At 62.1% G+C, this 57,671-nt stretch carries 47 protein-coding genes, 1 tRNA gene and 3 pseudogenes (1 of these 51 running past the window's edge); 26 read left to right on the forward strand and 25 right to left on the reverse strand.

The features are described 5' to 3' along the window. The first annotated feature begins 90 nt into the window (after positions 1-90). Entirely contained in the window at positions 91-879 is a 789-nt protein-coding gene (gene cysQ, locus NKJ89_RS25530; protein WP_352606738.1) for a 3'(2'),5'-bisphosphate nucleotidase CysQ, read from the forward strand. Positions 880-1,005: 126 nt separating this feature from the next. On the opposite strand, the gene NKJ89_RS25535 is transcribed toward cysQ, so the two are convergent. Further along, complete coding sequence (locus NKJ89_RS25535) at positions 1,006-1,422, reverse strand: hypothetical protein (protein WP_352606626.1); 417 nt, start codon at positions 1,420-1,422, stop codon at positions 1,006-1,008. A 51-nt stretch (positions 1,423-1,473) separates the two neighbouring features. On the opposite strand from NKJ89_RS25535, the gene NKJ89_RS25540 reads away from it, so the two are divergent. Together NKJ89_RS25540 and NKJ89_RS25545 are read left to right on the forward strand one after the other, a co-directional pair. Continuing rightward, positions 1,474-3,459 carry a putative bifunctional diguanylate cyclase/phosphodiesterase gene (locus NKJ89_RS25540; protein WP_352606628.1) on the forward strand — a complete coding sequence of 662 codons (1,986 nt, stop codon included), beginning with the start codon at positions 1,474-1,476 and terminating at the stop codon, positions 3,457-3,459. Positions 3,460-3,558: 99 nt separating this feature from the next. Then, positions 3,559-3,819, forward strand: a pseudogene (locus NKJ89_RS25545) (3'(2'),5'-bisphosphate nucleotidase CysQ family protein); the annotation flags it as partial. Positions 3,820-3,841: 22 nt separating this feature from the next. Here NKJ89_RS25545 and NKJ89_RS25550 read toward each other — a convergent pair. From NKJ89_RS25550 to NKJ89_RS25565, 4 genes are all read right to left on the reverse strand, one after another. Further along, positions 3,842-4,984, reverse strand: coding sequence for a DegT/DnrJ/EryC1/StrS family aminotransferase (locus NKJ89_RS25550; protein ID WP_352606630.1), 1,143 nt, complete (start codon positions 4,982-4,984; stop codon positions 3,842-3,844). A gap of 256 nt (positions 4,985-5,240) precedes the next feature. Next, complete coding sequence (locus tag NKJ89_RS25555) at positions 5,241-6,164, reverse strand: carbohydrate kinase family protein (RefSeq protein WP_352606632.1); 924 nt, start codon at positions 6,162-6,164, stop codon at positions 5,241-5,243. Then, positions 6,161-6,607, reverse strand: coding sequence for an RbsD/FucU family protein (locus NKJ89_RS25560; RefSeq protein ID WP_352606634.1), 447 nt, complete (start codon positions 6,605-6,607; stop codon positions 6,161-6,163). The genes NKJ89_RS25555 and NKJ89_RS25560 overlap by 4 nt, the downstream gene beginning before the upstream one ends. Continuing rightward, positions 6,607-7,833 (reverse strand): ROK family transcriptional regulator, encoded by a 1,227-nt coding sequence (locus NKJ89_RS25565; RefSeq protein WP_352606636.1) that lies wholly within the window; start codon positions 7,831-7,833, stop codon positions 6,607-6,609. Before NKJ89_RS25565 ends, NKJ89_RS25560 begins: the two co-directional genes overlap by 1 nt. A 269-nt stretch (positions 7,834-8,102) precedes the next feature. Between NKJ89_RS25565 and NKJ89_RS25570 the strand changes: the two genes are divergently transcribed. From NKJ89_RS25570 to bglA, 10 genes are all read left to right on the forward strand, one after another. Further along, positions 8,103-9,080: a sugar ABC transporter substrate-binding protein gene (locus tag NKJ89_RS25570; RefSeq protein WP_502898064.1), complete on the forward strand. Its 978-nt coding sequence runs from the start codon at positions 8,103-8,105 to the stop codon at positions 9,078-9,080. Positions 9,081-9,239: 159 nt separating this feature from the next. Continuing rightward, the gene (locus NKJ89_RS25575; RefSeq protein WP_023760534.1) at positions 9,240-10,301 is read left to right on the forward strand and encodes an ABC transporter permease; all 1,062 of its coding nucleotides are present in this window, start codon (positions 9,240-9,242) and stop codon (positions 10,299-10,301) included. A 2-nt stretch (positions 10,302-10,303) separates the two neighbouring features. Next, a complete protein-coding gene (locus tag NKJ89_RS25580; RefSeq protein ID WP_023760533.1) occupies positions 10,304-11,086 on the forward strand; it encodes an ATP-binding cassette domain-containing protein in 783 nt (260 codons plus the stop codon). A 233-nt stretch (positions 11,087-11,319) separates the two neighbouring features. Further along, on the forward strand, positions 11,320-13,794 hold the full coding sequence (locus NKJ89_RS25585; protein ID WP_352606638.1) for a glycogen/starch/alpha-glucan phosphorylase: 2,475 nt from the start codon (positions 11,320-11,322) through the stop codon (positions 13,792-13,794). Between the two features lie 104 nt (positions 13,795-13,898). Beyond that, on the forward strand, positions 13,899-16,112 hold the full coding sequence (gene glgB, locus NKJ89_RS25590) for a 1,4-alpha-glucan branching protein GlgB (protein WP_352606640.1): 2,214 nt from the start codon (positions 13,899-13,901) through the stop codon (positions 16,110-16,112). 50 nt (positions 16,113-16,162) lie between these two features. Next, a complete protein-coding gene (gene glgC / locus NKJ89_RS25595; protein WP_023760530.1) occupies positions 16,163-17,428 on the forward strand; it encodes a glucose-1-phosphate adenylyltransferase in 1,266 nt (421 codons plus the stop codon). 3 nt (positions 17,429-17,431) lie between these two features. Next, positions 17,432-18,877 carry a glycogen synthase GlgA gene (gene glgA / locus NKJ89_RS25600; RefSeq protein WP_352606642.1) on the forward strand — a complete coding sequence of 482 codons (1,446 nt, stop codon included), beginning with the start codon at positions 17,432-17,434 and terminating at the stop codon, positions 18,875-18,877. Positions 18,878-18,880: 3 nt separating this feature from the next. Beyond that, on the forward strand, positions 18,881-20,509 hold the full coding sequence (locus NKJ89_RS25605; RefSeq protein WP_352606644.1) for an alpha-D-glucose phosphate-specific phosphoglucomutase: 1,629 nt from the start codon (positions 18,881-18,883) through the stop codon (positions 20,507-20,509). Positions 20,510-20,666: 157 nt separating this feature from the next. Further along, positions 20,667-22,673, forward strand: coding sequence for a glycogen debranching protein GlgX (glgX, locus tag NKJ89_RS25610; protein WP_352606646.1), 2,007 nt, complete (start codon positions 20,667-20,669; stop codon positions 22,671-22,673). After that, positions 22,660-24,285 carry a beta-galactosidase BglA gene (gene bglA, locus NKJ89_RS25615; protein WP_352606648.1) on the forward strand — a complete coding sequence of 542 codons (1,626 nt, stop codon included), beginning with the start codon at positions 22,660-22,662 and terminating at the stop codon, positions 24,283-24,285. Before glgX ends, bglA begins: the two co-directional genes overlap by 14 nt. A gap of 9 nt (positions 24,286-24,294) precedes the next feature. On the opposite strand, the gene NKJ89_RS25620 is transcribed toward bglA, so the two are convergent. Then, a complete protein-coding gene (locus NKJ89_RS25620) occupies positions 24,295-26,061 on the reverse strand; it encodes a Tad domain-containing protein (RefSeq protein WP_352606653.1) in 1,767 nt (588 codons plus the stop codon). After that, positions 26,062-26,508 carry a TadE/TadG family type IV pilus assembly protein gene (locus NKJ89_RS25625; protein WP_352606740.1) on the reverse strand — a complete coding sequence of 149 codons (447 nt, stop codon included), beginning with the start codon at positions 26,506-26,508 and terminating at the stop codon, positions 26,062-26,064. 283 nt (positions 26,509-26,791) lie between these two features. Between NKJ89_RS25625 and NKJ89_RS25630 the strand changes: the two genes are divergently transcribed. From NKJ89_RS25630 to NKJ89_RS25645, 4 genes are all read left to right on the forward strand, one after another. Beyond that, complete coding sequence (locus tag NKJ89_RS25630; RefSeq protein WP_352606655.1) at positions 26,792-28,384, forward strand: peptide ABC transporter substrate-binding protein; 1,593 nt, start codon at positions 26,792-26,794, stop codon at positions 28,382-28,384. 164 nt (positions 28,385-28,548) lie between these two features. Next, positions 28,549-29,472, forward strand: coding sequence for an ABC transporter permease subunit (locus NKJ89_RS25635; RefSeq protein ID WP_352606657.1), 924 nt, complete (start codon positions 28,549-28,551; stop codon positions 29,470-29,472). Then, positions 29,465-30,586 (forward strand): ABC transporter permease, encoded by a 1,122-nt coding sequence (locus tag NKJ89_RS25640; RefSeq protein WP_352606659.1) that lies wholly within the window; start codon positions 29,465-29,467, stop codon positions 30,584-30,586. The genes NKJ89_RS25635 and NKJ89_RS25640 overlap by 8 nt, the downstream gene beginning before the upstream one ends. A gap of 47 nt (positions 30,587-30,633) precedes the next feature. Further along, the gene (locus NKJ89_RS25645) at positions 30,634-32,253 is read left to right on the forward strand and encodes an ABC transporter ATP-binding protein (protein ID WP_352606661.1); all 1,620 of its coding nucleotides are present in this window, start codon (positions 30,634-30,636) and stop codon (positions 32,251-32,253) included. 46 nt (positions 32,254-32,299) lie between these two features. Here the strand turns inward: NKJ89_RS25645 and NKJ89_RS25650 are convergent, their stop codons facing one another. The 5 genes from NKJ89_RS25650 to NKJ89_RS25670 form a co-directional block, all read right to left on the reverse strand. Then, on the reverse strand, positions 32,300-32,668 hold the full coding sequence (locus NKJ89_RS25650) for a hypothetical protein (RefSeq protein ID WP_352606663.1): 369 nt from the start codon (positions 32,666-32,668) through the stop codon (positions 32,300-32,302). A gap of 310 nt (positions 32,669-32,978) precedes the next feature. Continuing rightward, positions 32,979-33,335, reverse strand: coding sequence for a hypothetical protein (locus NKJ89_RS25655; RefSeq protein ID WP_352606665.1), 357 nt, complete (start codon positions 33,333-33,335; stop codon positions 32,979-32,981). 86 nt (positions 33,336-33,421) lie between these two features. After that, positions 33,422-33,643 (reverse strand): hypothetical protein, encoded by a 222-nt coding sequence (locus NKJ89_RS25660; RefSeq protein ID WP_352606667.1) that lies wholly within the window; start codon positions 33,641-33,643, stop codon positions 33,422-33,424. A 61-nt stretch (positions 33,644-33,704) separates the two neighbouring features. Then, positions 33,705-34,004, reverse strand: a complete 300-nt coding sequence (locus tag NKJ89_RS25665; protein ID WP_352606669.1) for a DUF1236 domain-containing protein — start codon at positions 34,002-34,004, stop codon at positions 33,705-33,707. A 627-nt stretch (positions 34,005-34,631) separates the two neighbouring features. After that, the gene (locus NKJ89_RS25670; protein ID WP_352606671.1) at positions 34,632-35,618 is read right to left on the reverse strand and encodes a TerC family protein; all 987 of its coding nucleotides are present in this window, start codon (positions 35,616-35,618) and stop codon (positions 34,632-34,634) included. A 436-nt stretch (positions 35,619-36,054) separates the two neighbouring features. Between NKJ89_RS25670 and NKJ89_RS25675 the strand changes: the two genes are divergently transcribed. Continuing rightward, positions 36,055-36,696 carry a hypothetical protein gene (locus NKJ89_RS25675; RefSeq protein ID WP_352606673.1) on the forward strand — a complete coding sequence of 214 codons (642 nt, stop codon included), beginning with the start codon at positions 36,055-36,057 and terminating at the stop codon, positions 36,694-36,696. Positions 36,697-36,847: 151 nt separating this feature from the next. Here NKJ89_RS25675 and NKJ89_RS25680 read toward each other — a convergent pair. Beyond that, positions 36,848-36,924: transfer RNA gene (locus NKJ89_RS25680), tRNA-Pro, on the reverse strand. Positions 36,925-37,122: 198 nt separating this feature from the next. Between NKJ89_RS25680 and NKJ89_RS25685 the strand changes: the two are divergent. Continuing rightward, positions 37,123-37,396: pseudogene (locus NKJ89_RS25685) on the forward strand (phosphomannomutase/phosphoglucomutase); the annotation flags it as partial. Positions 37,397-37,437: 41 nt separating this feature from the next. Beyond that, positions 37,438-37,675: pseudogene (locus NKJ89_RS25690) on the forward strand (hypothetical protein); the annotation flags it as partial. Here NKJ89_RS25690 and betB read toward each other — a convergent pair. The 5 genes from betB to betI all read right to left on the reverse strand — a co-directional run bounded on the left by betB (position 37,639) and on the right by betI (position 43,946). After that, complete coding sequence (gene betB / locus NKJ89_RS25695; protein ID WP_352606675.1) at positions 37,639-39,102, reverse strand: betaine-aldehyde dehydrogenase; 1,464 nt, start codon at positions 39,100-39,102, stop codon at positions 37,639-37,641. The pseudogene NKJ89_RS25690 and the gene betB overlap by 37 nt on opposite strands. A gap of 81 nt (positions 39,103-39,183) precedes the next feature. Beyond that, the gene (betA, locus tag NKJ89_RS25700) at positions 39,184-40,836 is read right to left on the reverse strand and encodes a choline dehydrogenase (protein WP_352606677.1); all 1,653 of its coding nucleotides are present in this window, start codon (positions 40,834-40,836) and stop codon (positions 39,184-39,186) included. Then, positions 40,829-41,830, reverse strand: a complete 1,002-nt coding sequence (locus NKJ89_RS25705; protein WP_352606679.1) for a threonine/serine dehydratase family protein — start codon at positions 41,828-41,830, stop codon at positions 40,829-40,831. The genes betA and NKJ89_RS25705 overlap by 8 nt, the downstream gene beginning before the upstream one ends. Beyond that, a complete protein-coding gene (betC, locus tag NKJ89_RS25710; RefSeq protein WP_352606681.1) occupies positions 41,830-43,359 on the reverse strand; it encodes a choline-sulfatase in 1,530 nt (509 codons plus the stop codon). The genes NKJ89_RS25705 and betC overlap by 1 nt, the downstream gene beginning before the upstream one ends. Then, positions 43,356-43,946, reverse strand: a complete 591-nt coding sequence (betI, locus tag NKJ89_RS25715) for a choline-binding transcriptional repressor BetI (RefSeq protein WP_352606683.1) — start codon at positions 43,944-43,946, stop codon at positions 43,356-43,358. Before betI ends, betC begins: the two co-directional genes overlap by 4 nt. Before the next feature lie 201 nt (positions 43,947-44,147). On the opposite strand from betI, the gene NKJ89_RS25720 reads away from it, so the two are divergent. Then, positions 44,148-45,314, forward strand: a complete 1,167-nt coding sequence (locus NKJ89_RS25720; RefSeq protein ID WP_352606685.1) for an acetyl-CoA acetyltransferase — start codon at positions 44,148-44,150, stop codon at positions 45,312-45,314. A gap of 28 nt (positions 45,315-45,342) precedes the next feature. After that, positions 45,343-46,347, forward strand: a complete 1,005-nt coding sequence (locus NKJ89_RS25725; protein WP_352606687.1) for an asparaginase — start codon at positions 45,343-45,345, stop codon at positions 46,345-46,347. Positions 46,348-46,355: 8 nt separating this feature from the next. Here NKJ89_RS25725 and NKJ89_RS25730 read toward each other — a convergent pair whose 3' ends face one another. Next, positions 46,356-47,732 (reverse strand): TIGR03808 family TAT-translocated repetitive protein, encoded by a 1,377-nt coding sequence (locus NKJ89_RS25730; RefSeq protein ID WP_352606689.1) that lies wholly within the window; start codon positions 47,730-47,732, stop codon positions 46,356-46,358. Positions 47,733-47,852: 120 nt separating this feature from the next. Between NKJ89_RS25730 and greA the strand changes: the two genes are divergently transcribed. Further along, complete coding sequence (greA, locus tag NKJ89_RS25735; RefSeq protein WP_023760505.1) at positions 47,853-48,326, forward strand: transcription elongation factor GreA; 474 nt, start codon at positions 47,853-47,855, stop codon at positions 48,324-48,326. Here the strand turns inward: greA and NKJ89_RS25740 are convergent. From NKJ89_RS25740 to NKJ89_RS25755, 4 genes are all read right to left on the reverse strand, one after another. Then, on the reverse strand, positions 48,323-48,712 hold the full coding sequence (locus NKJ89_RS25740; RefSeq protein ID WP_352606691.1) for a type II toxin-antitoxin system death-on-curing family toxin: 390 nt from the start codon (positions 48,710-48,712) through the stop codon (positions 48,323-48,325). The two genes, greA and NKJ89_RS25740, sit on opposite strands and share 4 nt — an antisense overlap. Next, positions 48,709-48,930 carry an AbrB/MazE/SpoVT family DNA-binding domain-containing protein gene (locus NKJ89_RS25745; protein ID WP_135863661.1) on the reverse strand — a complete coding sequence of 74 codons (222 nt, stop codon included), beginning with the start codon at positions 48,928-48,930 and terminating at the stop codon, positions 48,709-48,711. Before NKJ89_RS25745 ends, NKJ89_RS25740 begins: the two co-directional genes overlap by 4 nt. 73 nt (positions 48,931-49,003) lie before the next feature. Then, the gene (scpA, locus tag NKJ89_RS25750; RefSeq protein ID WP_352606694.1) at positions 49,004-51,124 is read right to left on the reverse strand and encodes a methylmalonyl-CoA mutase; all 2,121 of its coding nucleotides are present in this window, start codon (positions 51,122-51,124) and stop codon (positions 49,004-49,006) included. Then, positions 51,121-52,563 carry a methylmalonyl-CoA mutase subunit beta gene (locus NKJ89_RS25755; RefSeq protein WP_352606696.1) on the reverse strand — a complete coding sequence of 481 codons (1,443 nt, stop codon included), beginning with the start codon at positions 52,561-52,563 and terminating at the stop codon, positions 51,121-51,123. The genes scpA and NKJ89_RS25755 overlap by 4 nt, the downstream gene beginning before the upstream one ends. Before the next feature lie 332 nt (positions 52,564-52,895). On the opposite strand from NKJ89_RS25755, the gene NKJ89_RS25760 reads away from it, so the two are divergent. Next, the gene (locus NKJ89_RS25760; protein WP_352606698.1) at positions 52,896-54,443 is read left to right on the forward strand and encodes a helicase HerA-like C-terminal domain-containing protein; all 1,548 of its coding nucleotides are present in this window, start codon (positions 52,896-52,898) and stop codon (positions 54,441-54,443) included. Positions 54,444-54,479: 36 nt separating this feature from the next. Here NKJ89_RS25760 and NKJ89_RS25765 read toward each other — a convergent pair whose 3' ends face one another. Both NKJ89_RS25765 and NKJ89_RS25770 read right to left on the reverse strand, forming a co-directional pair. Continuing rightward, entirely contained in the window at positions 54,480-55,304 is an 825-nt protein-coding gene (locus NKJ89_RS25765; protein ID WP_352606700.1) for a L,D-transpeptidase, read from the reverse strand. 174 nt (positions 55,305-55,478) lie between these two features. Continuing rightward, on the reverse strand, positions 55,479-56,141 hold the full coding sequence (locus NKJ89_RS25770) for a haloacid dehalogenase type II (RefSeq protein WP_352606702.1): 663 nt from the start codon (positions 56,139-56,141) through the stop codon (positions 55,479-55,481). 155 nt (positions 56,142-56,296) lie between these two features. On the opposite strand from NKJ89_RS25770, the gene NKJ89_RS25775 reads away from it, so the two are divergent. Both NKJ89_RS25775 and NKJ89_RS25780 read left to right on the forward strand, forming a co-directional pair. Then, the gene (locus NKJ89_RS25775; RefSeq protein ID WP_023760496.1) at positions 56,297-57,175 is read left to right on the forward strand and encodes a branched-chain amino acid aminotransferase; all 879 of its coding nucleotides are present in this window, start codon (positions 56,297-56,299) and stop codon (positions 57,173-57,175) included. A gap of 107 nt (positions 57,176-57,282) precedes the next feature. Further along, positions 57,283-57,671, forward strand: the 5' portion of a protein-coding gene (locus NKJ89_RS25780; protein ID WP_023760495.1) for a superoxide dismutase. The gene runs 214 nt beyond the window's last position; only the first 389 of its 603 coding nucleotides appear in the window; the start codon lies at positions 57,283-57,285; its stop codon lies beyond the right edge, outside the window.

The raw sequence follows: 57,671 nt of genomic DNA on the forward strand, positions 1-57,671 counted from the left end.
AGATGGTAGACGCCCTGGAACACTGGCTGAACGAGCGCGACATTGCCGAAGACCAATACGACAGCGGCGGCGGCATCTGACGACACGGAGGTGCTCGAAACCTTCGAGCGGCTTGCGCTGGCGGCCGGGCGCGAGGTGATGCGCGTGTTCCATGCCGGCTGTGCGGTCGACCGCAAGTCCGATTCGTCGCCAGTGACCGAGGCGGACCGTGAGAGTGAGAAGATCATTCTCGCCGGACTGCGCGCCGCATTTCCCGACATACCTTGCGTGGCCGAAGAGGAAGCATCCGCCGGCATCGTGCCGCCCAACCTGGACGGGGCCTTCTTTCTCATCGATCCACTCGACGGCACCAAGGAATTCGTCAACCGCCGCACCGATTTCACCGTCAACATCGCGCTTGTCCGTCACGGCGTGCCGGAGGTCGGAGTCGTCTTTGCCCCCTGCACGGGCCGCTTCTTTTCGGGCCTGCCGGGCAAGGCGGAATCTCTCGAAATCAATGGCGACTTCCAGATCACAGCCCGTCGGCCGATTTCGGTGAGAACAGCCGTCGCGCCGCTGGCCGTCGTTGCCAGTCGGTCGCACAACACGCCGGAAACCGAGGCCTATATTCGCGACCTCGGCGCCGCCGAAATCGTCTCGGTCGGTTCGTCCTTGAAATTCTGTCTTGTCGCCAGCGCCGAGGCGGATGTCTATCCGCGCTTTGGTCGCACCATGGAATGGGACACGGCAGCGGGCGACGCCGTGTTGCGCGCGGCCGGCGGCATGACACGCACACTGGACGGCCAACCTTTGCTCTATGGCAAGCGCAGGCAAAGCGACGACGAGGATTTTGCCAATCCGCATTTTATTGCCAGCGGGGCAGGGGCCAGCCCCGCTTGAGAAGGCCCGGCAGCTTACTCGGCTGCGGCCTGCGCTGAATTCAGGTAGTTCCATTCATCTTGAATGTCTTCACTTGTGCTTAAGGCGAGTGTGGCAACCTGTAGTTGTCAACGCTTGGGGTAGAAGTCAATCAGGATGTTTGCCAAATCCATTCGAGCGCGTCTCCTGGGCCTTTCCGGCCTGTTCTTTGTCGTGCTCTTGGCGACTGTATCGCTCGCCTCGATACAGATCGATCTTATCGAAGATCTCGTCGAAAGCCTGAACCTGAAGTCGCTCCCGGCGGCGCGGATTCTTGGCGACATTGAAGCCGAGCTTGGCCGGCTTCGCCTCGCCGAGGCCACATCTCTGCCCGACGTTGCCGGTTTGGCGCCGGCGCGAGCACGCCAGCGTCTTCGGGATCTCGGGACCGCCTACTCGAACCTCGCTTTGTCGGGCGAGGAGCGACGCATGGCCGCGACCCTCGGCGTTGCCCTCGAGGCCTATCTGGTAAAGCTTGACGCATCGACGGACGCCGCGACGAATGGGGCCGCCGATGCGGTCCAACGCGACAAGCTGAGAACGCTCAGCGACGGGGTCTCGCGAGCGCTGGATGCTTTGAGCCATGCCGCCGCAACGTCCGCAACGAACGACGTCAGCGAGGCCGAAGGGGTTTCTGAATTCGCCATCGGGCTCATGGCAGGCATCGGAGCGGTTGGCCTGATCCTCACGGCCTGGATCATCCTGCGCCTCAAGAGGGGTCTGTCCGATCCTCTTGTCTCAATCGCGCGTGCGCTGTCGCGGCTGGCCCAGGGCGATAACGACGTCGTGGTTTTCGACGTCGCCAACCGCGACGACGAGATTGGTTCGATCGGAAGGGCTGTCGAGGAGTTTCGTGATAGTGTCGTCGCGCGACGGCGCATCGAGGCCGCACTCTCGGAGCAGAACAGTCGCTTGGATGCAGCGCTGACGAATTTGCCGCACGGGATGTGCATGTTCGATGCACAGACACGCCTGATCGTCTGCAATGCCCAATATGGCCGAATGTACGATTTACCTGCAGACCTGATGACTTCCGGCACGCCGCTCGATCGCATCCTCGAGCACCGCGCGTCGGTCGGCAACGCTCCGGTCGACATGGCGACGTACTTCGACGTCGTAATGGTCTCTCGATCGAGAGGCGGAGTCGCAAGCGCCAAGATGGAGCTCACCGACGGCCGAACCGTCAAGGTCACATACAATCCCAGGCAGGGAGGGGGTTACGTCGCAACACACGAAGACATCACCGAGAGCGTCAGGGCCGAGGCGGAGATTGCACATATGGCGGGGCACGATGCTCTGACCGGACTGCCGAACCGTTACCTGCTGCATGAGAAGATTGCAGACGCTCTCGGCCGCAGCCGCGCCGGTGAGAGGGCTGCGGTGCTTTGCCTCGATCTCGATCAGTTCAAGATGGTAAACGACACGCTCGGTCACACCGTCGGCGACCTGCTGTTGAAGGCGGTAGCAGAGCGCCTGACCGGTTGTGTTCGTGAGAACGACACTCTCGCGCGCCTGGGTGGCGACGAGTTCGTTGTCGTTCAGTCCGGCATCGAGGGACCGGAGCAGCCTGAGGCGCTCGCCCGCCATCTCATTGACAGCCTCTGTCAGCCGTTCGATCTCGAGGGTCACCAGGTGGTGATCGGCACGAGCATCGGGGTCGCGCTTGGCCCGGACGATGCCGATGACGCGGATCGCTTGCTTAAGCATGCGGATCTGGCGCTCTACAGGGCAAAGGCGGACGGTCGAGGCACCTACCGCTTCTTCGAAGCCGAGATGGATGCGCGGGCGCAGCGCCGCCGCCAGCTCGAGCTGGATCTGAGGCGCGCACTGGTTAGCCGCGAGTTCGAGCTATACTACCAGCCACTGGTCGACGCTCAGACCCAGAAGGTGATCGGCTTTGAGGCGCTGCTGCGGTGGAATAATGCAGCGCGCGGTGTCGTCCTCCCGTCGGAGTTCATCCCGCTGGCCGAGGAGATCGGCCTGATCATTCCCTTGGGAGAGTGGGTGCTCCGGCAGGCTTGCGCCCATGCGGCTGCGTGGCCGCATGACATCAAGGTTGCCGTCAACCTTTCGGCGGTTCAATTCAAAAGCCACGCCCTCGTGCATCACGTGGCGCTGGCACTGGCGGATTCGGGCCTGTCGCCGGGTCGATTGGAACTGGAGATCACCGAGTCGGTGCTGCTCACCGGCACAGAGGCGACACTCGCTGCGCTTTACAATATGAAGCAGTTGGGTGTGCGTATCGTCATGGATGATTTTGGCACCGGCTATTCCTCGCTGAGTTATTTACGGTCTTTCCCCTTCGACAAGATCAAGCTCGATCGCTCTTTCATTGACGGTCTGCCAGACGAGAAGGGAATGTCCGCGATTGTCAGGACGGTAGCCGATCTCGGCGCGAACCTTGGAATGATCACGACAGCGGAAGGCGTGGAATCTGCGGAGCAGTTCAGACTGGTGCGCGAACAAGGCTACACCGAGGTTCAAGGCTATTATTTCGGCCGGCCCCGTCCGGAGGGCGAAGTCCTTGGAATGCTTGGCTCCAAGATTGCTTTCGTCGCCTGATCGAAGGCCGGGCAAGACGATTCAGCGGTTCGTCTCAATCTTGTGCCAGGTATGGGCGGCGCAGGCCAAGATTGCCCCATTGAATGCCGCCTTAGATGCGGCGCCGCCGAAATCGTCTCGGTCGGTTCGTCCTTGAAATTCTGTCTTGTCGCCAGCGCCCAGGCGGATGTCTATCCGCGCTTCGGCCGCACCATGGAATGGGACACGGCAGCGGGCGACGCCGTGTTGCGCGCGGCCGGCGGCATGACACGCACACTGGACGGCCAACCTTTGCTCTATGGCAAGCGCAGGCAAAGCGACGACGAGGATTTTGCCAATCCGCATTTTATTGCCAGCGGGGCAGGGGCCAGCCCAGCTTGAGAAGGCCCGGCAGCCCGGCAGCTTACTCGGCTGCGGCCTGCGCTGAATTCGATCCGATATAGTTGCGGATCGTCTCGATGATGCGGTCCTGGTCGGCTTCGCTGAGATAGGGGTGCATCGGCAGACAGAGGATTCGCTTCGGCAGGTCTTCCGACACGGCAAGGCCGGTCGGCGTGCGCGGGTAGTCGCGGTAAGCGACCTGGGCATGCAGCGGCTTCACATAGTAGATAACAGACGGAATGCCCTTTTCACCAAGATGCGCCTTCAACCCGTCGCGCTTCGGCGTCTCGATCGCGTACTGCGCCCAGGCCGAACGGCTGCCGTCCAGATTGCGGGCGGCGGTAACGATGTCGCCAAGTCCGTCCGCATAGCGCATTGCCACCATCTGGCGGGCAACCATCTCGTCTTCGAGAATGGCCAGCTTCTCGATCAGGATCGCCGCCTGTATCGTGTCGAGCCGTGAATTGATGCCGACGCGGACATTGTCGTATTGCGTCTCGCCCTTGCCGTGGAAGGCGAAGGATCTGAGCTGCTCGGCCAGCGCATCGTCATTGGTGAACATCGCGCCGCCGTCGCCGTAGCAGCCAAGCGGCTTTGCCGGATAGAAGCTGGTCGAGCCGACCGCGCCGAAGGAACCGCACATCTTGCCCTCGAGCGAACCGCCCATCGACTGGGCGGCATCCTCGATCACCATCAGGCCTTCGCGGTTGGCAATCGCCATGATCGCCTCGTAGTCGGCGGCAAGGCCGAACAGATCGACGGGAATGATTGCCTTCGGCTTCAGCCGGCCTTCCTTCTTGATCATGGCGATGGCCGCCTCAAGACTGGCAATGTCGATGTTGTAGCTATGCGGGTCGACATCGACGAAAACCGGCTCGGCCTTGGCCAGCGCCACCACTTCGGCGGTGGCGGCGAAGGTGAAGCTCGGCACGAAGACCGCGTCGCCCGGGCCGATCCCGGCCGCAAACAGCGGCAACAGCAGTGCATCCGTGCCGTTGGCGCAGGCCACGACATGCTTGGTGCCGACATAGGCGGCGAGCTTGTTTTCGAATTCGGTGACCTGGGGGCCGAGAATATAGCGGCCCTCATCGACGACGCGGTCGATCGCGGCCTTCAGCCGGTCGCGGATTCGTTCGCGCTGCGCGCCAAGATCGATGAACTGCATGTCGGCCTCAAAAACGGTTTAGCCAGATAACCGGCCGCTGGTACCAGAGTTGCGCCTGCCGAGAAAGCCGGACAGGCAAAACCGCGAATTGCCCAGGTGTCGCAGTCTGTTACTCATATTTCCCGGCATGTCTTCGCGAGATGCCGGAATTCCGGGCTTCATCAGGCACGATCCTGCCCCTGTTATCCCTGGCATCGGCCCAGCGAAACATAAAGTGATCGACGGGCTCAACCAATCTTGAGCACGTTCGGGCCGCTCAGGCGATCTCGTGCCGCCAGGGTGGATTGGCGCCGGCCCGCGAGACCGTGACCGCCGCCGCCTTGGCGCCAAGCGCCAGCGCCTTGCCGATGGCATCCCTGGAAAGGCTGGCGATTGCCGTCTTCGTCAGCAGGCCTTGTTCATGCAGCGAGGCGAGGATCCCTGCGTTGAACGTGTCGCCGGCGCCGACCGTGTCGACCACCTCGACCCTTTCCGGCATCACCGTGACGGCGTACTGCTTGCTGTAGCCGACGGCGCCTTCGCTGCCATGCGTGACGACGATCAGTTTGGGACCGCGGTCCAGCCAGCTGTTGATGACATCCTCATGCGAGCCGGTTTCGCCGAACCAGTTCAAATCTTCGTCCGACAGTTTCACGATATCGGCCATCGCCATCATGGCGCGGATGCGCCTGAGGTGCTTGGCCTTGTCCGGGATGAAGTTCGGCCGGATGTTGGGATCGAGCATCATGACACGGCTTTCATGCTCGCGCCGCATGAACTCTTCATAGGCACTGCCGGCGGGCTCGGAGATCAGGCTGATGGCGCCGAACAGCATGGCTTCGATCTCGCTGCCGAGCTGCGGCAGGTCGTCGACGGTGAGCATGCGGCCAGCGGTGTTCTCGTCATAGAAGGTGTAGGTCGCCTGGCCGTTGGTGAGCTTGACAAAGGCCAACGTGGTCGGTCGTGGCGAGGTGTGTGCATAGGTGGAGCTGACCTTGCTCGCCTCCAGCGCATCCCTGAACTGACCGCCGAATAGATCCGACGACAGTCCGGAAAAGAAGCCGGCCGGCGCGCCGAGCCGGCCCAGTGCGATCGCCGTGTTGAACACTGCGCCGCCGACATAAGGTGCAAAAGCCGGCTCGCCCGCTGTCGTCGTGCGCGGCAGCATATCGATCAGGGCTTCGCCGCAGCATAGGATCATGGCTTCCTGGTCTCCGGCGGATAGATCACGCCCTTGCGAATGATGATGTTGGCGTAGAGCCGCGGCTCGCTTGTCGCGACGATGGCATGCGCCGATTTGACCCGTGCATAGAAGTCGGCGCCAGCCAGTGCAACCACTTTGCGGCCCGGCGCGCGTTTGGCGCAGGTTGCCTCGATCTCCTGGTGGACAGGATCGGCAAGCGAGGGATCGCCTTTCACGGAGGCGCGAAATAGCGCCTCCGGTACGACGTCATCGACAGGCAAGACGCTCAATATCGCATCGAGCATCGGGATAAGATCGTGACCATCAGCCCGCACCAGCCGGCTCGCCTGTTGCTCGGCCGGATAATTTCCGTCGACAAGGGCGATTTCGTCGCCATGGCCCATGCCGCGCAGTATCGCCAGAAGCTCCGGACCGAGCAGCGCCGGGATTCCGATCAACATCAGGCGCTCCTGGAAATCGTCGTCGAGCCAATCAGGAAGCGTTCGGAAAGTGGCAGGCTGGCGCCGCCGAGCGCCCTGGCATGAATGCCGACGGTTCCCTCGCGAACGGCGGGCAGCTTCAAGCCTTCGCCGTCGATCGTGGCGATGGCCGTGATGATGGCATCGACCAGCCGGCGGCGCACGGCCTTCGGCATCCATCCGTCGATGACCGCCGCCTCGAAATCGATGACCGAGGACGCGGCGACGATCGCGTAGGCGAGCGCCCGCGAAGCACTGGCGATCCAGTCGTCGAGTTCGGCGCCGATCTCGCCCCAGTCTTCCGGCGACGTCCACAGATGCGAGGCCTCGACGCCGCGCGCATTGAGCGCCTTTTCGAGCATGGCAATGGACGCCACGTCGATCAATTGCGTCGGCTTGCCGTCCGGCCCTGGTACGGGCATCGAACCGAGTGCGCCGGCATTGCCGGTCGGGCCGCCAAACAGCCGGCCATTCAGCACGATGCCGCCACCGGCAAAGGCGCCGATATAGAAGTAGACGAAGTCACGCGCAGCGCTCGCCTGACCGAAGACGAGTTCTGCGCCGCAGGCTGAAGTAGCGTCGTTCTGCAGGTAGACTGGAAAATCGCATTGCGCCTGGATGTCGCCCCTGATGTCGCGATGACGCCATTCGTCCATGACGTCGCGCGGGGCGCCGGCGGTATCGGCCCAGTTCCACAATTCGAACGGCATGGCGATGCCGAGTCCAGCGATACGCTTGTCCTGTGCGGGCGTCAGTTCGCCACGCATCTGCCGCATGCCGTTGCTCACGAAGTCCACCGTCTCGCGTGGCGCCGGGTAGCGGTATGAATGCTGCAGCATCGAGCGCACATTGCCGAGAAAGTCGATCAGCACGAGTTCGGCGCTGCGCCGCCCGATCTTCAGGCCGATGAAGAAAGCGCCTTCGGGATTGAGCGCCATCGGGATGGAGGGCTGGCCGATCTTGCCGCGCAACGGCGCCTGGCGCAGCAGAAGGTTTTCTTCCTCCAGTTCGCGCATGATGACCGAAACCGTCTGCGCCGAAAGTCCGGTCATGCGGGCGATGTCGGATTTCGCCAGGCTGCCATGCTGACGCACCAGCGAGAGCACCAACCGCTCGTTGTGGTCGCGCATGCCACTTTGGTTGGTGCCGCGGTGAATGAGGCTGTCATTCATCTCGGGCGAACCGTGCCTCGCAATGGCGGTTTCCACCCTGTTCCTCCCGTCGTTTCCCTTCAAGGCTTTTCGGGCCAGAATGGGTGAACGAAGCAAGACTGTCAATAATAAATAAGAGTGATTTAATTATTGACAGAAGCCTCGGCCTGGTGTCTGTTGAGACAGCGTCCACGCTGGGAGAATTTCGTTGGATGCGCCGCAGGTGCCGGTTGGCCGGCATCCGGAATGGTTCCACTGGGAGGAAGATCGTGACCAATACAAAACTGTTGAAATCGACCGTGTTTGCCGCCGCGGCTCTGAGCCTGATGGCGTTTGCCTCGTCCGCATCCGCGGCCGGTGTCGGTGCCTGCCTGATCACAAAGACCGACACCAATCCCTTCTTCGTCAAGATGAAGGAAGGCGCCACGGCGAAGGCCAAGGAACTCGGCGTCGACCTCAAGACCTACGCCGGCAAGATCGACGGCGACAGCGAGAGCCAGGTCGCGGCGATCGAAAGCTGCATCGCCGACGGCGCCAAGGGTATCCTGATCACGGCATCCGACACCAAGGGCATCGTGCCAACCGTGAAGAAGGCGCGTGACGCGGGTCTGCTGGTGATCGCGCTCGACACGCCCCTCGATCCGATCGACGCCGCCGACGCAACCTTTGCAACGGACAATCTCGAAGCCGGCAAGCTGATCGGCGCCTGGGCCGCCGCCACACTCGGCGACAAGGCCAAGGACGCCAAGATCGGCTTCCTCGACCTGACCCCCTCGCAGCCGACCGTCGATGTGCTGCGCGACCAGGGCTTCATGATGGGCTACGGCATCGACGTGAAGGATCCCAACAAGATCGGCGATGAGGACGATGCGCGCATCGTCGGCCACGACGTCACCAACGGCAACGAGGAGGGCGGCCGCAAGGCGATGGAGAACCTTCTGCAGAAGGACAACACCATCAACGTGATCCACACCATCAACGAGCCCGCAGCTGTCGGCGCCTACCAGGCGCTCAAGGCCGTCGGCCTCGAAAGCCAGGTGCTGATCGTTTCCGTCGATGGCGGCTGCCCTGGCGTGAAGTCGGTGGCCGAAGGTGTCATCGGTGCCACGTCGCAGCAATATCCGCTGCAGATGGCGGCACTTGGCATCGAGGCGATCGCAGCTTTCGCCAAGGACGGAACCAAGCCGAAGCCGACCGAAGGCAAGAATTTCTTCGACACCGGCGTCAACCTGGTGACCGACAAGCCGGCCACCGGCGTGAAGTCCATAGACACCAAGGAAGGCCTCGCCAAGTGCTGGGGCTGATGCCGGTCTGACCGGCAACAACCGAACCTGAGCGGTCGGGGCTTGATCCCCGGCCGCTTCGGGTGGACGATGGTCGCGTGACCGCGAACAATCCCGGCAGCAGACCGGATAAGCGTGGACGGGCGTCGGCGTTTGGCTGCAGCCCCACGGGGAGGAAATATGGCTCAAGCTCAAGAATTCGAGAAAGTTCTCTCGGGCAGCGACACCAGCGTAGCCGCTTTTGACGAGCACAAATCGGCCGTCAAGCGCATCCAGCATTTCCTGCATTCGACTCCGGCCGCAGTGCCGTTGATCGTGCTGGTTCTGGCAATCATCGTCTTCGGCATCACCATCGGAGGGCGGTTCTTTTCGTCCTACACGCTGACGCTGATCCTGCAGCAGATTGCCATCGTCGGCATTCTCGGCGCCGCGCAGACGCTGGTCATCCTGACCGCCGGCATCGACCTGTCGATTGGCGTCATCATGGTGATTTCAGCGGTGATCATCGGCAATTGCGCGGTCAGTTACGGTATGCCCAGTGTGCTCGCCGTGGCGATCGGGCTTGCCGCCGGCGCGGCCTGCGGGCTGCTCAACGGGCTGCTGGTTGCCTACATGAAGCTGCCGCCCTTCATCGTGACGCTTGGCACCTGGAACATCGTCATGGCCACGAATTTCATCTATTCGGCCAATGAGACGATCCGCGACACCGACGTCGACAACCAGGCACCGCTGCTGCATCTGTTCGCCCTTAGCTTTAAAGTTGGGACCGCGGTACTGACGCTCGGGGTCATTGCGACAGTCTTGCTTGTGATGATCCTCTGGTACGTGCTCAATCACACGGCATGGGGCCGCCATGTCTACGCCGTCGGCGACGACCAGGAAGCGGCGAAGCTGTCGGGTATCCAGACCAAGAAGGTGCTGGTGACGGTCTACACCCTTGCCGGGTTGATCGCAGCTTTCGCGGCCTGGGTCTCGATCGGCCGCAACGGGTCGATCTCGCCGTCCGCCGCCGTTACCGACTACAATCTGCAGGCGATCACCGCGACGGTGATCGGCGGTATTTCTCTGTTCGGCGGACGCGGCTCGATCCTGGGCACGCTGTTTGGCGCGATGATCGTCGGCGTCGTCTCCATGGGCCTCAACATGCTGGGCGCCGATCCGCAATGGAAAGTGCTGCTCACCGGTGTGCTGATCATCGGCGCCGTGGCTGTCGACCAATGGATCAGAAAGGTTTCGGCATGACCATGACTCAGGAACCCATCCTCACCGCTCGTGGCCTGATCAAACGCTATGGCCGCGTCACCGCTCTCGACAATGCGGACTTCGACCTCTACCCAGGCGAAATCCTCGCCGTCATAGGCGACAATGGTGCCGGCAAGTCGTCGCTCATCAAGGCGATTTCCGGCGCGGCCGTGCCCGACGAAGGGGAGATTCGGCTTGAAGGCAAACCCGTCGCCTTCAAATCGCCGATGGAGGCCCGCGAAGCCGGCATCGAGACCGTCTATCAGAATCTGGCGCTGTCGCCGGCGCTGTCGATCGCCGACAATATGTTCCTTGGCCGCGAGATCCGCAAACCGGGTTTTCTGGGCGACTGGCTTCGTATGCTCGACCGTCCGGCGATGGAAAAGCGCGCCCGCGACAAGCTCACCGAACTTGGCCTGATGACCATCCAGAACATCTCCCAGGCGGTGGAAACGCTCTCAGGCGGCCAGCGCCAAGGCGTGGCGGTGGCGCGCGCCGCCGCATTCGGCAGTCGTGTCGTGATCATGGATGAACCGACGGCAGCCCTTGGCGTCAAGGAAAGCCGCCGCGTGCTCGAACTGATCCTCGACGTCAAGAAGCGCGGCCTGCCGATCGTGCTCATCTCGCACAACATGCCGCATGTCTTCGAAGTGGCCGACCGCATTCACATCCACCGGCTGGGTCGTCGCCTCTGCGTCATCGATCCCAAGCAATATACGATGTCCGATGCCGTGGCTTTCATGACCGGTGCAAAGGTTCCGCCCGAGGCAGCGCTCGCGGCTTGAGGCATGTGGCCAAAGTGCGTGACGGTTTTGGGACAACGACAGGCACGGAACAAGAATTTGAAGCGCGTCGCGCAGATCGTCTGGGCGCGCCGCGCTTCAGATGGCCAAATTGCCACAGGGTAAGGCAAGCATGGGCTGACCTAAATCGATTGAACATGTAGCGGTATCGGCTAGCATGGGCTGGGAGGAACGATGAAAGCCGGTATGATCATGGCAACCGCACGAGAGGCAGCATGACGAGCGCGATGACATCCGAATCCGAACCCCTCCCGCCACTGCTCGAAAATCCTGATCCAGAGACGCTCGCAAGGGAAGTCTTGATGGCCCTCAAATATCGGGTCGGCAAGGATACCACCGTCGCGACCCAATACGACTGGCTGACCGCCTCGATCAAGGTCGTGCGCGATCGCATCGTCGACTGCTGGATGCAGGCGACGAAGGAGGCCTATGACCAGAAGGAAAAGCGCGTCTATTATCTGTCGCTGGAGTTCCTTATCGGTCGGCTGATGCGCGATGCCTTCTCCAATCTCGGTCTGATGGACAATATGCGCGAGGCGTTGTCGTCGCTGGGCGTCGATCTCGATCTCATCGCCGCGCTCGAGCCTGATGCGGCACTCGGCAATGGCGGCCTCGGCCGGCTTGCCGCCTGCTTCATGGAAAGCATGGCGACCGTCGACATCCCCGCGCATGGCTACGGCATTCGTTACGCCAACGGCATGTTCCGCCAGGAGATTCACGACGGCTGGCAGGTCGAATTGCCCGAAACCTGGCTCGATCACGGCAACCCGTGGGAGTTCGAGCGCCGCGAACGCTCGTTCGAGGTCGGGTTCGGTGGTTCGGTGGAATCGATCACCTCGAAGGATGGCCGACTCGATCGCCATGTCTGGAAGCCGACCGAGCATGTGCTGGCCGTCGCCTATGATACGCCCGTGGTCGGCTGGCGGGCCAATCGCGTCAACACCCTGCGGCTCTGGTCGGGCATGCCGGTCGATCCGATCCTGCTCGACAAATTCAATGCCGGCGACCATATCGGCGCGCTTGCCGAAAGCAACAAGGCCGATGCCTTGTCGCGCGTTCTCTATCCCGCCGATTCCCACAAGGCCGGGCAGGAACTGCGGCTCAGACAGGAGTACTTTTTCTCCACCGCCTCGCTGCAGGACATCGTCCAGCGGCATCTCAGCCAGTATGGCGACCTGAAATCGCTGCCCGACAAGGCTGCGATCCACCTCAACGACACCCACCCGGCCATCGCTGTGCCTGAACTGATGCGCCTGTTGATGGATGTCCACGGCATGGATTTCGATCAGGCCTGGGATACCACCAAGCGCACCTTCGGCTACACCAACCACACGCTGCTGCCCGAGGCGCTGGAAAGCTGGCCGGTGCCGCTGTTCGAGCGGCTTTTGCCGCGCCACATGCAGATCGTCTACGCCATCAATGCCGAAGTGCTGCTTGAGGCGCGCGCGTCCAACCAGTTCTCGGACGAGCAGATCAGCCGCATCTCGCTGATCCAGGAAAATGGCGACCGCCGGGTGCGCATGGGCAATCTGGCCTTTGTCGGCTCGCATTCGATCAATGGCGTTTCGGCTCTGCACACCGACCTGATGAAGGAGACGGTGTTTGCCGACCTGCACAAGCTCTACCCCGATCGCATCAACAACAAGACCAACGGCATCACGCCCCGGCGCTGGCTGATCCAGTGCAACCCCGGCCTGACGTCGCTCGCCCGCGAGGCGATCGGCGATCGCTTTCTCGACGACATCGACGCCATCAAGGATCTCGATGGCTTCGCCGGCGACGCCGCGTTTCGCGACAAGTTCGCCGCCGTCAAGCGCTCCAACAAGGCGCGGCTGGCCAACCTCGTCGCCGACCGTCTCGGCATCAAGGTCGACCCCTCGGCGCTGTTCGATATCCAGATCAAGCGCATTCACGAATACAAGCGCCAGCTCCTGAACATCCTCGAGGCGATCGCGCTTTACGATCAGATCCGCTCGCATCCCGAGCGTGACTGGATGCCGCGCGTGAAGTTCTTCGGCGGCAAGGCGGCGCCCAGCTATCACAATGCCAAGCTGATAATCAAACTCGCCAACGACGTCGCCAAGGTCATCAACCGCGACCCGGCGGTGCGCGGCTTGCTGAAGGTGGTGTTCGTGCCGAACTACAATGTCAGCCTGGCCGAGATCATGATGCCGGCTGCCGACTTGTCGGAGCAGATCTCGACCGCCGGCATGGAAGCGTCCGGCACTGGCAACATGAAGTTCGCCCTGAACGGCGCGTTGACCATCGGCACGCTCGACGGCGCCAATGTCGAGATCAAGGAGTGCGTCGGCGACAACAATATCTTCATCTTCGGCCTGACCACCGCCGAGGTCGCAGAGCGGCGAAACAACGGCTACAACCCGCGCGCAGTCATCGAAGGATCATCCGAGCTGGCGCAAGCAGTTGCGGCTGTTTCGTCAGGTGTCTTTTCGCCGGACGATCCAGAGCGTTACCGCGACCTTATCGACGGTCTCTACAGCAGCGACTGGTTCATGGTTGCTGCCGATTTCGATGCCTATGCCGCCGCCCAGCGCGAGGTCGATGCAGTCTGGCGCAACAGTCCCGACTGGTATGCCCGGGCAATCCGCAACGTTGCGCGTGTCGGCTGGTTCTCCTCCGATCGCACCATCCGTCAATATGCGAAAGAAATCTGGAACGTGCCTGTCTGATGTGATTGCATGAGGCTGCGAACGAGGTGGTCCTGGGGTGTGAATTCGACAGTCGAATTCACACCCCAAACAAACGCTTAGTGCCTGGGGAGGGACACTGCCTGATGAAGAAGCCGCGCGCGACCGCTGCGACAAGCGGGCCGGACGGACTGGCGCCAGCCAGCGATGTTGCGGCGATTGTTGCCGGCACGCATGGTGACCCCTTCGCGGTTCTTGGCGTCCATGAGGTCGGCAAGAACCTGTTTGCCCGCTGCTTTGTCCCACATGCCGAATTCGTCACCGCCTACACGCTGACCGGCATCATCGCGGGGGAACTGTCCAGGCGCGACGATGGCGGCTTTTTCGAAGGCAAGCTCTCGATCAAGAAGCGCCAGCCCCTGCGCTATCACGCGCGCAATGCCGGCGGCGACTGGTGGCTGACCGATCCCTATTCGTTCGGTCCGGTGCTTGGCCCGATGGACGACTACTACATCGCCCAAGGCTCGCACCTAAGACTGTTCGATAAACTCGGCGCCCATGTTATCGACCACGAAGGCGCTTCCGGCGTGCATTTCGCCGTCTGGGCTCCCAATGCCCGACGCGTCTCGGTGGTCGGTGATTTCAACGAATGGGACGGTCGCCGGCACACGATGCGCGATCGACGCGATACCGGCATATGGGAGTTGTTCGTACCCGACATCGGTGCCGGACGACCCTACAAGTACGAGATCATCGGCCCTGACGGCGTCAGGCTGCCGCTGAAGGCCGACCCGTTCGCCTTCAAATCCGAATTGCGGCCGGCCACCGCTTCGGTCGTGGCCGTGCCACCGGCGCATGAGTGGGGGGATGAGGCGCATCGCAATTTCTGGCGCAATGCCGACCACCGGCGCGAAGCGATCTCGATCTATGAGGTCCATGCCGGTTCCTGGCAGCTTCGCGACGACGGTACATTCCTGTCATGGGACGAGTTGGCCGACCGGCTGATCCCCTATGTCGTCGAGACGGGCTTCACTCATATCGAATTCATGCCGATCTCCGAACACCCCTATGACCCATCCTGGGGCTACCAGACGACCGGCCTCTACGCACCGTCGGCCCGCTTCGGCGACCCGGACGGCTTTGCCCGTTTCGTCGATGGCGCCCACCGCGCCGGCGTCGGTGTGATCCTCGACTGGGTACCAGCGCATTTCCCGGTCGATGCGCATGGCTTGGCCAATTTCGATGGCACCGCGCTTTATGAGCATGCCGATCCGCGCAAGGGTTTTCATCCCGACTGGAACACCGCGATCTATAATTTCGGCCGCCGCGAAGTGGTGTCCTTCCTCGTCAACAACGCTTTGTTCTGGGCCGAAAAATACCATGTCGACGGTTTGCGCGTCGATGCGGTCGCCTCGATGCTCTACCTCGACTATTCGCGCAAGGCCGGCGAATGGATCCCCAACGAGAAAGGCGGCCGCGAGAATCTCGAGGCAGTCAGCTTCCTGCAGAAGATGAACAAGGAGGTCTATGGCCACCATCCCGGCGTCATGACCATCGCCGAGGAATCGACCTCATGGCCGAAGGTCTCGGCGCCGGTGCACGAGGGCGGCCTAGGCTTCGGCTTCAAGTGGAACATGGGCTTCATGCACGACACGCTGGAGTACTTCTCCAAGGAGCCGATCTTCCGCAAGCACCACCACAATGACCTCACCTTCGGCCTGACCTACGCCTTCTCGGAGAACTTCATGCTGCCGCTCTCGCATGACGAGGTCGTGCATGGCAAAGGCACGCTGCTTGGCAAGATGGCCGGCGACGACTGGCAGAAATTCGCGACTTTGCGCGCCTACTACGCCTTCATGTGGGGTTATCCCGGCAAGAAGCTGCTGTTCATGGGGCAGGAGTTCGCGCAGCGCCGCGAATGGAGCGAAGCGCGCGCGCTCGACTGGAACCTGCTCGAATTCCGGCCGCATCGCGGCGTCTGGCAGACGGTGCGCGATCTCAACTATCTTTACCGTTCGCGCCCGGCGCTGCACGGGCGCGACTGCGAACCGGAAGGGTTTTCCTGGCTGATCGTCGACGACAGCCAGAATTCGGTTTTCGCCTGGCTGCGCAGCGCACCGGGGGGCAGCCCTGTGGCCGTCATTTCCAATTTCACGCCGGTGCCGCGCGACAACTATCGCGTGCCGTTGCCGACGGCCGGCAAATGGCGCGAAATCATCAACACCGACGCTTCGGAATATGGCGGTTCCGGCAAGGGCAATGGTGGCACGGTCGAGGCCCGGGCGGAGGGCGGAAGCATCTCTGCGACGATGCTTTTGCCGCCGCTGTCGACGATCATGCTTGAACCCGTGGCCGACTGAGCCATGTCGAGGTCGAGTAAGTCGAGACTGAGTAACTTGGGAGGGTAGAAATGGCAGACTTGAAACGGACCCAGCCGCTGGCGCGCGATGCCATGGCCTATGTATTGGCCGGCGGCCGTGGCAGCCGCCTCAAGGAACTGACTGACCGGCGCGCCAAGCCGGCCGTCTATTTCGGCGGTAAGACGCGCATCATCGACTTCGCGCTTTCCAACGCGCTCAACTCCGGCATTCGCCGCCTTGGCGTCGCCACCCAGTACAAGGCGCATTCGCTGATCCGCCATCTGCAACGTGGCTGGAACTTCCTGCGGCCCGAGCGAAACGAGAGTTTCGACATCCTGCCGGCCAGCCAGCGCGTCTCGGAAACGCAGTGGTATGAGGGCACGGCCGACGCAGTCTATCAGAACATCGACATCATCGAGGCCTACGGCCCCGAATACATGGTGGTCCTGGCTGGCGACCACATCTACAAGATGGACTACGAACTGATGCTTCGCCAGCATGTCGACGCCAATGCCGATGTCACCGTCGGGTGCCTCGAAGTGCCGCGCATGGAAGCCACCGGTTTCGGCGTCATGCATGTCGACGGCAAGGACAACATCATTGCTTTCGTCGAAAAGCCCGCCGACCCGCCCGGCATTCCCGACAAGCCGGAATTCGCTCTGGCCTCGATGGGCATCTATGTCTTCAAGACCAAGTTCCTGATGGAGCAGTTGCGCCGCGACGCGGCCGAGCCGGGCTCCAGCCGCGATTTCGGCAAGGACATTATCCCCTATATCGTTCAGCACGGTAAGGCGATTGCCCACCGGTTCGCCAAGTCCTGCGTCCGCTCGACCGCCGAGAACGAGGCCTACTGGCGCGATGTCGGAACGGTCGATGCCTATTGGGAAGCCAATATCGACCTGACCGATATCACGCCGGAGCTCGATCTCTACGACCGCGACTGGCCGATCTGGACTTATGCCGAATTGAAGCCGCCGGCAAAGTTCGTGCATGATGAGGATGGTCGCCGGGGTTCGGCGGTGTCCTCGCTGGTATCGGGCGATTGCATCGTCTCGGGGGCCTCGCTGAAACGAAGCCTGATCTTCACCGGTGCGCGCATAAATTCCTATTCGACGCTGGAAGAAGTCGTCATGCTGCCCGACGTTCATGTCGGCCGGAACGCAAAGTTGAAGCGCGTGGTCATCGACCACGGTGTTAGAATACCGGAAGGGCTGGTAGTCGGCGAAGATCCCGTTCTCGACGCCAAGCGTTTTAGGGTCTCGGAAAAGGGCATTTGCCTGGTCACCCAGGACATGATCGACAAGTTAGGGCTCTAGTGCATGCAGGTTCTGTCGGTCACGCCTGAGATTTTCCCGCTGATCAAGACCGGTGGACTTGCCGACGTGACCGGCGCGCTGCCCATCGCGCTGGCGACCAAGGGCGTGACCATGCGCACGCTCATTCCCGGTTTTCCGACCGTCATGGCCGCCTTCAAGAAAAGGAAGGCGGTTCTGCAATATCCCTTGCTGCAGGGTGGCAAGGCCTCCGTCCATTCCGTCCAGCTCGCCGGGCTCGAGCTGTTCGTGCTAGACGCGCCGCATCTGTTCGATCGTCCCGGTGGTCCCTATGGCAATGCGACCGGCGTCGACTGGCCCGACAATTGGCGGCGCTTCGCGGCGCTGAGCCAGGTCGGCGGCGACATCGCCAGTGGCGCCATCTCGGGCTACCAGCCCGACATCGTCCATGCCCATGACTGGCAGTCTGCGATGGCCCTGGCCTACATGCGCTACGGCAGGGCGGTCGGCGTGCCCTCGATGCTAACCGTCCACAATCTCGCCTTCCAGGGCCAGTTCGGCGCAGGCATCTTCGGCGAGCTCGGCTTGCCGGCGGCGGCGATGGCGCTCGACGGCGTCGAATATTACGGTGGCGTCGGCTTCCTCAAAGCCGGCCTGCAGGCGGCCTGGGCAATCACCACGGTCAGTCCAACCTATGCGCAGGAGATTCGCTCGGCGGAATTCGGCATGGGTCTCGACGGCCTCATCAACATGCGCTCCAGCGATCTCCATGGCATCGTCAACGGCATCGACACCGGGATATGGAATCCCGAAACCGACAAGCATCTGGTGTCCACCTATACGGCCAGCACGCTGAAGGCGCGCGCCCCCAACAGGGCGGCCGTCGAAGATCGCTTCAGCCTTGAGCGTGACGACAGTCCGATCGTCTGCGTCGTCAGCCGCCTGACCTGGCAAAAAGGCATGGACATCTTGGCGACAGCCGTCGATGGCATCGTTGCGGCTGGCGCGCGCCTGGCGATCCTGGGCTCCGGCGATGCCGGTCTTGAAGGCGCACTACTTGCCGCGGCCGCCAGGCATCGCGGCCGTATCGGGGTCGTGGTCGGCTATGACGAGGGACTGTCGCACATCATGCAAGGCGGCTGCGACGCCATCATCATTCCCTCGCGCTTCGAACCCTGCGGGCTGACACAGCTTTACGGACTGCGCTATGGCTGCGTTCCGGTGGTCGCCCGCACCGGCGGCCTGGCCGATACAGTCATCGACGCCAACGAGGCCGCCATTTCAGCCGGTGTGGCCACCGGCTTCCAGTTCGCGCCCAACGATGGGGGTGCCTTGCTGCACGCCATCCGCCGCCTGGTCGACGCCCATGCCAGTCCGGTGGTCTGGGAATCGTTGCAGCGCCAAGGCATGAAAGCCGATGTGTCGTGGGACAAGAGCGCGGAAAAATATTTTGAACTCTATCGCTCGCTGCTTTCGAAAAGGGTTTCTTGAAGCATGATACGGACCGTCCCCACCAAACCCTATTCCGATCAGAAGCCCGGCACGTCGGGCCTGCGCAAGAAGGTGCCGGTGTTCCAGCAGGAGCACTATGCCGAGAACTTCATCCAGTCGATCTTCGACGCGCTCGATGGTTTCAAGGGCAAGACCCTGGTGATCGGCGGCGATGGCCGCTTCTACAACCGCGAGGTCATCCAGAAGGCAATCGCCATGGCGGCCGCCAACGGCTTCGGCAAGGTGATGGTCGGGCAGGGCGGCATCCTGTCGACGCCGGCCGCTTCGCATGTCATCCGCAAATACAAGACGTTTGGCGGCATCATCCTGTCGGCCAGCCACAATCCGGGCGGCCCGCACGAGGATTTCGGCATCAAGTACAATGCCGGCAATGGCGGCCCGGCGCCTGAAAAGCTGACCGACGCGATATTCGCCAAGACCAAGGCGATCTCGAGCTTCAGAACCGCCGATATCGATCCGATCGACATCGACACAACAGGCACGGTCGAGGTCGCCGGCATGACGGTCGAGATCATCGATCCGGTCGCCGACTATGCCGAGCTGATGGAAAGCCTGTTCGATTTCGACGCATTGCGCAAACTGTTCAAGTCCGGCTTCCGCATGCGCTTCGACGCCATGCATGCCGTGACCGGCCCCTATGCCAAGGAAATCCTGGAAAACCGGCTGGGTGCGCCCAACGGCACCTGCCGCAACTTCAAGCCGTTGCCGGATTTCGGCGGCCATCACCCGGACCCGAACCTCGTCCATGCCAAACACCTCTATGACGAGATGATGGGGCCGGACGCACCGGATTTCGGCGCCGCCTCGGACGGCGACGGCGACCGCAATCTGATCATCGGCAAGGGCATTTTCGTCACCCCGTCGGATTCAGTCGCCATGCTCGCCGCCAACGCCCGCCTGGCGCCCGGCTACAAGGCTGGTTTGAAAGGCATTGCCCGCTCGATGCCGACCAGTGGTGCTGCCGACCGTGTTGCTGAAAAACTCGGCATCGGCATCTACGAGACGCCGACCGGCTGGAAGTTCTTCGGCAATCTGCTCGACGCCGACATGGCGACGATTTGCGGCGAAGAAAGTGCCGGCACCGGCTCCAACCATGTCCGCGAAAAGGACGGCCTGTGGGCGGTGCTGCTGTGGCTCAACATCCTTGCCGCGCGCGGCGAAAGCTGCAAGCAGATCGTCACCGAGCACTGGGCAACCTACGGCCGCAATTACTATTCGCGGCATGACTATGAAGAGGTCGAGAGCGACCGTGCCAACGCGCTGGTCGACGAACTCCGCGCCAGGCTCGGCGCGTTGCCGGGCACCAGCGTGCGAGGCATGACAGTCGCCAGTGCCGACGATTTTGCCTATCACGATCCGGTCGATGGTTCGACCAGCGAGCATCAGGGCATCAGGGTTATGTTCGAAGGCGGTTCGCGCGTCGTCTTCCGGTTGTCCGGCACCGGCACGTCGGGCGCGACGTTGCGCGTTTATATCGAGCGCTATGAGCCGGACAAGTCGAGACACGATCTCGACACGCAGGCCGCACTTGCCGATCTGATTGCCGCGGCCGATGATATTGCCGGGATCAAGAGTCACACCGGTCGCAACCAGCCGAGCGTGATCACTTGACGGTGGCGGTGGCTTCACCCTCCCCCTTGTGGGGAGGGTCGATCCGCGTTGCGCATCGGGGTGGGGGTGCTCATAAAGCGCTTTTCCTGCGCCGCCCCCCACCCCGCTCACTTCGTTCGCGACCCTCCCCACAAGGGGGAGGGTGGAGGACGCGCTTGTGAGCCAGCTCGGCGCTACCGTCACCCGCGACGGCATCCGCTTTGCCGCCTGGTCGCAGGCCGCCAGACGGCTCTGGGTCTCGATCTTCAACGAGCAGGGCAACCGGGAACTCGAACGGCTCGAGCTGCGGCCGGAAGGCGAGGGCGTCCATGCGCTGTTTGTTGCGGGTCTTGGCCCCGGCACCCGCTACGGTTTTCGCGCCGATGGCGACTACGCGCCGGAGCGCGGGCTGTGGTTCGACCCCGCCAAGCTCCTGACCGACCCTTACGCCGTCGAGATCGACAGGTCTTACGCCTATGACTGGCGGCTGGCCCAGCGTCGCGGCGAGGGCGCCGATACCGCGCCGCTGATGCCGAAGGCGATTGCGGTTGCCTTGCCGAAGTCGGTGCAGGCTGCGCCGCCACTCTTTGAGCCCGGTGATCTGATCTACGAAGTGCCGGTGCGCGCCTTCACGATGCTGCACCCAGACGTTCCGGAAAAATTGCGCGGTACGGTCGCGGCGTTGGCTCACCCCGCGATAATCGAGCACCTAAAAAAACTCGGCGTTGGCGCGGTCGAACTGATGCCGGTGACGGCATCGATCGATGAGCGGCATTTGCCGTCGCTCGGGCTGCGCAACGCCTGGGGCTACAATCCCGTCACGTTCATGGCGCTCGATCCACGCCTGGCGCCGGGCGGCATCATGGAATTGCGAAACACCGTCGCCGTGCTGCGCCGGGCTGGCATCGGCGTCATCCTCGATCTCGTCTTCAACCATACCGGCGAGAGCGACAGGCTCGGGCCCACGCTGTCGCTGCGCGGTCTCGATAACCAGGCCTATTATCGGCATACATCTGACGGCAGGCTGGCCAACGATACCGGCACCGGCAACACCGTCGCTTGCGATCATCCGGTCGTCAGGGAAATGGTCCTCGACACGCTTCGCCACTTTGTCCGGGATACCGGCGTCGATGGTTTCCGCTTCGACCTGGCGCCCATTCTGGGCCGTGTCGAAGGAACATTCGATGCCGAGGCGCCGCTGCTGAAGGCGATGCGCGAAGATGTGCTCCTAGCCGAGCGCGTATTGATCGCCGAGCCCTGGGATATCGGCCTGGATGGCTATCAGCTCGGCAATTTTCCGCCTTCCTTCCTTGAATGGAACGATAAGTACCGCGACGATGTCAGGCGCTTCTGGCGCGGCGACGCCGGCATGGTCGGCGCGCTGGCTACCCGGCTGGCCGGTTCGTCCGATGTGTTTGTCGCGAAGGGACGAAACGGCAGCCGCTCGGTCAATTTCATCGCCGCCCATGACGGCATGACGCTCGCCGACATCGTGCGCTACGAGCGCAAGCACAACGAGGCCAATGGCGAGCAGAATCGCGACGGCCACAACGAGAACTTGTCCTGGAACAACGGCGTCGAAGGGGATGCGGACGACCCGGCTGTGGCAGCGGCTCGCCTGAACGACCAGCGAGCGCTGCTCGCCACACTGTTTGCCTCGCGCGGCACCATCATGCTGACGGCTGGCGACGAATTCGGCCGCACCCAGCAGGGCAACAACAACGCTTATGCGCAGGATAACGAGATCACCTGGCTCGACTGGGCCGGCCGCGACCAGGCTCTGGATCGCTACACGGCGCTGCTCTCGACGTTGCGCCGCGCGACATCAGTGCTTTCCGATACAGGCTTCCTCACTGGCCGGTCGCCGGCAGGCTCGGAGATGCCGGACGTCGCCTGGCTGACCGAGACAGGCGTGCCGCTCAATGAACAGAGCTGGCAGGATCCGCAGCGGCACCGTCTTGTCATGATCCTGGGTGGCGCCATCGATGGCGAGGGTCGCCTTGCCGTCATCATCAACGGCGATCGTCGGGCCTGCATGGTCACCCTGCCTGAGCGTGAAGGGTTTTTCTGGACCGCCGCCGTCGAGGCAGCTGACATCTCGCGGCCGGTATCGGGGCGGACGGTGATCTTCATGATCGAACAAGCGCAGGCCGGCACAAGGGAGAAGCGCAATGGCGTCAGCTGACAAGGCCGGATGGTGGCGCGGCTGCGTCATCTACCAGATCTATCCGCGCTCGTTCCAGGACACGACCGGCGACGGCAGCGGCGATCTCGCAGGCATTACGTCGAGGCTCGCTCATGTCGCCTCGCTTGGTGTCGATGCTGTCTGGCTGTCGCCCTTCTTCAAGTCGCCGATGGCCGATATGGGCTACGACGTGTCGAACTACTGCGATGTCGATCCGATGTTCGGCACGCTTGAGGATTTCGATGCGCTGGTTGCCGAGGCGCATCGTCTCGGCCTGAAGATCGTCATCGACCAGGTGCTGTCGCATTCATCCGACAAACACGACTGGTTCGTCGAAAGCCGCGCCAGCCGCGATAATCCCAAGGCCGACTGGTATGTCTGGGCCGACGCCAAGCCTGATGGCGGCGCGCCCAACAACTGGCTCTCTGTTTTCGGTGGCCCGGCCTGGGAATGGGATTCGACCCGCCGGCAATATTACATGCACAATTTCCTCGCCTCGCAGCCGGACCTGAATTTCCACAATCCGGAGGTTCAGGATGCGCTTCTGGAAACGGTGCGGTTCTGGCTGGAGCGCGACGTCGACGGCTTCCGGTTGGATACGGTCAACTACTATGTCCATGACCGCTGGCTGCGCAGCAATCCGCCCCTGGCGTCGAGCGTCGCCGGCACCAACAGCGAGACCAACACCTACCTCTACCAGGAGCACCTGTTCGACAAGACGCAGCCGGAAAACCTGGCGTTCCTCAGGCGCTTCAGGGCGCTGCTCGACGAATATGACGACCGCGCCGCCGTCGGCGAGATCGGCGACGAGGGCCGCTCCCTGCAGACGCTCGCCGCCTACACCTCAGGCGGCGACAAGCTGCATATGTGCTACACTTTCGACCTGCTGGGGCCGCAGTTCTCGGCGGCGCATGTGCGTGGCTGCGTCGAGGCCTTCGAGGCGGCCGTTTCCGATGGCTGGGTCTGCTGGGCGTTCTCCAACCATGACGTGGTGCGCCATGTCAGCCGCTGGACAAGGCCGGGCAGCGATCCCGACGCGGTCGCAAGATTCTCGATCATGCTGCTGTCGTGCCTGCGCGGCTCGATCTGCCTCTACCAGGGCGAGGAACTCGGCCTGGAGGAGGCGGAGCTTGCTTATGAGGATCTGCGCGATCCCGTCGGCATCCGCTTCTGGCCGGGCATCAAGGGCAGGGATGGATGTCGCACGCCGATGGTCTGGGAGGCCGGCGCCGACAATGCGGGCTTCTCGACGGCCAAGCCGTGGCTGCCCATACCGGCCAGCCATCGCGCCCGAGCGGTCGACGTGCAGAATGCAGACGCCACATCGGTGCTCACGTCCTATCGGGCCGCCCTGGCGTTGCGCAGGGAGCATGAGGCGCTGGTAACAGGCTCGATCCGCTTTATTGACGCTGAGGGTGACGTGCTCGCCTTCATCCGCGAAGGCGGCGGCGAGAGACTGCTCTGTGTCTTCAATTTCACAGGGGAGCCGGCGAATTGGCCCTTGCCTCCTGATATCGGAGCGGTCGTAAAGCTTGCCGGCGATGCAGCTGCCGTCGAGGAGACCGGGCTCCCGTTGCCTGCGCTCGGATATTTTCTTGGCCGCCTCGATTGACGTCCGTCCTTACTGGACGAGTACCGAGCGTCCGCAGGTCGCGCCTGTAACCCGTACATCGGCCTCGCCGACGCCGACACCCAGCGCCGAGAGCACATTGTAGAGCAAGTCGTCAACGGGCGCTGTTACACCGTTCAGCGCCGTCACCACCGCCGGCTTGACCGCTCCGGTCAGGGCTGTCAGGTCGATCCCCAGGCCAAGCGCATTGACCGAAAGCGACAGGTTGCTGACCAGAGACGTGGCGAGCGATTGTGTAATGTTGCGCGTCGAAACGGTCTTGATCGTCTTGTTGGCGATGTCGGCCGCATCGAAGGTCAGTGTTGTCGGGTTGTTGTTGGTGATCGCGGTGGCGGCGGAGCCCATCATCTGTATCAGCGGAATGTTGGTCAGCAGCAGCTTGAGGTTCGCATCCGCGATTTCAGCGTCGGTGAATGTCTGCGGTTGGCTGAAGTCGCCAAAGCCTGAAGTGTTGCTGTTGGCCAGATGCAGTGCGGCAATGCCTGGGTGGGCCGCGATGGAAACCTTGATGCTGGAAGGCCCTGTCGGACAAGTGATGTCGGTCAGTTTGGCTTCGGCATAGGCGACTTCCACATTGAGCGGCAGGTTGACGGCCAGCAGACTGACGCCGCCGCCGAGACCAGGCGTGCCGACCCCGACGCTGGCCACCAGCTTGATGCGCGTCTGGGCCGTGCGCACCGTGGTACCGATTCCACCGACCGCGAGCCATGGCGAAAATTGTGCCGGCTCGCCAATCGCAATTGTAAGCTTGGTGGAAAGGAGCCCCGGTACGGTGGCTCCGAGATTGACCTGAGCCTGGTTGGTGCCGTTAGCCAGCACTGCGGCGGCAGTCAGCATTCCCATGGCGCTTGCATCGACCCCTAGGCCTGTCGGGGTTTGCCCCAACCCCACGCTGCCCACGGAGCCGAGGTCGACAAGGCTGCTGAGCGGGATCTTGACCGTGCTGGTCGACTTGGACGCGATCGTCTGCAGGGCGACCTTGGCCGTATTGCCAACTCCAGGCACATTGGCCATGGCGGTAGCGATCTGGCCGACGGTCGCCTTGGAGGCCAGCACATCCGAATAGGTACCGCCGGTCACGTTCGCTTGCGTGGCAAGGGCACTGATGAAGGAGAGGACGCTGACATCGGCCGAGATCAACCCGTTGTAGTCCATGACGCTGAGCGAAATGTTGCCGCCGAGAAGTCCGCTCAGAAGCGCGTTGAGGATGCCGCCATTGACGCTGGCCAGCCTCGACCCTACCGAGAACGTTGCCAGCGGTGTCATGCTGGCCGTCGCCTCAGTGCCGATGACCGGAGTGGGGATCAGTGAACTCGCGAAATAGCGGGCCGGGATCTTCTTCAGGGTTACGCGGACGGCATTGTAGGGTGTCAAGTTGGCCTGGAAGCGCTGGCTTACGTTAGCACCGGATGCCGCGTATCGTCCCGGTGTGACCGAAACGACGGTTTTGCCGACGGCCGGTGCGATCGTCTGTCCAGAGCCTTGAACGACAACCCCCGGCATGCCGTTGTCGGTCAGCGTGGTCACGACTGCGGTGTCGATCTTTGTGATGTTCGAGGCGGCGGTGATCGCGGCCAAGTCCACCATTGCTTGTGCTTCGCGACGCTCGGTGTAGATCGAGGCTTCGTCGATGGCGACGGCAGCCAGCGCAAGCCCGACCGGCGCCATGAGCGCGGTCATCACGGCAAAATTCGCCTTTCTGTCACTCAGCATCAACCGCGCCAGCCGGCCGATCTCCTTGCGCGCATGCGGCAACACTCAGATACCTCCGACCCGTATGGTTGACTGGCGCGTGATCGTGGTCCCTGGCATCGCGATGCCAGGGAAGAGATTCCATATCGGCAGGTTGCGGGCATCGTAGTGAATGGAAACCACGAACTGGCTGCCATCGGCTGTGCTGTCATTGGCCTGATAGGTTAGCTTGTTCGCATCCACGAACGGATATCCACCGGCATTGTTGGTGACGAAGCTGGCCACGAGCGTTTGCCGTTCGGTCTGGTTCATCCCAGCAATGGCTGTCCGTGCGGCGTCCGCCGCGATTTGCTGGATAGAGTTGGCCGCACCGAAATATATGCCGTACGCGACCATTCCAAGCAGGATGAGGATGAAGATCGGTGAGAGCAGGGCGAACTCAACCGCCGAAGTTCCCGAAGTACTTATCCGGAATCGGCGGCTTCTGGCCATGAGAATGAGACGGCGAACCATGTCGCTGAACATGCCAAAGTTCGCATGCAAAAAGCGGAAACCCCAGGTGCAACCTGGCGGTGTGAGCGATTGAAGGCATGTTCTAATTTAGCGATAGCTTCTTTCTTCTCATTGCTGACTTAGGGTCAATCAGTACTCAGTTGAAAAGAGCTTACCTCCTGTCTAGTCTCCTGCCACCAGCCATCGGAGGGAACCGGTGGCGCGCTCGAAGGAGTCAGATATCGGCTCCGGGGCGTCAACACGTAAAGGCGCGCCGACGGGCAGCGCCGACAGGGAGAACTTCATGCTGAAAAACATGCTGAGGGCGACTGTGTTCGCCACGACCATGGCGGTGACAGCCGGCACGTTCTACACGCCCGCTTTCGCCGAGACCGTCTACAACCGCGGATCCGCCGCCGAAGCGGAGACGCTCGATCCGCACAAGACGTCGACGGTATACGAAGCCGATATCATACGCGACCTGTTCCAGGGCCTCGTCATGCATGACCAGAAGACGAACCTCATTCCTGGCGCCGCCGAAAGCTGGACGGTGTCCGACGACGGCACAGTCTACACCTTCAAGCTGCGCAAGAACGGCCTCTGGTCGGACGGCAGCCCGGTGACGGCCGACGACTTCGTCTATTCGTTCCATCGGCTGGAAGATCCAGCCACCGCTGCCGAATATGCTTCCATGCTCTATCCCGTGAAGAACGCCGAGGAGGTAAACACCAAGAAGGCCAAGCCGGAGGACATGGGCGTCAAGGCGCTTGACGCAAATACCCTCGAAGTCACGCTGAAGGCGCCGACGCCTTACTTCCTGGAGATGCTGACCCACCAGGCAACCTATCCGGTTAACAAGGCGTCTATCGAAAAGCTTGGCGCCGACTGGATCAAGGCAGGCAAGCTGGTCTCCAACGGGGCTTATACAGCGGCGGAGTGGATTCCCAACGACCATCTGAAGCTGGTCAAGAATCCGAAATTCTGGGACGCCGCCACCGTCAAGGTCGACGTGGTCAACTACATCCCGACCGAGGATCGCTCGTCGGCGATGAAGCGCTTCGAGGCCGGTGAACTCGATAGTTACGGTGACCTGCCGACCGAACAGCTCGCCGACCTCAAGACCAAATTCGGCGACCAGGTCCGTGTCGGTCCATATCTCGGCACCTACTATTATGCGATCAAGACCGACAAGGCGCCGTGGGATAATGTCGAACTGCGCAATGCCATCTCGATGGCGATCGATCGCGACTTTCTCGCCGAAAAAGTCTGGCAGAACTCGATGCTGCCCGGCTATTCGATGGTACCTCCGGGCATCGAAGGCTACACGCCGGCACTGGCCAAATATGCCGACATGCCGCAGATCGACCGCGAAGACGCTGCCAAGAAGATCCTCGAGAAGCTCGGCTATACACCCGAGCATCCGTTGAAGATGGAGATCCGCTACAACACCTCGGAAAACCACAAGAACACCGCTGTCGCCATCCAGGAACAATTGAAGCCGCTTGGCGTCGAGATCACGCTGCTCAACACCGACACCAAGACCCACTACTCGTTCCTCGAGCAGAAGGGCGACTACGATGTGGCGCGTGCCGCCTGGATCGCAGATTACAAGGACCCGGAAACCTTCCTCGGCATCTCGCGCAAGGCCAGCGGCAACAACTATTCGAACTATAACAGCCCGAAATACGAAGCGGCGATGGACAAGGCGGCCGCCGCCGGCGGCAAACCCGAACTGCGCATGAAGGAACTCGCCGAGGCCGAGCGCATCCTCATCGATGATGTCGGCGAGATCCCGCTTCTCTACTACAGCTACCATGACATCGTTTCTTCGAAGCTGCATGGTTTCGACGACAATGTGATGGACATCCATCCGTCCCGCTTCATCAGCAAGGACTGATCCCTTGGCTGGGCCGCCGCGCAACTCATGCGCGGCGGTGCTGGTTTGCCATCGCATCGGCCCGGGAACCGGATCGATTTTCGACAATGTCGGTGCGAAGATTTGAACGCTAGAGCATAATCGTCCAGTTGGACGCATACTGCTCTGGATCAAGCGGGGCACCGATGCTGCGATATGTATTAAGGCGGCTTCTGACCGCCATTCCGACGCTGTTCGTCATCGTGACAATGGCGTTTTTCCTGATGCGCGTCGCGCCAGGCGGCCCGTTCAACCAGGAGCGGGGGCTGAGCCCTGAGATCAGAGCCAATCTCGAAGCTCAGTTCGGTCTCAACGACCCGCTCTGGCTGCAATTTGTCCACTATCTCGGCAATCTTTTGCGCGGCAATTTCGGGCCGAGCTACAACATGCCGGATTTCACCGTCACCGAACTCTTCGCCAAGGGACTGCCTATTTCGGTCCAGCTCGGCGCGTCGGCACTCGTCCTGGCGCTTCTGCTCGGTTCCGTGCTCGGCACCATTGCCGCGCTCAACCAGAACAAGCTTGGCGACTACATGGTGATCGCGCTGGCGACCGCCGGCAGCACGATTCCCACCTTCGTCATCGCGCCGGTGATCCAGCTTCTGTTCGGGCTGACCTGGAAACTGCTGCCGATCGGTGGATGGGGCGATGGCGCTTTCATCAACAAGGTCGGCCCGGTGCTGACGCTCGCTCTGCCGCAGATCGCCATCGTCGCCCGACTGATGCGTGGCTCGATGATCGAATCGCTGCGATCCCATCACATCCGCACGGCACGCGCGCTCGGCCTCTCCGATTGGTCGGTGGTGGTCAAGCACGCGCTACGTGGCGCCATCCTGCCGATCGTCTCCTTCACCGGCCCGGCGGCCGCGGCTCTGCTGACCGGTTCGGTCATCGTCGAGACGATCTTCTCCATTCCCGGTGTCGGCCGCTATTTCGTCGATGCCGCGCTTAACCGCGATTATACGCTGGTGATGGGAACGGTGGTGGTGATCGCCATCTTCACCATCGTTTTCAACCTTATCGTCGACGTCATGTACGCGGTCGTCGACCCGAGGGTGCGCTATGACTGACATCGCAGCCACGGCTCCCGCCGTCATCGGCCGCTCGCTCTGGGGGGATGCCTGGGCGCGCCTCAAGGCCAATCGCGCCGCCATGTTCAGCCTCTATTATCTTGCTTTGATCGCGGTCGTCAGCGTGGTCGGCCCCTCGCTCGTGCCGCATCAATACACGACCATCTATGGTGATTATGTGCGCACGCCGCCAAGCCTTTCGGCCTATCCGAAGGCCGACACGATCGAGACGGCGCTCACCGAAGCGATCAAGCGCATGCGGGTCGACCTCAAGGAGTGGCGGCAGGAGGGCAACCAGGTCTTCGTTACCGTCAAGTCGACCAAGCCGATCGACGACCGCAACATCCGCTATCTCGATCGCTCCGATGCCTTTGACGGCACCAAGATCGAAAGCAAGTCGCCTGACGGCCTCGAAGTGACGATGAGCGCCTCGATCAAGCAGCAATACTTCCTGTTCGGTACCGACAACACCGGCCGCGATCTGTTGTCCCGCACGCTGATGGCCGGGCGCATATCTCTGGCCATCGGCCTGCTCGCCGGCATCGTGGCGGTGGTCATCGGCGTGGTCTACGGCGCCGCTGCCGGCTTTGCCGGCGGCAAGGTCGACGAGGTGATGATGCGCATCGTCGACGTGCTCTATTCCTTGCCCTTCATCTTCTTCGTCATCATGCTGGTGGTGTTCTTCGGCCGCAATTTCGTGCTGATGTTCCTGGCGGTCGGCGCAGTGCTGTGGCTCGACATGGCGCGCATCGTGCGCGGCCAGGCACTGTCGATCCGCCGGCAGGAATATGTCCAGGCGGCGGAGGCCATGGGTGTCGGCCAGCGCGGCATCCTCCTGCGCCACGTCATCCCCAACCTGCTCGGGCCCGTCGTGATCTACATGACGCTGCTGGTGCCGCAGGTCATCATCCTGGAGAGCTTCCTGTCGTTCCTGGGGCTCGGTGTGCAGGAGCCGATGACCAGCTGGGGCGTACTGATCTCGGTCGGCGCCAAGAACATCGGCACCGCCAACTGGCTGCTCCTGTTTCCCGCCTTCTTCCTCGTCTCGACGCTGTTCGCCTTGAACTTCGTCGGCGACGGCCTTCGCGACGCGCTCGACCCCAGGGATCGCTAAGATGGGGATCGCTAAGATGTGGATCGATAGAGATGGGGATCACTGAGATGGCTGCTTCCGAAACGATCCTCAGCGTCAAGGACCTGCGCATCCGCTTCCGCACGCTCGACGGCGCGGTCGAGGCGGTCAAGGGCATCAACATACATGTCAACGCGGGCGAAACCGTTGCCGTCGTCGGTGAGTCCGGCTCCGGCAAGAGCCAGACGATGATGGCGGCGATGAGCCTGCTGGCATCGAATGGCGAAGCGACAGGCAGCGTCGACTATCGCGGCCGCAACCTTCTGGCTCTGAGCAAATCCGAGCTCAACAAGGTCCGTGGCCGGAAGATCAGCATGATCTTTCAGGAGCCGATGACGTCGCTCGATCCTCTCTATTCGATCGGCAATCAGCTGATCGAGCCGATCCGCCGGCATCGCGGCTTGAATGTCGCCGAGGCGCGCGAAGAGGCGCTCAAGCTGCTGCGGCTAGTGCATATTCCCGATCCCGAGCGGCGGATGAAGTCCTATCCGCACGAAATGTCTGGCGGCCAGCGCCAGCGCGTGATGATTGCCATGGCGCTCGCCAACGATCCCGACATCCTGATCGCCGACGAGCCGACGACGGCGCTCGACGTAACCATCCAGGCGCAAATCCTGATGCTCTTGGCCGAATTGCAGCGCAAGCTCGGCATGGCGATCGTCTTCATCACCCACGATCTTGGCATCGTCCGTCGCTTTGCCGACCGTGTCTATGTCATGCGCCAGGGCGAAGTTGTGGAGGAGGGGGAGGCTGAAGCCATCTTCGTCAACCCGCAGCATGCCTATACGAAAATGCTGCTGGCAGCCGAGCCGACCGGCCACAAGGCGCCGCCGCCCGCCAACGCCCCGGTGCTGCTCGAAGGCAGGAATGTCGAAGTGACGTTCAGGATCGGCGGCGGGTTTCTTGCTGGCGAGCCGCTGATGCTACGTGCGGTCGATCACATCTCGATCCGGCTGCAGCGCAACCAGACCATCGGCATCGTCGGTGAATCCGGCTCGGGCAAATCGACGCTCGGCCGCGCCTTGCTGCGACTATTACCGAGCGACGGCATCATCCGTTTCGGCGATCGCGACATTTCCACTGCCGACCGACAGGCGATGCGGCCGCTGCGGCGCCAAATGCAGCTCGTCTTCCAGGATCCGTTCGGTTCACTATCGCCGCGCATGACCGTCGGCCAGGTCGTCACCGAAGGGCTTCTGGTGCATGAGCCGAACCTTTCGGGCAAGCAACGCGACCAGCGCGCGGTCGAGGCCTTGCGCGAGGTCGGCCTCGATCCCAATGCCCGCAACCGCTACCCGCACGAATTCTCCGGCGGCCAGCGGCAGCGCATCGCCATTGCCCGGGCCATGATCCTGAAGCCCAAGCTGGTGGTTCTGGACGAACCAACCTCGGCACTCGACCGCTCGGTGCAGAAACAGATCGTCGAACTGCTGCGCAAGCTGCAGGCCGACCACGAGCTGTCCTACCTCTTCATCAGCCACGATCTGTCAGTCGTGCGCGCCATGGCCGACTACATCATCGTCATGAAACAGGGCAAGATCGTCGAGGAAGGGCCGACCGAGGCGATTTTCAGCAACCCGCAGCACGTCTACACCCAGACGCTGATGGCCGCGGCCATCGACGTCACACGGTTTCGGTTGAGCGCCTGAGACCGTAGCCACCAAAAGGCGCAAAACACCAGACACGGCTGTTCACTCAGTCCGTTGACCTCGGGCACTTGTTTGCCCGAACCGCGACTAGGGCGTCTTGCTGCTGTTTCAGCCGGGCGATCCTGGCCGTTTCACGGTCGGCGACCGCGGCTTTTACACGCGAGCCGCCCGGCAGCCAGCGCGGAACGTTGGTGTTCGCGACTTTGCCGCGGGTAATTGCGGTTCGCGAGATGTCGCGGGCGATGCCTCCCAACGCGCTGTTGAGCTCAGGGCACGACATCGCATCGTATTTCGCCGGATCGACAGTTCTGCCGATCGATGAACAGCCGACGACAAGAAACAGCGCAATCATCAGGGCCAGTGGCGAGACTGTCGTTGAATTCGAATTCATGTCGCATCCGGCTTGCCGTTTCATCGAGCCCGCCATAACCGCATCGAAGTACCTAGCGCTGACAGCCATCTTCGTCAAAGTTTGCGATCGGGAAGGACCGTGCCCCTGAACTGAGCCTTTCCGGCCGATACAGGAACGTTCCTCGGGTCACTCGGCGTGAGCCGCGGCGGGCTTTCGCATTTTGGTTGTCTCCGACTTGGAAAAGCTTGTGCAGCTGTTCGTTCCGATCGGCTGGTCGAGGTGCAAACTTCGGCAGCTGATACGGTAAGCCAGCCGCCGCACCGTGCCCGCCCTCCAAATTGTCGGGCCATTCGTTCAATTTCCCTGCGAACTCTCACGCTGCTTCGGCAACGAACTTCGCCGATTCGTCCCCGAGCACCGCCTGAGCGGCATCGATCTCGTTTTCATCGACATGCGCCGTCACCAAAATGATGCCCTCAGCCATGCTCGCATCATTCGTCTTTGCGGAACTCGTGGTAAATGTGCCGAGCAGGCCGCCGGCAAGGCCGCCAAAGACAGCGCCTGCCATCGCTGTCGCCGATAGTCCCGCGGCAAGAGGATTGATGGCGTGAACGGCAATGCCGCTCAACCAGGCCAACCCGCCAGCGCCAGCGCCAGCGATTGATCCCAGAGCGAGCGCCCATAGAAATCCCGCTTCGTCCCGGTAAGGTCCAATGATGGCGATCTCCACCCGAGGAATTCCAGCTCCCATAAGGTCGCCTGCGACCCGGGCAGCTTCGGCAGGCGAATCAAAAAGTCTGCTGATTGTCGCCATGGCTACTCGGGTTTTTGGCTGTTCAGATCGGAGACGAAAGACGCGGCGATCAGGTCGTCGCCCTGAATTCGCCCCTCGCGGTCCTCCATCATGGCCGCGACTTTCTGGAAGGTCTTCATTTCGCCCTTGGTGATGCGGGCCTCTTGCATCTTGGCCTTGAGGTCAGCCACGCGCGCCCCCAGCGCTTGGGATATTTCAGTCTCACGGTTCATGGCGATCTGCATCCGTTTTGCTGCGAAGCCCGTGGCCCCAAAGGGCGGCGGGCTTCAGCCGACAGCGGCTGGTTCAGTCGATGATCTTGATGATCTTGTGGGTACCCGGATCCACGACAACTGTTCGGTTGTCGATCACTGTGTAGCGGTATTTGACGTTGGGGACTTCGTGAAGCTCGACCGTTTCGGGCAGCGCTGTTCCAACATTGAGTTCCACACCGGGAAGTTTCACCGAAGCGAGGGGCTTCTGCTTCACATATTCACGGATGACTGTTTCCTGCTCGGGCTGGAGGATGATGTCCTCGGCTGCGGCTGCTCCGATACCTGCAAGCAACAGAAGCGCCGCCGCCGCGGTGGTAAGATGCATTTTCATGAATTCCTCCTTTGCAAACCGACGCAGCACAACATCGTCTGCGCCAATCACTCGAACTTGGGGCAGGTGCAAACGTTCCCGGGGCTGGGCTTCGGTCGGGCGGAGCAGGGGACTTAAGTCTGATCGCAAAAGGCAATGGTCTTACCAAGGGCGTAGCCCGGAACGGCCGCTGTTTGCGGTCGTTGTCCGCTGCAAGTTGTGGGAGGAAACCGATGGAGAAGAGCGTTGGCCAGGCGCGCTGGTTGCTCGCACCAGTCTTCGCGATGGCCATCACCTTGATGGCTATTGGACTAGCCCTTGGCTGATCGTCCAGGAGATGACCCATGAAGATTTGCACATCGGCGCAGCTACGTCCCTTCCTGCAGCCGATAGGGTTCGCTCGCCGGGTAGTAATCCTGGTGAGCGAACTCTCTTTTCCATCCGCGACCGAGCATTTTGGTTCCTTTCGAGTGAAGGAGGCCAAGGGCCGTCGTCGGCGTCGCTGACATGTTCCAACCAGTCCACGACCTTGCCGTCCTTTGACCTCCTGGAGGGGTCATGGCGGTCAGCCGCATCCGGAGCAAGAACGGCGCCGGTCTGTACCTCCTCGTCGTTGCGTCGACCGACGGACAGGGTCGACTCCCCCGTTCACGCGGACCGCCGCTGCTGATCCCTGGTCTTGAGAAGACTCCAGACCACGCCGGCGGCGATGATCGCAAACGTAATGCCGAGCGAGAAGGCGGCCGGGAACTTTTCAAGGCCAAGGAGATCGGCGACGAAGATCTTCGAGCCGATGAAGACCAGGACGATAGCGAGCGCGGGCTTCAGATAACGGAAGCGGTGGATCATCGCCGCAAGCGCGAAATAGAGGGCGCGAAGGCCGAGGATCGCAAAGACGTTCGAGGTGTAGACGATGAATGGGTCTGTCGTGATCGCGAAAATGGCAGGGACGGAATCCACGGCGAAGATGACGTCGGCCACCTCGACCATCACCAGGGCCATGAAGAGCGGGGTGATGAACCAACTCGCCTGGCCTGTTCCGGGATTTGTCTTTTTGACGAAAAACCGCTGTCCGTGGTGCTCTTCGGTGACCCTAAAGCGATTGCGCATGAAGCGGAAGAGGACGTTCTTGGACAGGTCGGGTTCTGCCTCCTTGACGATCAGCATCTTGATGCCGGTGATGATCAGGAACGCGGCGAAGATATAAAGAACCCAAGCGAACTCGGCGACCAGCATCGCGCCGACACCGATCATAATGGCACGCAGCACCATGACGCCGAGGACGCCCCAGAAGAGCACCCGGTGTTGGTAGATGCGCGGCACAGCAAAGAATGAGAATATCAGGGCAATTACGAAGATGTTGTCGAGCGCCAGCGTCTTTTCGACGACGAAGCCTGTCAGATAGGCGAGGCCGGCGTCGGCGCCGAGATACCACCATACCCAGCCACCGAAGGCTAGCCCGAGCGCGACATAGAGGGCAGAAAGCATCACGCTTTCGCGGACGCCAATTTCCTTGTCCTGCCTGTGAAGAATTCCAAGGTCGAACGACAGAATAGCGATAACGAGGACAAAAAAGCTCGACCACATCCAGAGCGGCGTTCCGAGCCAATCGATGAACAAAAATGAGAAACTCAAGGGCAATCCCCTGTCAGCACGGCTGTCAGAAAATCGGTCCGACATCGTAAGAGTGCCGAGGCTCTCACCAGAGGGGCCCGGACCAGCGGGTTGGTAACCCACTTGGGAACTCATTTCTGGCGGTCAAGGGCCCGGCGGGACATTACTGGGGCCGGAAGAGTACGGCCTGGAGTTCAACTGGGGTTTTGCCATGAGGCTGGTCCGACGGGCTACAGCCCTGCGTCGGAGCAAGATGCGCGTTTTTCATTTGACCAGATCCCGTAGGTGGCGCTGGCAAAAGGGAATCCGATTTGGTGAGCTGACCTGCATTTCGGAAAGAAAGGCTTGCCCAAACAATGGGTAGAGCTCCATCCAATTCCTGGATCAGGGAACTTGCTTCTTCCCGTGAAATACCGGAAGAAAGATGATCGACTGAGGATTGATTCGGAGCTTGCGAATGCGCGGGGTGCGAGCAGCTGTGGCTGCACTGGTCCTGACCGGTTCCATCACTTCCGCTCTCGCCGACAATTCTCCCTTCATCTATATTGCTACCGAAGATCCTTTCACCGTCGGTCAACCGGCGAAGAACGACGTGTATTTTTTTGGCGGCGTTTTTGCGGCCGGATCATTTGGGAACACAATCAACATATTCGGCGCCGACTATACGAACAACTACATAATCGGAGCTGCCTATGGTCGCGATTTCGTCGATATGGGCGCTGGTTTCGTTCTTGGCGGTGTGAGCGGGGCTGCCGTAAGATTTGGCGAGGACGACGACACGTCAGGAGAAGTTTGGGCCGGGGTTAGGGTTCGTCACCAGGGCCTTGTCATCGGCGATCTGGCGATTGCGCCCGCAGTGACGGCCGGTTTGAGTGCGGTTACGGGCACCACCGAGATCGAACGCGAACGCGAAATCTATTACGATGGCGACGCGTCTTTGCTTGGTTTCATCGGCGCGGAGCTTTCCTTCAGGCTAAGGCAAGCTCCCAATGTCGAGCTTGTCTATCAACTCCACCACCGATCCGGCGCCGGTGGTACGTTTGGAAATATGGGAGAGGGTTCCAACGCGAATACTGTTGGGCTTCGTTATCGCTTCTAGCTGACGCCTCAACGCCCCCCCGACACTCTGAACCGGCGCAGCACGACCCCGATCGGGTGGCACACGTCGCCAGGCCGGCAAAACTCAGGGCGCTGGCAGGCCTCGCGCTGTGGGGTATCGGGAGAAACAAATACCTAAGTATCTGTTTTTCTGGTCGGAGTGGCAGGATTTGAACCTGCGACCCCCTCGTCCCGAACGAGGTGCGCTACCAGGCTGCGCTACACTCCGTGACCAGACCGCGGGCTTATAACCGCCACACCTCGTTCCTGCAAGCGCCAATGGCAGCACTTCTGTCGCATTTCATTCCTTTCGTCGGGCATTTCCGCAAAGCTCGGATTTCGGTCCGCGATAAACGTGGCTAAAACCTTGCGTGCTAAGCCGCGGGCCTCGATATCAGTATCTTTCCGCCTCTTGGAGTTTCCGGTCTTGCCCTTCAGGATCGTTGGCGACGCCTGGCCCAACAGTTTCGAATTCGAGACCGAAGCGCTGATCAAGGCGCCCGGCTTTCGCGAATATGTTGCGCGCTGGTGGTTCGGCCATCCCGCTCCACGCTACCACCGGAGCTCAATCTGATCGGGCCCGGCCACTCGGCATGGGGCTTGGCACGCTGATTCGCCGTCCCGGCGCAGGACCCGATATCGTCACCGGACATGACCTCCGCTCCAACTTGCTGTCGTTCAAGCGGGCGCTGGTGTCGGGCTGGGGCCGCCGGCGCGTGGATCCGTCGCAATGGTCACGGCCGCGCTAGACGGTTCGGGTGGCGCCGACCTCAAGCCGGAAATCGAGGCACGCGTTGGTCGCCTGTTCCGCTGGCACATAGACCCGGCGCCGCTCGGCCTTTGGATCGACCGCATCGACGAGCGCGGGCGCTATCTTCTATCATCTGGTCTGTGCGCTGACTCAGTATCTGGACAGCACGCTGAAAAAGCCGCGTAGATCGGCTCAATACGGGCTCGCCACGTCGCCGGTCTCGACATAGATCGACTTCAGCTGCGAATAAAGCGCCAGTGCCGCCAACGAGTTCTCGCGTCCGATGCCGGACTGCTTGAAGCCGCCGAACGGGATTTCCACGGGTGTCAGATTGTAGGCGTTGATCCAGCAGGTGCCGGCCTGCAGCTCGGCAATGACGCGGTGGGCGCGCGGCAGGTCGCGGGTGAAAACACCGGCGGCGAGGCCGAATTCGGTGTCGTTGGCGCGGTCGACCACTTCGTCCTCGCCGTCGAATTTCAGCACGCTCATCACCGGCCCGAATATCTCCTCGCGGGCGATGCGCATCGTGTCGGTGACGCCGGTGAACACGGTCGGCTCGACGAAGAAGCCGCCCTGGAAACCCTGCAAAGAAGGCACGTTGCCGCCGCAAGCGAGTGTCGCGCCGTCCTGCTTGCCGATTTCGATATAGCCGACCACCTTGTCGTGCTGCGCCTTGGAGACCAGCGGCCCCATCTGGGTTTCGGGATCGAGTGGGTCGCCGATGCGGATTTTCTTCGTCCGCTCGACAAGGCGTTCGACGAAGCGGTCGTGGATGCCGCTTTGCACGAAAACCCGCGTACCGTTGGAGCAGATCTGCCCGGTCGAATAGAAATTGCCGAGCATGGCGCCGCCAATGGCATTCTCGATATCGGCATCGTCGAAGACGATCAGCGGCGACTTGCCGCCGAGCTCCATCGTCGCGTGCTTCATCTTCGAGCCGGCGAGCGACAGCACCTTGCGGCCGGTCGGCACCGAGCCGGTCACCGAAACCTTGGCGACGACATCGTGGCCGACGAGCCCGGCGCCGACATCGCCATAGCCCTGCACGACGTTGAACAAACCGTCGGGCAGGCCGGCCTCGCTGTAGATCTCGGCCAGCGCCAGTGCCGACAGCGGGGTGTTTTCCGACGGCTTGAACACCATCGCGTTGCCCATGGCGAGCGCAGGTGCCGATTTCCAGCCGGCGATCTGGATCGGGTAGTTCCAGGCGCCGATGCCGACGCAGACACCCAGCGCCTCGCGCCTTGTGTAGGCGAAGGGCCCGCCGAGATCGATCGCCTCGCCATTGTAGGCGGCAACCGCACCGCCGAAATATTCGAGGCAGTCGGCCGCCGACGGGGCGTCCGCCACCAGCGTCTCCTGGATTGCCTTGCCGGTGTCCAGGGTCTCGATGCGGGCGAGGTCGGCGTTGCGGGCGCGCAGGATATCGGACGCGCGGCGCAGGATGCGCCCACGCTCCACCGGCTTCAGCCGCGCCCAGGCGGGCTGCGCTGCCCGCGCTGCCTCGACGGCGAGTTCCAGCACGTTCGGCGTCGCCGAGCGCAGCATGGCGATGGTCTCACCGGTTGCCGGATAGATGACCGGCAGCGGCGCGCCGCCTTCGTCCTCGATGTAGCGTCCGTTGACATAGTGCGATGCCGTGGGCTGGGCGCGCATGGGAGGTCTCCAATTGGTCTGCGCCCCCCAAATGGGTGGCTCGCTCTATCGGGCAGCTCGATCTGTCGGGTGGATCATGCTCTATCTGTCCGACGCCTGCCAGCGTGGATTGATCCATGGTTCCTGGTTGGACGGCGCCAGCGGCGTGCGGCCAAGGATGTGGTCGGAAGCCTTCTCGCCGGTCATGATCGATGGCGCATTGAGGTTGCCGTTGGTGACACGCGGGAAGATCGAGGAATCGGCGACCCGCAAGCCGTCGACACCGATGACCCGGCACTCCGGATCGACCACGCTCATCATGTCGTCGGCTCGGCCCATCTTGCAGGTGCCGCAGGGATGATAGGCGCTCTCGGCGTGGTCGCGAATGAAGACGTCGAGATCATCGTCCGATTGCACTTGGCTGCCCGGCGAGATTTCCTGGCCACGATAGGGATCGAAAGCCGACTGGCCGAAGATTTCGCGCGTCAGCCGGATGCAGTGGCGGAACTCCGTCCAGTCGTCTGGATGCGACATGTAATTGAAGCGGATCACCGGCTTCGATTTCGGGTCCCGCGAACGCAGCGTCACCGAGCCGCGCGACTTCGACCGCATCGGCCCGACATGCGCCTGGAAGCCGTGCGATTTGGCCGCTGCCTTGCCGTCATAGCGGACCGCGGCCGGAATGAAGTGGTACTGAATATCGGGGTAGTCGACGCCGGCGCGCGAGCGCACGAAGGCGGCAGCCTCGAAATGGTTGGTTGCACCAAGCCCGGTCTTGAAAAACAGCCATTGCGCGCCGATGCGCGCCTTCGAGAACGGGTTGAGCACTGAATTGAGCGTGATCGGCAGCAAGGATTCCTGCTGGATATAGAGCTCCATGTGGTCCTGCAAATTGCGGCCGACGCCAGGCCGGTCGGCCAGCACTGGAATGCCGTTCTCGCGCAAATGCTCGGCCGGGCCGATGCCGGATAGCATTAGGATCTTGGGTGAATTGATCGACGATGCGGCGACGATCACCTCGCGTCGCGCCTTAACGACCTGAACCTGTTTGTGAGCTTCGATCTCGACACCGATGGCGCGTTGATTCTCGATGATCACCCGCCGCGCAAAGCCCTTGACCAGACTCACATTTTTGCGTCCGAGCGCCGGCTTCAGATAGGCCGATGCCGCCGACCAGCGGCGGCCGCCGCTGATGGTTTGCTCCATCGGCCCAAAACCTTCTTGCTTGGAACCGTTGTAGTCGTCGGTCAGTTCGAACCCGGCCTGGCGGCCGGCCTCGACAAAGGCCCCGTAGAGCGGATTGCGGCGCGAGCCGCGCTGAACGTGCAGCGGCCCACCGTGACCGCGCCAGCCATCCTCGCCGCCGTCGGAGTCCTCCATGCGCTTGAAATAGGGGAGCACATCGGCGAAGCCCCATCCGACCGCACCCTCTTCGGCCCAATGGTCGAAGTCGCGCGCATGGCCGCGCACATAGACCATGCCGTTGATAGAGGACGAGCCGCCGATCACCTTGCCGCGTGGCGTTGCCAGCACGCGGCCGCCGAGATGCGGCTCCGGCTCGCTGGCAAAGCCCCAGTCGTAGAGGCTCATGTTGAGCGGGATCGACAGGGCCGACGGCATCTGGATCAGCGGCCCCATGTCGCTGCCGCCGAATTCGATGACGATGACCGAATGCTTGCCGTCCTCCGACAGGCGATAGGCCATGGCCGAGCCGGCCGAGCCGGAGCCGATGATGACGAAATCTGCTTCAAGCATGGTTCATATGCGCCATAAAATCGGCGAGCGAGACATTGCCGCCGGTAGCCACAACAAGGACGGTCTTGTCCTTCACATCCACCGTGCCGCCGAGCAGTGCCGCCAGCGACGCCGCGCCCGACGGTTCGAGCACCAGCTTCATGCGCTCGAAGGCGATCCGCATGGCGCGCCGTACCGATTGATCATCGACGGTGACGCCGCGAACACCGGCGGTCTTGACCGCCGCGAACGGCGCGTCGCCCGGCCGTCGCGACATCAGCCCATCGCAGATCGACTTCGGCCCGATCGGCATGGTCTCGATGCTGCCATGCGCCAGCGACGCGCCCATGCCATTGAAACCTTCCGGCTCGACGCCGATGATTTCAGTGGCGGGCGACAGATAGTGGAAGGCGAGCGAAACGCCGCCGATCAATCCGCCGCCACCGACCGAGCAGAACAAGACGTCGGCGCTGGCACCCTTGGCCTCAAGCTGGTCGAGCGCTTCGAGGCCGGCACCCGCCTGGCCGGCGACAATCTCCGGATCGTCGAACGGATGCAGCAGGGCCAGACCTTCGGCCTCGGCGATCTCGCGCGCCTTGGCGGCGGCAACCTCTTCTCGCGCGCGCTCGCCATGGTCGGTCAGCACGACGCGGGCACCATAGCCCGCCGTTGCGTCGCGCTTGGCGGCTGGTGCGTCGATCGGCATGACGATGGTGACGGGAATGCCAAGCGCCTGGCCGGCAGCCGCCAGCCCTTGCGCGAAGTTGCCGGAGGAGTAGGCGACGACGCCCTCTTTGGCTTCATCGGGCGAAAGCTGCTTCAGACGCCAGTAGGCGCCACGCACCTTGAACGAGCCTGCCCATTGCAGCGATTCCGGCTTGATGAAAACACGAGCGGCACCGGTTTCTCTGGCCAGTGCCGCGGATTCCAGCAGCGGCGTGATCTGCGTCGCCTGGGAGGTAACGGCATAGGCCTGTCTAAGGTGATCGAGGGAGGGGACGAGCGCTGTTGTCATCATTCGCCCCGCGGATACCTTTTGCTCTCTTCGAGATTGTCGAGGTTCATGTGGTTTCGCATGAACCGCTCCGAAGCCTTCTGCAGGGGCTGGAAATCCCAGGGGTAATAAGCGCCGTTGCGCAGCGCCGGATAGACCACCCAGCGACGCGCCTGGCTTTCGCGCACGGCGGCGTCGAAGCCGGCCATGTCCCAGCGCGCCCGGATCTTGTCCATGAACGCCACCACCAGGCCGGCATGGACGGGATCGTCGGCCAGATTGTTTCGCTCGAGCGGATCGGCTTCGAGATCGAACAGTTGAGGCGGATCGAGCTCGCAATGGACGAATTTGTATCTGCCTTCACGCATTGCAACGAGTGGCGCGGAAGAACCTTCGGCGGCATACTCCATCAAGACAGGTGCGGTGCGCTGCCCGCCATTGGCGAGCGGCAGCAGCGACTGGCCGTCGGTCCACGGCGCGATCGCGGCGATGTCGATGCCGGCGAGGTCGCAAAGCGTCGGTGTCACGTCAAGATTGGAAACCGGCGCCTCGATCAGCCCGGCCGGAACGCCCTTGCCGGCAATCATCAGCGGCACCCGCGCCGAACCCTCGAAGAAGCTCATCTTGAACCACAGGCCCCGCTCGCCGAGCATGTCGCCATGGTCCGAGCAGAACAGGATGATCGTGTCGTCGAGCATACGCGTGCGCTCAAGGACGTCCAGGAGCTCGCCGAGCTTGTCGTCGACATAGGAGATGTTGGCGAAATAGCCGCGCCGCGAACGACGCACCTGCTCTGGCGTGATCTCGAATGAGGGATAGTCGCTGGCGTGGTACAGCCGCCGGGAATGCTCGTCCTGCTCGTCATCCGCGATGAATCCGGTTTCCGGGTCCAGCGCCTGGCAATGCTCATAGAGATCCCAATACTGCTTGCGCGCGACGTAAGGATCGTGCGGGTGCGACAGCGAGACGGTGAGACACCAGGGCCGGTGGTTCGCATCGTCCTGCTCGCGCGAGAGCTGATAGAGCTTTTGCGTGGCGAGGAACACGACCTCGTCGTCATATTCCATCTGGTTGGTCGTCTCGGCGACGCCGGCGCCCGTGACCGAACCAAGATTGTGGTACCACCATTCGATGCGCTCGCCGGGCTTCCGGTAATCCGGTGTCCAGCCGAAATCGGCCGGGTAGATGTCAGTGGTCAGCCGCTCCTCGAAACCGTGTAGCTGATCCGGCCCGACGAAATGCATTTTGCCCGACAGGCAGGTGTAGTAGCCGGCGGCGCGCAGATGATGGGCGAAGGTCGGGATCGATGAGGCGAATTCAGCCGCATTGTCATAGACACCCGTGCGCGACGGCAATTGCCCGCTCATGAACGAGGCACGGCCCGGCGCGCAGAGCGGCGACGCCGTGTAGTTGTTGGCAAAGCGCGCCGAACGTGCGGCCAAGGCTTTCAGGTGCGGTACATGCAGAAACTCTGCCGGGCCGTCCGGAAACAGGGTCCCGTTGAGCTGATCGACCATGACGATCAGGAAATTGGATCGCTTCGTTGTCACTGTTTGCGCCGTTCGCCAAGTTTGGTTTCGAGATAGTCTTCGACCAGCGCGACGGCGGTCACGGCATCAGGCAAGCCGTCCTTCAGCGCCCGCCTGATGTAGAGCCCGTCGATCATTGCCGCCGTCGCCTCGGCGACACGGTCGGCTTCGGCTCTGGGCAAGATCCCGGTCAGACCGCTCATCAGGTTCGAATGGAGCCGCCGCGCGTAGACCCTGAGCAGCCGGCGCAAGGCTGATGACTTCTGTGCCTCGACATAGAAGGCAAGCCAGGAGGCGATGGTTTGCGGCTGAAACTGAATGTCGGAGAAGTTGACGGCGACCACCGCCCAGACGCGTTCGCGCGGTGTGCCGGCCGAACCAAGGGCGCGCAACGTGTCGGCGGTCAGCTCGGCCAGGATATGGCGCATCGTCGCCAGCAGCAGCTCGTCCTTGGCGCCGAAATAATGATGGGCAAGGGCCGATGAAACGCCGGCGCGCCCGGCAATCTCTGACATGGTCACGTCGAGCGAGCCACGCTCGCCGATCGCCGAGATCGTCGCGTTGATCAGCGCCTTGCGGCGCAGCGGTTCCATTCCGACTTTCGGCATTTCGCTATGTTCCTTTGAAGCAGGATTATTTTTTATTGACGGGTCAATCAACAAAAAAATCGACACTGGTTTCGTTTGTACCAAGCGATTGTCGGCTTGCAGCCCTTCACGAAGCGGGCAGGACTGTTTATCTTTGAACAATAAATGCGAGGTGCGCCTTGAGCCCACATGCTAGGCTGGCGCTAAAGAATGGAGGCCGCCATGACCGCATGCATCGTTGGCTGGGCGCATTCGCGCTTCGGCAAGCTCGAGGGCGAAACGCTCGAAAATTTGATCGTCAAAGTGGCAACGGATGCGCTCGACCATGCCGGCATCGGCCCGGACGAGGTCGACGAGATCGTGCTCGGCCATTTCAACGCCGGTTTTTCGGCGCAGGATTTCACCGCCAGCCTGGTGCTTCAGGCGGACGACCGGCTGCGCTTCAAGCCGGCGACGCGCGTCGAAAACGCTTGCGCCACAGGCTCGGCGGCGGTCCGGCAAGGCATCCGCGCCATCGACGCCAATGCTGCCCGCATCGTGCTGGTGGTCGGCGCCGAGCAGATGACGACGACGCCCGGGCCGGAGATCGGCAAGAACCTGCTCAAGGCCTCCTATCTGCCCGAGGATGGCGACACCCCTGCGGGTTTCGCCGGTGTCTTCGGCAAGATCGCGCAGGCCTATTTCCAGCGCTATGGCGACCAGTCGGACGCACTCGCCATGATCGCCGCCAAGAACCACAAGAACGGTGTCGACAATCCCTATGCGCAGATGCGCAAGGATTTTGGCTATGAGTTCTGCCGCCAGGAAAGCGAAAAGAACCCTTTCGTTGCCGGTCCCCTGAAGCGCACCGACTGCTCGCTGGTCTCCGACGGCGCCGCCGCCCTTGTCCTCGCCGACACCGCGACGGCACTGAAGATGCGCCGCGCCGTTGCCTTCCGCGCCAACGAACATGTGCAGGATTTCCTGCCGATGTCGAAGCGCGACATCCTGACCTTCGAAGGCTGCGAACAGGCTTGGAACCGGGCGCTGAAATCGGCCGGTGTGACGCTCGACGATCTCTCCTTCGTCGAAACGCATGACTGCTTCACCATTGCCGAACTGATCGAATACGAGGCGATGGGTCTGGCCAAGCCGGGAGAGGGCGCCAGACTGGCGCTGGACGGCACAACGGCCAAGGATGGCCGCCTGCCGGTCAATCCGTCCGGCGGGTTGAAGGCCAAGGGCCACCCGATCGGCGCCACAGGCGTGTCCATGCATGTCTTGACCGCCATGCAGCTTGTCGGCGAGGCCGGCGGTATCCAGGTGCCCGGTGCAAAACTCGGCGGCATCTTCAATATGGGCGGTGCGGCGGTCGCCAACTACGTTTCAATATTGGACCGGATCAGGTAGAAGCAGCCCGTATTTTTGCGGGGTAGCCATGACAAATCCGGTTCTGATCGAAGTGTTGCGCGGCGCGCTCGTCGAGAGCGCGCATCGTGGCGCGGTCGCCGTCTTCGATGCCGATGGCAAACCGGTTTGGGAGATTGGCGACACGGCCAAGCCGGTGTTTCCGCGCTCCGCGGTCAAGGCGATCCAGGCATTGCCGCTGGTCGAAAGCGGCGCGGCCGACGCCTATGGCTTCGGCAACCGCGAACTGGCGCTCGCCTGCGCGTCCCATTCGGGCGAGCCGGCGCATGTCGAACTGGCGCGATCGATGCTGGCCAAGGCCGGGCTGGACGGCTCGGCACTCGAATGCGGCACGCATTGGCCGTCCAATCATGACGCCGAGATTGCACTCGCCCGCGCCGGCGGCTCGCCGAACGCATTGCATAACAATTGCTCCGGCAAGCATTCCGGGTTCCTCTGCACATGCGTCCACGCCGGCATTGCGCACCGCGGCTATGTCAAGCCGGGGCACGGCCTGCAGGAGATGGTGCGAGACGCCATGCAGGCGGTGACGGGCGCTGTCCATGGCGCGGACGAGCGGGCGACCGATGGCTGCTCGATCCCGACCTATGCGGTGCCGCTCCGGAGCTTCGCGCTTGGCTTTGCCCGCATGGCAACGACAAATGGTTTTGGTCCCGAGCGAGCCAAGGCCGCGAAGCGTCTGCTGGCTGCCTGCATGGCCGAGCCGTTCTTCGTTGCCGGCACCGGCCGCGAAGACGTCGCGCTGATGGAGGCCGCACCAGGGCGGATTTTTACGAAAGGCGGCGCCGAAGGCGTCTATTGTGCCGCAATTCCGGAACTTGGTCTCGGCATTGCACTCAAATGCGATGATGGCGCCGGCCGCGCCGGCGAAGCCATGGTTGCCGCCGTTCTTGCCAAACTGCTGCGCGCCGACGAGGCCCTGGCGTCAAAGCTAAGCGCACTGGCAAAGGTGCCCATCAAAAGCCGGAACGGTGCCAAGGTCGGGGCGCTGAGGCCCACCGGCGCCTTGCATTAAACCGGCCGTCAACTGACGTGATTGCGCTCGACGGTCAGATGCGCATATCCGCTATCGTTTGACGAGGTGAGATCGCCTGTCGCCGGCTTGGCCCAGCGCTGGCCAACAACGGCGCCGTTCAGCGCGCTGTCAATGACATTGTCTGAAATGACCGCTGTGCCGGCGCCCTCGACCACCGACACGACGATGCCGGTTCCAACCTTGCGGATGATGTTACCGGTGGCGACGACATTGCGCAGATACGGCCCCCAGCCGATCTGCATGCCGTAGAGCGGCGCGTTCTCGATGACATTGTTGGAAACGGTCGTGTCGGCCTCGACGCCAATGCCGACGCCGAATCCAGGCGAGTCGGCGGGGTAGGGGCCGTTGGTCGACAAATTGCGTACGATGTTGCCCGAACAGACGCCCATCCGCCCGCCTTCGTTGAAATTCACGATCGAGATGCCGTTGGCGGCCCCATCGACGATGTTGTTGCTGATGATGGCACCTTCGAACGAGAACTCGGAGTAAACGGCTGTTTCGCCGGAACGCGAGCAGGTATTGCCCGATATCTGCAGATTGCTGGCGCTGTTGGCGCGGATCGCCGAGAAGGCGCAGTCGGACACGATATTGCCTGAAATGACTACATTGCCGGCCCGGAAGGCATTGATGCCATTGCCGTTCTGACCGGTCCCGCCGCTGCGCGCCTGGATCCGTTCGACGCGGTTGCCAGTCACTATGGTGCCATCTTCCGCCGCCTGCCAGCGGTGCACGAGAATGCCGCCATTGGCGCAGTCGGAGACGGTGTTGCCCGTGATCGCCAGCCCGCCGGCCTCGACCGAATAGATGCCGGCATCGGCAGCCCCCGATATCTCCGAGCGTTCTACACGCCCCGTCGCGTGCTCCAGCGCCAGTCCGTTCTTGCCGCTGCCGGTGATCTGGCAATTGTCGATGACCAGATGCGCGACCCGGTGCAGATCGAGCAGCCCTTGCGCATGATCGCCCATCGAGCGGTTTGCGCCGTCGAAGACCAGCCCGCCAAGTTCGATATGGTCGGCCTGCTCGGCCATGAACAGGTGACCGTCGCCGCCATAGACGATGCGCGTTGCGCCCGGCACGCCGGAAAGACGCACGCGACTGGGCAGCGAGATGTTGGATATGACATAGGTGCCCGGCGGCAGGAACACCGGTATGTCGCGATCGTTTGCGTCGCGCAGCAGCTTGGCGAAGGCCTTGCTCTGATCGTCGAGGGTGCCGGGCTGCACGCCAAGTTCCGTGGCATTGATCGAACCGCGCATAGAGGCTTTCTCGATGCCAGTCAGGCTGGCGGCGGCCGCCTTGCCAAGCGAGAGGCCGACGACGGCAAAGCCGGCGGTTCCGATCAGCAGCGTTCGTCTGTTCAACATCGGCACAGGTCCTGGCTTTTGACCCTTGCACCGCAGGAATCGTGCCAGCCGGTCCGCCTCTCCGGTCGAGGGCAACGACATTCGCTTGTCGAGCAGCCTTTCCGCGCCTAAGTTCAGGGAATGAGCAGAGCTTTCACTCGCGAGGAAGACAGCGAAAACGCCATTGCCGGCGTCGGTGAGCGACCGATCAGCCACCACCGCAATCTGGTGACGGAGCGCGGCCTGGCGCAGATCGAGGACAATCTTTCCGATTTGCGCGATATACTGGCGAAAGCCGAAAGGAAGGCAGACCGCGAGCGCATCGCGTTGGTGTCACGCGACCTACGCTACTGGACCGCCCGGCGTGAAAGCGCCGAACTCTCCGTGCCGGAACCGGGCAGCGACCTTGTACGCTTCGGCATGGGCGTCACGCTTGAGGGCGATGACGGCAGGAAGGTGCACTGGAAAATCGTCGGCGAGGATGAGGCGGATCCGGCAAAGGGCACGATTTCGCACGTATCGCCGATGGCCGTCGCTCTGTTCGGCAAGAAAGTCGGCGACGTAGCCGTGGTCAACGGCAAGGAATGGGAAATCGTCAAGCTTTCCGACAGCTAGTCTTCGAGCTTGACGACATGGTCCCGGAAGAACGCTGCAGCGCCCGCTTCATCGATTTCGCCTGAAGCGACTGCCATGACGAATTCGTAGAGTGTGCCGTTATCGGCTGTCAGGACATGGCCGTTCACAATCAAAAATGCGCCGGCGGCCACGATGGCGGTACGCTTGTTGCCGTCGACAAAGGCATGATTCCGGGCAATACCAAAGACATAGGCGGCAGCGAGATCCTCGATCGCCGGATCCCCATAGTTCGCCTTATTTTCATCGCGTGAAAGCGCTGATTCGAGAGCGTTCTCGTCTCTCAAACCTTGTGCCCCGCCATGCCTGCGCAACTGCTCGGCATGCATCGCTTCGACCGCGCGTCGGGTCAGGAACTCCCAGTTCATTCTGCGAGCTTCTGAAGTGCGACCTTGTATTTGTCCATGACCTTGCGAGCAGCTTCCATCTGCCGTTCGAAACTGTCGTCCACCGGCTCAAGAGCAATACCCTTGTCCGTTTCGACGATCTGAAGCTGATCGCCGGTCTTCATGTTCAGACGATCGAGCAGATCCTTGGGCAGGATCACGCCTTCGGAATTACCGATCTTGCGAATGGTAGTGTTCATGATGGATTATCCTGTTGCAACGTCTATTATAACGCAATCGCCGTGCGTTGCAACAGTTATTATAACAAGCCTGTCAAGCCGAAAGCAGCCGGTCGAGCAAGCGATCCGCTGCTTCCGGAATGACCGTGCCCGGCGGGAATATCTCGGCCGCGCCTGCTTTCAGCACCGCGTCATAGTCCTGTGGAGGGATGACACCGCCGGCGACGATCAGCATGTCGCCGCGGCCGAGCTTCTTCAGCGAGTCGCGTAACTCGGGGATCAGCGTCAGATGCCCTGCAGCCAGCGACGAGGCGCCGACGATGTGGACGTCCTGTGCGACCGCCAGCCTGGCGATCTCATCGGGTGTCTGGAACATCGCTCCGACGGTGACGTCAAAGCCGAGATCGGCGAAGGCCGTGGCGATAACCTTCTGCCCACGATCATGGCCGTCCTGTCCCATCTTGGCGACGAGTATACGCGGCTTGCCTCCGGTCTTCTTCTCGAAGGCGTCAAGCTTCTCCTGCAGCCCGTCGACAACGGGATGATCGCCAAGGGCTTTGCGATAGACGCCGGAAATGGTCTGCACCGTAGCGACATGGCGCCCAAAGGCTCTTTCCAACGCGAATGAAATCTCGCCTACCGTGGCATTGGCTCGCGCGGCCCGGATGGCGAACTCCAGAAGGTTTTCGTTGCCCCGTGCGGCACGGGTCAGTGCATCGAGTGCGGTTTCGACGGCGGCGACGTCGCGCGTGCCCTTCAGACGTTGCAACTTCGACAATTGCCTGGCCCTGACCTCGGCATTGTCGATCTTCAGCACGTCGACCTCGATGTCCGTCTCGGGACGATAGGCATTGACGCCAACCAGCATCTGTTCGCCGGAATCAATGCGTGCCTGCGTGCGCGCTGCCGCTTCCTCTATGCGCAGCTTGGGAATGCCCTGTTCGGTCGCGGCGGCCATGCCGCCGAGCGCCTCGACCTCCTCGATGTGGGCAAGCGCGCGGGCCGCCAGGTCATGCGTCAGCCGTTCGAGATAGGCCGAGCCGCCCCATGGATCGATAACGCGTGTCGTGCCGGATTCCTTTTGCAGAATGAGCTGCGTGTTGCGGGCTATCCGTGCCGAGTGGTCGGTCGGCAGCGCCATCGCCTCGTCGAAGGAATTGGTGTGCAGCGACTGTGTATGTCCCTGCGTCGCCGCCATCGCCTCGATCATGGTGCGTATGATGTTGTTGTAGGGATCCTGCGCCGTCAGCGACCAGCCCGAAGTCTGGCAATGGGTGCGCAGCGACAGCGAGCGCTCGTCCTTGGGCAAGAAATTCTTCTTCATCAGGGTCGCCCACAGCAGGCGCGCAGCCCGCAGTTTGGCGACTTCCATAAAGAAGTTCATGCCGATCGCCCAGAAGAAGGACAGACGCGGCGCGAAGCGGTCGATATCGAGGCCCGCTGCAACGCCGGCGCGGGCATATTCGATGCCGTCGGCGATCGTGTAGGCAAGCTCCAGGTCGGCTGTCGCGCCGGCCTCCTGCATGTGATAGCCGGAGATCGATATCGAATTGAACTTCGGCATGTTCTTCGACGTGTAGGAGAAGATGTCCGAAACGATCCGCATCGAGGGTTTCGGCGGATAGATATAGGTGTTGCGGACCATGAACTCCTTCAGGATGTCGTTCTGAATGGTGCCGGCAAGATCCTTCTGCGCAACGCCCTGTTCTTCCGCCGCGACGATGTAGAGCGCCATGATCGGCAGCACGGCGCCGTTCATCGTCATCGACACCGTCATCTCGCCGAGCGGAATGCCGTCGAACAGTTGCCGCATGTCGAGGATGGAATCGATGGCTACCCCCGCCATGCCGACGTCACCGGCAACGCGTGGATGGTCGCTGTCATAGCCGCGATGCGTGGCAAGATCGAAGGCGACCGACAGCCCCTTCTGGCCGGCGCCAAGATTGCGCCGGTAAAACGCGTTGGACTCTTCGGCCGTCGAGAAGCCGGCATATTGCCGGATGGTCCAGGGCTGCTGGATATACATGGTCGGGTAGGGGCCGCGCACGAAAGGCGGCAGCCCCGGATAGGTGTCGAGATGCGGCAACCCCTTGAGATCGCTTTGATTGTACAGATGCTTGGCGACAAGTCCTTCCGGCGTCGTCCGCTGGCCTTTGACCTCGACGGGGGCGCGGGGTGGCGGGACCCAACCGATCTGGCTGAAATCGGGGATCAAGAGGCGGCTCCGATGGATTGGTCGATGCGGACCGGAAACAGCGGCTCACAGACGGCAACGCCTTCGGTGAAGGCAGGCCGCCGTTCCGCTGCCAGCGTCTCGACCGGACTTTCGCCTTTCAGCGGGTAGAGCGTGGTGCCGATGATGACCCGCTCGCCTGCCTGGTAGGCCGCATTGCGCTGCGCTGCCGCGGCGTGAACTCGCTTCTGGATATGTCCGTCCCGAAGGCTGGACAGGATGCCGCCCTCGGCCTCGATTGTTTGCAATTGCGCCCAGGCCATCTCGCAGAGTTCGTTGGTCAGCGCTTCGACCGCGCCGGAACCATAGGCAGGATCGGCGACATGATCGATATGGCTTTCATTCGCCATGATCAGCTGCGTGTTGCGGGCGACACGACGGGCAAACCCCGCCGGCAAGCCATGCGCGATCGTGTGCGGCAGGATCGAGATCGAATCGGCGCCTCCGGATGCCGCGGCAAAGCAGGCAATTGTGGTGCGCAGGATGTTGGTCTCCGGATCCATCGCTGTCATCATCCGAAACGACGTCTCGGCATGGATGTTGGCCGTGGAACTGGGGATCGAGCAGGTCTCCTGCACCCGCGCCCAGAGCCTGCGCAGCGCCCGCACCTTGGCCATAGACAGCAACTGATCCTGGTCGACGCTCAGCGCAAAGCCGATATGGGGCGCGGCATAGACAAGCGGCTGCCGCGCCGTCTCGAACATTCTGAGATAGGATATCGCCGAAGCCAGCATGATGCCAAGCTCCTGCGCTTCCGTCGCACCGGCATTGTGGAACACACGTCCGTCCGCTTCCAGCAGCACGCCCGGAACGCCCATCGAGAAGAAATGCGCCAGCGACTGCGGCATCGAAGCCTGCAACGCCTCGATCGACATGCGCAGCCGGCCGGTTCCGGCGAAGATCGCCGCCGGATCGATGCCGAAGGAGAGGTTGAGTTTTGCCGGGTCTGACCGGCGCTTGCTCAGGAACGCCACCAGCCAGTCGGCCACGGCGCGGCTCCAGGGATGGGCGTCGATGCGAACCTGGACGCGGTTGAGCGGTACGCCGTCCAATACCGTCTCCAGTGCTTCCGCCGTTCTCGGCAGGCCGTAGCCGAACGCGTTCGGCGCCCCTTCGAAGACAAGTGACAATCCCGTGGCGCCTTGGGCTACGTCGTCCAGAGCCTGGGTTCTGGCGCGCTCGATATCCGGATCGTCGATGCGCTGGCTGACGATCCACGGCGATTTCGGGTTTGCGCGCACGGTCGGTTCTGCCGCTGTGCTGCGGTCGTAGAGCGGTTCGATGCGGATGTTGTCGTCGGTATGCGAGACCAGCTTCTCTTCGAAGGATGCGCCGGCGAGTGCCTTTTCCGCCAAGGCTCGCCATCGCTGGCGCTCGGCGTTCTCTGGTTCGACATCCCTGGTCAGGGCTTCGGCGGCCATCCGTCTTCCTCGCTTTATGCGCCCGCACCAGCCTGGAGCGGTTCAGTCTACGGTCCTCGGTTCGATATCGCAATCCAATGCGTTTTCAGCGGCCGAATTCGATCCAAAAGATATAGGTCGGCCCACGTGCACGAACCATGAACGATTGCCAAACACCGGCAAAATCCGCAAGCTTCAAAAAATCGATTGGAGGGTTCCCGCGATTGAACGATTGCCACGACTTGGACGAATGGTTCCAACTTGAACGAATGGCATTGTCGCTGTGCAACGGCCTGACTATACCTGCGGCAAGGCACTGGCTTTGAACACATCAGTTTGCGGAGACTGGACATATGGCTGACGACACCAGTATTTTCATCGGCGCCAGCCGCAAGCCCGACGACAGCTATCAGCGTGCCGAGCAGTTGTTGCTGCAATATGGCAATCGTCATGGCCTGGTGACCGGCGCCACCGGTACCGGCAAGACCGTCACCTTGCAGATCCTGGCCGAAGGTTTTTCCAACGCCGGCGTGCCGGTGTTCTGCGCCGACATCAAGGGTGACCTGTCCGGCATCGCGATGATGGGTACGGCGCAGGATTTTCTCGTCAAGCGGGCCGAACAGGTCAAGCTCGACCCCTATGACTTCCAGGAATTCCCCGTCATTTTCTGGGATCTATTCGGCGAACAGGGTCATCCTATCCGCGCCACGGTTTCGGAAATGGGGCCGTTGCTTCTGTCGCGCCTGATGAACCTGACCGAGGCGCAGGAAGGGATCATGAACATCGCCTTCCGCCTGGCGGACGAGGAAGGCCTGCTGCTGCTCGATATGAAGGATCTGCAGGCGCTTTTGGCCAACATCGCCGAGCGCGCCGAGGAGATCGGCTCGCGTTACGGCAATGTGACGAAGCCATCGGTCGGGGCTATCCAGCGAACGCTGCTGGTCCTGGAGCAGCAGGGCGCGGCAAACTTCTTCGGCGAGCCGGCACTGCGCATCGCCGACATCATGCGCACCACCCGCGACGGGCGCGGCGCCATCAGCGTGCTTGCCGCCGACAAGCTGATGATGAATCCACGGCTTTACGCGACCTTCCTGTTGTGGCTGATGTCGGAACTGTTCGAGGTGCTGCCGGAAGTCGGCGATCCGGACAAGCCGAAGCTGGTGTTCTTCTTCGACGAGGCGCATCTTCTGTTCGACGAAGCACCCAAAGTGCTGGTCGATCGCGTCGAGCAAGTGGTCCGGCTGATCCGCTCGAAAGGCGTCGGCGTCTATTTCGTCACGCAAAACCCTTTGGATATCCCTGAAAAGGTTCTCGCCCAGCTCGGCAATCGCGTACAACACGCGCTGCGCGCCTATACGCCGCGCGAGCAGCAGGCGGTGAAGACGGCAGCCGAGACGTTCCGGCCTAATCCAGATTTCGATTGCATGACCGCCATCACTCAGCTCGCCACAGGCGAGGCGCTGGTCTCGACGCTGGAAGCCAAGGGGGTTCCGTCGATGGTGCAGCGGACACTGATACGCCCGCCATCGTCGCGGCTTGGGCCCATCACGGTGGCCGAGCGCCAGAAGCTGATCCAGGAAAGCCCGGTCGCCGGCCAGTACGATCAGGTCATCGATCGCGAATCGGCCTTCGAGATGCTGCAAAAAAAGGCCAAGGATGCGCAGGATGCCGAGGAGCAGGCGCAGCAGGCCGGCAGCGGTCGCTCGCGCTGGACGATTCCGGGCTTCGGCAACGACGAGTCCGCGCCGCAATCCGATGGCAGGCGCTCGCCTGCACCGCGCCCGTCCAACCGCCAGACGGTGGCCGAGGCGGCGATCAAGTCGGTGGTTCGATCCGTCGGCTCGTCAGTCGGTCGGGCAATCGTTCGCGGTATCCTGGGCAGCCTGTCGCGGGGGCGTTAGGACCGGAGGCAGCGGCGTTGCCCGCCGCCCGTCGGATCAGAAGATCGAGTTGGTGATCTCTTTCAGAGGCCCGAGCAGGATCGATCCTTCCGGCACGCCGGCGTCGATCGGGATTGCCCGGCGATTCGCGGTCGCCACCACTGGCTGGCTGGCATCGCTGGTGACGACAACTGGTGTCTTCGAGGGCACGCGATCATAGAGATCGATGATATCCTGGTTCATCAGGCGTACGCAGCCTGACGAGACGGACTTGCCGATCGACCGCCATTCCGGCGAGCCGTGCAGGCGGTAAAGCGTGTCCACGTTGCCCTGGAAGAGATAGAGCGCGCGTGCGCCGAGCGGGTTCTTCAACCCGCCGGGCATGCCGCCATTTTCGGCGCTGTATGGTTTCAATTCCGGCTGCCGGGCAATCATTTCATCCGGCGGCGTCCATTTCGGCCACTTCTGCTTCCACTGGACGACGGCATCGCCGGACCATTCGAAACCGGCGCGGCCTAGGCCGACACCATAACGGATTGCCTGGCCCCCCGGGCGAACCAGGTAGAGGAAATGGCCGGTGGTATCGACGACGATCGTTCCCGGCTTCTGGCCGGTCGGATCGGGAACGATCTGGCGCAGGAACTGCGGATCGATCCTGTCGAACGGGATCGCCGGCAAATCGAAGCCGCCATCACTGACCGCGCCGTACATTGTCACATAGTCGGCTAGCGGCGGCTCGACATAGGCTGGCGGCGGTGGCTCGACCGGCCCCGGTCCGGTGGTCGCGCATGCGGAAACCGCGATCGAAGCAGCGCCTAAGGCTGCGGCGTTGAGAAAGCCGCGACGGCTCAGGCGATAGGATTCGATTTCGATTTTGGACATGTTTGCCTTCTTTAAGTCTCAAATCGCAACAAAGCGTCAATGCGCCGATCGCTGCGCGGGTGCCTGACAACACCTGGGGCGATAGGCAGTTCCGATTCTGGCCGGAAGGTGGACAAACCAAGGCGAAGCTGTGACTGCGTTGCCACTGTGGCGACAGGGACACATGCGCGCGTCTCAGCTGCCTGGAACCAAAGCTTCGAGCGACGGCAGGATCAGGGTCGGTGGCAAGTCCCGGTACTCTTCCGGCTGGTCGGAGCGATTGATCCAGACCGTGCGAAAACCGAATTTGGTGGCGCCTGCGATATCCCAGCGATTGGAGGACTGGAAGGAAACCGCGCCCGGGTAGAGGCGCCAGCCGGTCGCGACCATGTCATAGACCGCCGGATCGGTCTTGAAGCGCTGGACCGCGTCGACGGAATAGATGTCGTCCAGGACCTGGTCGAGCGCGGCGGACTTGACCGCTGCCTGGAGCATTTCGGGTGAGCCATTGGACAGGATCGCCAGCCTCGCTCCCGAAGCCTTGAGCGCCTTGAGCACGGCCGGCACTTCCGGATAGCAATCCAGCCGCCAGTAGGCATCCAGCAAGATCGCCTTGAGGCTGGGATCGGCCGAGGGAACCTTGCGCAGGGCGAAATCGAGCGCCTGTTCGGTCAACTGCCAGAAATCGGCATAGGCACCCATAAGCGAGCGCACCCAGGAATATTCGAGTTGCTTGGCACGCCAGATCTCGGACAACAATTGACCGTCCGGCCCGATCCGATCGGCATGACGGCGTACGGCGGCATGCACGTCGAACAGCGTGCCATAGGCGTCGAAGACATAGGCGGCGTATTGCATGAAGACAGTTTTGAGGGCAGGCGCAACAAGGTGCAAGCTTTGATTGCACGGCGCCCCGTCGCTGGCCTCAACAAAACTATTCGATGCCGGTTGACGGCGCCCGCCAAAGCATCTTCCAATGGCTCACACGAGACCGATTGAGGCGGGACAACACGATGACACTGGCGGCTGCGGCGCAATCCACGACATGGACTTTCGTCGATGGTGATTGGCACGAGGGCAATGTCGCCATTCTGGGGCCGCGAAGCCACGCGATGTGGCTCGGCACCAGCGTGTTCGACGGAGGCCGCTGGTTCGAAGGCGTCGCCCCGGACCTCGAGCTTCATGCCGCCAGGGTGAATTCTTCGGCGATTGCACTCGGCCTCAAGCCGTCGATGAGCGCCGACAAGATCGTCGGGCTGACATGGGATGGGTTGAAGAAGTTCGACGGCAGGACGGCGGTCTACATCAGGCCGATGTACTGGGCCGAGCATGGCGGCTACATGGGCGTGCCGGCCGATCCCGCCTCGACCCGCTTCTGCCTTTGCCTCTATGAGTCGCCCATGATCCCGCCGACCGGCTTTTCGGTGACCGTGTCGCCGTTCCGGCGCCCGACCATCGAAACCATGCCGACCAATGCCAAGGCCGGCTGCCTCTACCCCAACAACGGCCGTGCCATTCTCGAGGCCAAGATGCGCGGCTTCGACAACGCAATGGTGCTCGACATGCTGGGCAACGTCGCCGAAACCGGAACCTCGAACATCTTCCTGGTCAAGGACGGCCATGTGCTGACGCCGGCACCGAATGGCACCTTCCTGTCCGGCATCACCCGCTCGCGCACGATGACGCTGCTTGGCGAATATGGCTTCAAGACCACCGAAAAGACGCTGTCGGTGCGCGACTTCCTCGAAGCGGACGAGATATTCTCGACCGGAAATCATTCCAAGGTGGTGCCGATCACGCGTATCGAGGATCGCAATCTGCAGCCCGGGCCGGTGGCCAAGAAGGCGCGCGAACTCTATTGGGAATGGGCGCATTCGACTTCCGCCGTCTGAGCGGATAAAAAGGCGATCGGCGCTCCATTCCGGAGTTGCCCCAACCCATTCCAGACCTATCTTAGTCCGGTATCGACACCGGATTTTTCCACGAGGGAGTACTGTCCATGGCTTTTGAATTGCCCGCTCTGCCCTACGACTACGAGGCCTTGCAGCCTTACATGTCGAAAGAGACGCTGGAATATCACCACGATAAGCACCACAAGGCGTATGTCGACAACGGCAACAAACTCGCTGTCGAGGCCGGCCTGGGCGATCTGTCGGTCGAAGAGGTGGTCAAGCAGTCGTTCGGCAAGAATGCCGGTCTCTTCAACAATGCCGCTCAGCACTACAACCACATCCATTTCTGGAAGTGGATGAAGAAGGGCGGCGGCGGCAGCAAGCTGCCGGGCGCCCTGCAGAACGCGTTCGATAGCGACCTCGGTGGCTACGACAAGTTCAAGGCCGACTTCATTGCCGCCGGCACGACGCAGTTCGGCTCGGGCTGGGCCTGGGT

Origin of the sequence: Mesorhizobium sp. M0047, assembly GCF_040323315.1 — a bacterium.
Taxonomy (GTDB): domain Bacteria; phylum Pseudomonadota; class Alphaproteobacteria; order Rhizobiales; family Rhizobiaceae; genus Mesorhizobium.

What these genes read in the sequence shown, in the direction of transcription:
- NKJ89_RS25570 (WP_502898064.1), top strand. Translation starts at nt 8,103, where the DNA reads ATGGCGTTTGCCTCGTCCGCATCCGCGGCCGGTGTCGGTGCCTGCCTG.
- NKJ89_RS25575 (WP_023760534.1), top strand. Translation starts at nt 9,240, where the DNA reads ATGGCTCAAGCTCAAGAATTCGAGAAAGTTCTCTCGGGCAGCGACACC.
- glgA (WP_352606642.1), top strand. Translation starts at nt 17,432, where the DNA reads ATGCAGGTTCTGTCGGTCACGCCTGAGATTTTCCCGCTGATCAAGACC.
- NKJ89_RS25675 (WP_352606673.1), top strand. Translation starts at nt 36,055, where the DNA reads ATGCGCGGGGTGCGAGCAGCTGTGGCTGCACTGGTCCTGACCGGTTCC.
- betA (WP_352606677.1), bottom strand. Translation starts at nt 40,836, where the DNA reads ATGCTTGAAGCAGATTTCGTCATCATCGGCTCCGGCTCGGCCGGCTCG.
- NKJ89_RS25630 (WP_352606655.1), top strand. Translation starts at nt 26,792, where the DNA reads ATGCTGAAAAACATGCTGAGGGCGACTGTGTTCGCCACGACCATGGCG.
- NKJ89_RS25625 (WP_352606740.1), bottom strand. Translation starts at nt 26,508, where the DNA reads ATGGTTCGCCGTCTCATTCTCATGGCCAGAAGCCGCCGATTCCGGATA.
- NKJ89_RS25650 (WP_352606663.1), bottom strand. Translation starts at nt 32,668, where the DNA reads ATGAAACGGCAAGCCGGATGCGACATGAATTCGAATTCAACGACAGTC.
- bglA (WP_352606648.1), top strand. Translation starts at nt 22,660, where the DNA reads ATGGCGTCAGCTGACAAGGCCGGATGGTGGCGCGGCTGCGTCATCTAC.
- NKJ89_RS25585 (WP_352606638.1), top strand. Translation starts at nt 11,320, where the DNA reads ATGACGAGCGCGATGACATCCGAATCCGAACCCCTCCCGCCACTGCTC.
- NKJ89_RS25745 (WP_135863661.1), bottom strand. Translation starts at nt 48,930, where the DNA reads ATGAACACTACCATTCGCAAGATCGGTAATTCCGAAGGCGTGATCCTG.
- NKJ89_RS25760 (WP_352606698.1), top strand. Translation starts at nt 52,896, where the DNA reads ATGGCTGACGACACCAGTATTTTCATCGGCGCCAGCCGCAAGCCCGAC.
- NKJ89_RS25605 (WP_352606644.1), top strand. Translation starts at nt 18,881, where the DNA reads ATGATACGGACCGTCCCCACCAAACCCTATTCCGATCAGAAGCCCGGC.
- NKJ89_RS25635 (WP_352606657.1), top strand. Translation starts at nt 28,549, where the DNA reads ATGCTGCGATATGTATTAAGGCGGCTTCTGACCGCCATTCCGACGCTG.
- NKJ89_RS25665 (WP_352606669.1), bottom strand. Translation starts at nt 34,004, where the DNA reads ATGAAAATGCATCTTACCACCGCGGCGGCGGCGCTTCTGTTGCTTGCA.
- NKJ89_RS25755 (WP_352606696.1), bottom strand. Translation starts at nt 52,563, where the DNA reads ATGGCCGCCGAAGCCCTGACCAGGGATGTCGAACCAGAGAACGCCGAG.
- NKJ89_RS25730 (WP_352606689.1), bottom strand. Translation starts at nt 47,732, where the DNA reads ATGTTGAACAGACGAACGCTGCTGATCGGAACCGCCGGCTTTGCCGTC.
- NKJ89_RS25640 (WP_352606659.1), top strand. Translation starts at nt 29,465, where the DNA reads ATGACTGACATCGCAGCCACGGCTCCCGCCGTCATCGGCCGCTCGCTC.
- greA (WP_023760505.1), top strand. Translation starts at nt 47,853, where the DNA reads ATGAGCAGAGCTTTCACTCGCGAGGAAGACAGCGAAAACGCCATTGCC.
- NKJ89_RS25765 (WP_352606700.1), bottom strand. Translation starts at nt 55,304, where the DNA reads ATGTCCAAAATCGAAATCGAATCCTATCGCCTGAGCCGTCGCGGCTTT.
- NKJ89_RS25555 (WP_352606632.1), bottom strand. Translation starts at nt 6,164, where the DNA reads ATGATCCTATGCTGCGGCGAAGCCCTGATCGATATGCTGCCGCGCACG.
- NKJ89_RS25560 (WP_352606634.1), bottom strand. Translation starts at nt 6,607, where the DNA reads ATGTTGATCGGAATCCCGGCGCTGCTCGGTCCGGAGCTTCTGGCGATA.
- NKJ89_RS25720 (WP_352606685.1), top strand. Translation starts at nt 44,148, where the DNA reads ATGACCGCATGCATCGTTGGCTGGGCGCATTCGCGCTTCGGCAAGCTC.
- NKJ89_RS25775 (WP_023760496.1), top strand. Translation starts at nt 56,297, where the DNA reads ATGACACTGGCGGCTGCGGCGCAATCCACGACATGGACTTTCGTCGAT.
- NKJ89_RS25770 (WP_352606702.1), bottom strand. Translation starts at nt 56,141, where the DNA reads ATGCAATACGCCGCCTATGTCTTCGACGCCTATGGCACGCTGTTCGAC.
- NKJ89_RS25740 (WP_352606691.1), bottom strand. Translation starts at nt 48,712, where the DNA reads ATGAACTGGGAGTTCCTGACCCGACGCGCGGTCGAAGCGATGCATGCC.
- betI (WP_352606683.1), bottom strand. Translation starts at nt 43,946, where the DNA reads ATGCCGAAAGTCGGAATGGAACCGCTGCGCCGCAAGGCGCTGATCAAC.
- betB (WP_352606675.1), bottom strand. Translation starts at nt 39,102, where the DNA reads ATGCGCGCCCAGCCCACGGCATCGCACTATGTCAACGGACGCTACATC.
- NKJ89_RS25580 (WP_023760533.1), top strand. Translation starts at nt 10,304, where the DNA reads ATGACTCAGGAACCCATCCTCACCGCTCGTGGCCTGATCAAACGCTAT.
- NKJ89_RS25550 (WP_352606630.1), bottom strand. Translation starts at nt 4,984, where the DNA reads ATGCAGTTCATCGATCTTGGCGCGCAGCGCGAACGAATCCGCGACCGG.
- NKJ89_RS25660 (WP_352606667.1), bottom strand. Translation starts at nt 33,643, where the DNA reads ATGCAGATCGCCATGAACCGTGAGACTGAAATATCCCAAGCGCTGGGG.
- NKJ89_RS25645 (WP_352606661.1), top strand. Translation starts at nt 30,634, where the DNA reads ATGGCTGCTTCCGAAACGATCCTCAGCGTCAAGGACCTGCGCATCCGC.
- glgB (WP_352606640.1), top strand. Translation starts at nt 13,899, where the DNA reads ATGAAGAAGCCGCGCGCGACCGCTGCGACAAGCGGGCCGGACGGACTG.
- NKJ89_RS25725 (WP_352606687.1), top strand. Translation starts at nt 45,343, where the DNA reads ATGACAAATCCGGTTCTGATCGAAGTGTTGCGCGGCGCGCTCGTCGAG.
- NKJ89_RS25705 (WP_352606679.1), bottom strand. Translation starts at nt 41,830, where the DNA reads ATGACAACAGCGCTCGTCCCCTCCCTCGATCACCTTAGACAGGCCTAT.
- glgC (WP_023760530.1), top strand. Translation starts at nt 16,163, where the DNA reads ATGGCAGACTTGAAACGGACCCAGCCGCTGGCGCGCGATGCCATGGCC.